General features: G+C 67.6%; 44 protein-coding genes and 3 pseudogenes (1 of these 47 running past the window's edge). 30 read left to right on the top strand and 17 right to left on the bottom strand.

Features of this window, described 5'->3' with window-relative positions; all coding sequences use genetic code 11:
- The 3 genes from AAAZ40_RS03095 to AAAZ40_RS03085 all read right to left on the bottom strand — a co-directional run.
- Positions 1-599, bottom strand: the beginning of a protein-coding gene (locus AAAZ40_RS03095) for a replication-associated recombination protein A (protein ID WP_476661116.1). 694 nt of this gene lie to the left of the window's left edge; only the first 599 of its 1,293 coding nucleotides appear in the window; its start codon is at positions 597-599; its stop codon lies beyond the left edge, outside the window.
- A 22-nt stretch (positions 600-621) separates the two neighbouring features.
- Entirely contained in the window at positions 622-1,401 is a 780-nt protein-coding gene (lolA, locus tag AAAZ40_RS03090; RefSeq protein ID WP_476661115.1) for an outer membrane lipoprotein periplasmic chaperone LolA, read from the bottom strand.
- Positions 1,402-1,490: 89 nt separating this feature from the next.
- Positions 1,491-4,028 (bottom strand): DNA translocase FtsK, encoded by a 2,538-nt coding sequence (locus tag AAAZ40_RS03085; protein ID WP_476661114.1) that lies wholly within the window; start codon positions 4,026-4,028, stop codon positions 1,491-1,493.
- A 121-nt stretch (positions 4,029-4,149) separates the two neighbouring features.
- On the opposite strand from AAAZ40_RS03085, the gene trxB reads away from it, so the two are divergent.
- The 7 genes from trxB to AAAZ40_RS03050 all read left to right on the top strand — a co-directional run bounded on the left by trxB (position 4,150) and on the right by AAAZ40_RS03050 (position 11,758).
- Positions 4,150-5,094 (top strand): thioredoxin-disulfide reductase, encoded by a 945-nt coding sequence (gene trxB, locus AAAZ40_RS03080; RefSeq protein WP_476661113.1) that lies wholly within the window; start codon positions 4,150-4,152, stop codon positions 5,092-5,094.
- Positions 5,095-5,221: 127 nt separating this feature from the next.
- Complete coding sequence (locus AAAZ40_RS03075; RefSeq protein ID WP_476661112.1) at positions 5,222-6,829, top strand: carboxyl transferase domain-containing protein; 1,608 nt, start codon at positions 5,222-5,224, stop codon at positions 6,827-6,829.
- Between the two features lie 14 nt (positions 6,830-6,843).
- Positions 6,844-7,623, top strand: a complete 780-nt coding sequence (locus AAAZ40_RS03070) for an enoyl-CoA hydratase/isomerase family protein (protein ID WP_476661111.1) — start codon at positions 6,844-6,846, stop codon at positions 7,621-7,623.
- A 14-nt stretch (positions 7,624-7,637) separates the two neighbouring features.
- On the top strand, positions 7,638-9,923 hold the full coding sequence (locus AAAZ40_RS03065) for an acetyl/propionyl/methylcrotonyl-CoA carboxylase subunit alpha (protein WP_476661110.1): 2,286 nt from the start codon (positions 7,638-7,640) through the stop codon (positions 9,921-9,923).
- 181 nt (positions 9,924-10,104) lie between these two features.
- Positions 10,105-10,338 carry a DUF4160 domain-containing protein gene (locus tag AAAZ40_RS03060; RefSeq protein ID WP_476661109.1) on the top strand — a complete coding sequence of 78 codons (234 nt, stop codon included), beginning with the start codon at positions 10,105-10,107 and terminating at the stop codon, positions 10,336-10,338.
- Positions 10,331-10,768 carry a DUF2442 domain-containing protein gene (locus AAAZ40_RS03055; RefSeq protein WP_476661108.1) on the top strand — a complete coding sequence of 146 codons (438 nt, stop codon included), beginning with the start codon at positions 10,331-10,333 and terminating at the stop codon, positions 10,766-10,768. Before AAAZ40_RS03060 ends, AAAZ40_RS03055 begins: the two co-directional genes overlap by 8 nt.
- A gap of 78 nt (positions 10,769-10,846) precedes the next feature.
- Positions 10,847-11,758: a hydroxymethylglutaryl-CoA lyase gene (locus AAAZ40_RS03050; RefSeq protein WP_476661107.1), complete on the top strand. Its 912-nt coding sequence runs from the start codon at positions 10,847-10,849 to the stop codon at positions 11,756-11,758.
- A gap of 77 nt (positions 11,759-11,835) precedes the next feature.
- Here AAAZ40_RS03050 and AAAZ40_RS03045 read toward each other — a convergent pair whose 3' ends face one another.
- Genes AAAZ40_RS03045 through AAAZ40_RS03035 form a run of 3 tightly spaced genes read right to left on the bottom strand, consistent with a single transcriptional unit; the run spans position 11,836 to position 17,835 of the window.
- Positions 11,836-14,886 carry a type III restriction-modification system endonuclease gene (locus AAAZ40_RS03045; RefSeq protein ID WP_476661106.1) on the bottom strand — a complete coding sequence of 1,017 codons (3,051 nt, stop codon included), beginning with the start codon at positions 14,884-14,886 and terminating at the stop codon, positions 11,836-11,838.
- Entirely contained in the window at positions 14,883-15,938 is a 1,056-nt protein-coding gene (locus AAAZ40_RS03040; protein ID WP_476661105.1) for a PDDEXK nuclease domain-containing protein, read from the bottom strand. The genes AAAZ40_RS03045 and AAAZ40_RS03040 overlap by 4 nt, the downstream gene beginning before the upstream one ends.
- Positions 15,939-15,948: 10 nt before the next feature.
- The gene (locus AAAZ40_RS03035) at positions 15,949-17,835 is read right to left on the bottom strand and encodes a site-specific DNA-methyltransferase (RefSeq protein ID WP_476661104.1); all 1,887 of its coding nucleotides are present in this window, start codon (positions 17,833-17,835) and stop codon (positions 15,949-15,951) included.
- 123 nt (positions 17,836-17,958) lie between these two features.
- On the opposite strand from AAAZ40_RS03035, the pseudogene AAAZ40_RS03030 reads away from it, so the two are divergent.
- Positions 17,959-18,093, top strand: a pseudogene (locus AAAZ40_RS03030) (IS5/IS1182 family transposase); the annotation flags it as partial.
- On the opposite strand, the pseudogene AAAZ40_RS03025 reads toward AAAZ40_RS03030, so the two are convergent.
- The 3 genes and pseudogenes from AAAZ40_RS03025 to AAAZ40_RS03015 all read right to left on the bottom strand — a co-directional run.
- Positions 18,092-18,292: pseudogene (locus AAAZ40_RS03025) on the bottom strand (helix-turn-helix domain-containing protein); the annotation flags it as partial. The pseudogenes AAAZ40_RS03030 and AAAZ40_RS03025 overlap by 2 nt on opposite strands.
- 123 nt (positions 18,293-18,415) lie before the next feature.
- Positions 18,416-18,781 carry a hypothetical protein gene (locus AAAZ40_RS03020; protein ID WP_476661103.1) on the bottom strand — a complete coding sequence of 122 codons (366 nt, stop codon included), beginning with the start codon at positions 18,779-18,781 and terminating at the stop codon, positions 18,416-18,418.
- 31 nt (positions 18,782-18,812) lie between these two features.
- Positions 18,813-19,526: an LEM-3-like GIY-YIG domain-containing protein gene (locus AAAZ40_RS03015; RefSeq protein ID WP_476661102.1), complete on the bottom strand. Its 714-nt coding sequence runs from the start codon at positions 19,524-19,526 to the stop codon at positions 18,813-18,815.
- A gap of 347 nt (positions 19,527-19,873) precedes the next feature.
- On the opposite strand from AAAZ40_RS03015, the pseudogene AAAZ40_RS03010 reads away from it, so the two are divergent.
- From AAAZ40_RS03010 to AAAZ40_RS02990, 5 genes and pseudogenes are all read left to right on the top strand, one after another.
- Positions 19,874-20,009, top strand: a pseudogene (locus AAAZ40_RS03010) (nucleotidyltransferase family protein); the annotation flags it as partial.
- Positions 20,010-20,129: 120 nt separating this feature from the next.
- Positions 20,130-20,429: a DUF1289 domain-containing protein gene (locus AAAZ40_RS03005; protein WP_476661101.1), complete on the top strand. Its 300-nt coding sequence runs from the start codon at positions 20,130-20,132 to the stop codon at positions 20,427-20,429.
- 44 nt (positions 20,430-20,473) lie between these two features.
- On the top strand, positions 20,474-20,911 hold the full coding sequence (locus AAAZ40_RS03000) for a universal stress protein (RefSeq protein WP_476661100.1): 438 nt from the start codon (positions 20,474-20,476) through the stop codon (positions 20,909-20,911).
- A gap of 135 nt (positions 20,912-21,046) precedes the next feature.
- The gene (locus tag AAAZ40_RS02995; protein WP_476661671.1) at positions 21,047-27,355 is read left to right on the top strand and encodes an excinuclease ABC subunit UvrA; all 6,309 of its coding nucleotides are present in this window, start codon (positions 21,047-21,049) and stop codon (positions 27,353-27,355) included.
- A gap of 56 nt (positions 27,356-27,411) precedes the next feature.
- Positions 27,412-27,801 carry a hypothetical protein gene (locus AAAZ40_RS02990; protein WP_476661099.1) on the top strand — a complete coding sequence of 130 codons (390 nt, stop codon included), beginning with the start codon at positions 27,412-27,414 and terminating at the stop codon, positions 27,799-27,801.
- Between the two features lie 70 nt (positions 27,802-27,871).
- Here the strand turns inward: AAAZ40_RS02990 and AAAZ40_RS02985 are convergent, their stop codons facing one another.
- From AAAZ40_RS02985 to AAAZ40_RS02975, 3 genes are all read right to left on the bottom strand, one after another.
- A complete protein-coding gene (locus AAAZ40_RS02985; RefSeq protein ID WP_476661098.1) occupies positions 27,872-28,240 on the bottom strand; it encodes a hypothetical protein in 369 nt (122 codons plus the stop codon).
- 38 nt (positions 28,241-28,278) lie between these two features.
- Complete coding sequence (locus AAAZ40_RS02980; protein ID WP_476661097.1) at positions 28,279-29,523, bottom strand: DesA family fatty acid desaturase; 1,245 nt, start codon at positions 29,521-29,523, stop codon at positions 28,279-28,281.
- Positions 29,524-29,659: 136 nt separating this feature from the next.
- Positions 29,660-31,075, bottom strand: coding sequence for an RsmB/NOP family class I SAM-dependent RNA methyltransferase (locus tag AAAZ40_RS02975; RefSeq protein ID WP_476661096.1), 1,416 nt, complete (start codon positions 31,073-31,075; stop codon positions 29,660-29,662).
- 53 nt (positions 31,076-31,128) lie between these two features.
- Here AAAZ40_RS02975 and AAAZ40_RS02970 point away from each other — a divergent pair, with 53 nt between their 5' ends.
- Positions 31,129-32,073: an MOSC domain-containing protein gene (locus tag AAAZ40_RS02970; RefSeq protein ID WP_476661095.1), complete on the top strand. Its 945-nt coding sequence runs from the start codon at positions 31,129-31,131 to the stop codon at positions 32,071-32,073.
- A gap of 47 nt (positions 32,074-32,120) precedes the next feature.
- Here the strand turns inward: AAAZ40_RS02970 and AAAZ40_RS02965 are convergent, their stop codons facing one another.
- A complete protein-coding gene (locus AAAZ40_RS02965) occupies positions 32,121-33,119 on the bottom strand; it encodes an HD-GYP domain-containing protein (RefSeq protein WP_476661094.1) in 999 nt (332 codons plus the stop codon).
- 127 nt (positions 33,120-33,246) lie between these two features.
- Between AAAZ40_RS02965 and ychF the strand changes: the two genes are divergently transcribed.
- Positions 33,247-34,341: a redox-regulated ATPase YchF gene (gene ychF / locus AAAZ40_RS02960; RefSeq protein ID WP_476661093.1), complete on the top strand. Its 1,095-nt coding sequence runs from the start codon at positions 33,247-33,249 to the stop codon at positions 34,339-34,341.
- Here the strand turns inward: ychF and AAAZ40_RS02955 are convergent.
- From AAAZ40_RS02955 to asd, 3 genes are all read right to left on the bottom strand, one after another.
- On the bottom strand, positions 34,338-37,442 hold the full coding sequence (locus tag AAAZ40_RS02955; RefSeq protein WP_476661092.1) for an efflux RND transporter permease subunit: 3,105 nt from the start codon (positions 37,440-37,442) through the stop codon (positions 34,338-34,340). The two genes, ychF and AAAZ40_RS02955, sit on opposite strands and share 4 nt — an antisense overlap.
- Positions 37,439-38,518 carry an efflux RND transporter periplasmic adaptor subunit gene (locus AAAZ40_RS02950; protein ID WP_476661091.1) on the bottom strand — a complete coding sequence of 360 codons (1,080 nt, stop codon included), beginning with the start codon at positions 38,516-38,518 and terminating at the stop codon, positions 37,439-37,441. The genes AAAZ40_RS02955 and AAAZ40_RS02950 overlap by 4 nt, the downstream gene beginning before the upstream one ends.
- A gap of 130 nt (positions 38,519-38,648) precedes the next feature.
- Positions 38,649-39,518, bottom strand: coding sequence for an archaetidylserine decarboxylase (gene asd / locus AAAZ40_RS02945; protein WP_476661090.1), 870 nt, complete (start codon positions 39,516-39,518; stop codon positions 38,649-38,651).
- A gap of 101 nt (positions 39,519-39,619) precedes the next feature.
- Between asd and AAAZ40_RS02940 the strand changes: the two genes are divergently transcribed.
- From AAAZ40_RS02940 to AAAZ40_RS02930, 3 genes are read left to right on the top strand one after another with little or no spacing between them, the layout of a single operon-like run.
- Positions 39,620-40,552, top strand: coding sequence for an ATP-binding cassette domain-containing protein (locus AAAZ40_RS02940; RefSeq protein WP_476661089.1), 933 nt, complete (start codon positions 39,620-39,622; stop codon positions 40,550-40,552).
- A complete protein-coding gene (locus AAAZ40_RS02935; RefSeq protein ID WP_476661088.1) occupies positions 40,549-41,376 on the top strand; it encodes an ABC transporter permease in 828 nt (275 codons plus the stop codon). Before AAAZ40_RS02940 ends, AAAZ40_RS02935 begins: the two co-directional genes overlap by 4 nt.
- Positions 41,377-41,417: 41 nt before the next feature.
- On the top strand, positions 41,418-42,230 hold the full coding sequence (locus tag AAAZ40_RS02930; protein ID WP_476661087.1) for a metallophosphoesterase: 813 nt from the start codon (positions 41,418-41,420) through the stop codon (positions 42,228-42,230).
- A 21-nt stretch (positions 42,231-42,251) separates the two neighbouring features.
- Here the strand turns inward: AAAZ40_RS02930 and AAAZ40_RS02925 are convergent, their stop codons facing one another.
- Entirely contained in the window at positions 42,252-43,547 is a 1,296-nt protein-coding gene (locus AAAZ40_RS02925; protein WP_476661086.1) for an MFS transporter, read from the bottom strand.
- Between the two features lie 100 nt (positions 43,548-43,647).
- Between AAAZ40_RS02925 and AAAZ40_RS02920 the strand changes: the two genes are divergently transcribed.
- The 12 genes from AAAZ40_RS02920 (at position 43,648) to AAAZ40_RS02865 (ending at position 57,671) form a co-directional block, all read left to right on the top strand.
- The gene (locus tag AAAZ40_RS02920; RefSeq protein WP_476661085.1) at positions 43,648-44,154 is read left to right on the top strand and encodes a universal stress protein; all 507 of its coding nucleotides are present in this window, start codon (positions 43,648-43,650) and stop codon (positions 44,152-44,154) included.
- A 90-nt stretch (positions 44,155-44,244) separates the two neighbouring features.
- Positions 44,245-44,934: a dienelactone hydrolase family protein gene (locus AAAZ40_RS02915; RefSeq protein WP_476661084.1), complete on the top strand. Its 690-nt coding sequence runs from the start codon at positions 44,245-44,247 to the stop codon at positions 44,932-44,934.
- 49 nt (positions 44,935-44,983) lie between these two features.
- Positions 44,984-45,361 (top strand): type II toxin-antitoxin system RelE/ParE family toxin, encoded by a 378-nt coding sequence (locus AAAZ40_RS02910; RefSeq protein ID WP_476661083.1) that lies wholly within the window; start codon positions 44,984-44,986, stop codon positions 45,359-45,361.
- Complete coding sequence (locus tag AAAZ40_RS02905) at positions 45,342-45,677, top strand: helix-turn-helix domain-containing protein (protein ID WP_476661082.1); 336 nt, start codon at positions 45,342-45,344, stop codon at positions 45,675-45,677. Before AAAZ40_RS02910 ends, AAAZ40_RS02905 begins: the two co-directional genes overlap by 20 nt.
- Before the next feature lie 373 nt (positions 45,678-46,050).
- Complete coding sequence (locus tag AAAZ40_RS02900) at positions 46,051-49,680, top strand: indolepyruvate ferredoxin oxidoreductase family protein (protein ID WP_476661081.1); 3,630 nt, start codon at positions 46,051-46,053, stop codon at positions 49,678-49,680.
- Between the two features lie 432 nt (positions 49,681-50,112).
- Positions 50,113-50,652, top strand: coding sequence for a diaminobutyrate acetyltransferase (gene ectA / locus AAAZ40_RS02895; RefSeq protein WP_476661080.1), 540 nt, complete (start codon positions 50,113-50,115; stop codon positions 50,650-50,652).
- Positions 50,653-50,748: 96 nt separating this feature from the next.
- Positions 50,749-52,041, top strand: a complete 1,293-nt coding sequence (gene ectB / locus AAAZ40_RS02890; protein WP_476661079.1) for a diaminobutyrate--2-oxoglutarate transaminase — start codon at positions 50,749-50,751, stop codon at positions 52,039-52,041.
- Between the two features lie 26 nt (positions 52,042-52,067).
- A complete protein-coding gene (locus AAAZ40_RS02885) occupies positions 52,068-52,457 on the top strand; it encodes an ectoine synthase (RefSeq protein WP_476661078.1) in 390 nt (129 codons plus the stop codon).
- A 13-nt stretch (positions 52,458-52,470) separates the two neighbouring features.
- On the top strand, positions 52,471-53,409 hold the full coding sequence (gene thpD, locus AAAZ40_RS02880) for an ectoine hydroxylase (RefSeq protein ID WP_476661077.1): 939 nt from the start codon (positions 52,471-52,473) through the stop codon (positions 53,407-53,409).
- Positions 53,406-55,043 carry a BCCT family transporter gene (locus AAAZ40_RS02875; protein WP_476661076.1) on the top strand — a complete coding sequence of 546 codons (1,638 nt, stop codon included), beginning with the start codon at positions 53,406-53,408 and terminating at the stop codon, positions 55,041-55,043. Before thpD ends, AAAZ40_RS02875 begins: the two co-directional genes overlap by 4 nt.
- Complete coding sequence (locus tag AAAZ40_RS02870) at positions 55,043-56,902, top strand: putative nucleotidyltransferase substrate binding domain-containing protein (protein WP_476661075.1); 1,860 nt, start codon at positions 55,043-55,045, stop codon at positions 56,900-56,902. Before AAAZ40_RS02875 ends, AAAZ40_RS02870 begins: the two co-directional genes overlap by 1 nt.
- A 10-nt stretch (positions 56,903-56,912) precedes the next feature.
- On the top strand, positions 56,913-57,671 hold the full coding sequence (locus AAAZ40_RS02865; protein WP_476661074.1) for a 3'-5' exonuclease: 759 nt from the start codon (positions 56,913-56,915) through the stop codon (positions 57,669-57,671).

The raw sequence follows: 57,671 nt of genomic DNA, 5'->3' as shown, positions 1-57,671 counted from the left end.
AGCAAGCGCCTTGCGTCGCCGTCGGCGTGGCCGATGAGCAGCTGGCGCGCGGCGGGTTCGATCGCCGGCAGGCCGGCGTGGGCCTGGGCGCGCTCGAGCAACTGCTCGAGCTCAGGCGCGCTCAAGGGCTGCAACACATAGACGGTGGCGCGCGAGAGCAGGGCCGAATTGACCTCGAAGCTCGGGTTTTCGGTGCTGGCGCCGATGAAGGTGAAGAGCCCGCTTTCGACGTGGGGCAAGAAGGCGTCTTGCTGGCTTTTGTTGAAGCGGTGCACCTCATCGACGAACACCAGCGTGGCGCGCGGCGGCTGGCCGGCACGCGCCTGCTGGGCGCGCTCGACCGCGTCGCGGATGTCGCGCACGCCCCCCAGCACGGCGCTGATGGCGATGAATTCGGCCTCGAACGCCTGCGCCATGAGCCGCGCCAGCGTGGTTTTGCCCACCCCCGGTGGCCCCCACAGGATGCAGCTGTGCGGTTGCCCGGTCTCGAAGGCCACGCGCAGCGGCTTGCCGGGCCCGAGCAGGTGCGCCTGACCGATCACGTCGGCCAGGGTCTGCGGGCGCAGCCGCTCGGCCAAGGGGCGGGTGCCGGCCTGCATGGCAATCAGTGTGGCAGGGGCTTCACTCGGGCCGGATCAGCGCCGCACCGGGCGGCACGCTGAAGCTGAAGTGGCCGGGCCGGAACGCGCTCTGGGTGTCGAGCCGCTCGAAGGCGATGTGCGAGCGCTGGCCGAAGCGGTCCAGAATCTCGAGCGCCGCCAGCTGGCCACCGCGAAAGCCGATGCGCACCGCTTGCAATGGCGCGTCGGCGCCCTTGGGCAGCGCCTGCACCCAGCGCAGGCCGTCGGCGTCGGGGGCGTTGCTCAGGCTGAAGGCTTGCTGCAGGGTGCGCAGGTCGGCCCCGGAGGCCAGCAGGGCGGCCGGGGTCTGGCCCAGCACCTCGCGCTGCGTCCGCGCCGTGACCTGGGCCAGATCGGGGTCGTAGAGCCACAGGGTCTGGCCGTCGGCGACGATGAGCTGCTCGAACGGCCGCTGGTAATGGAAGCGAAAGCGGTTCGGGCGCTGGAACTCGAACACGCCGTGGCTGATTTGCACCCGCGCCGCCGGGGCGGCGGCGGCCGCCAGGGCGTCGGGGGCGGGTGCCGGGCGCGGGCCAGTCACGGTCTGGGTGAAGGCGCTGCGGCCCTGCTGGGTCTGCTGCAAAAAGGCTTGCAAGTCGCCCATGGCGCTGCCGGGGGGAGCCGCGGTGGCTGCCGGGGCTGCTGCGGCTGTCGGGCTGGCCGGGCTGTTGGCCGCTGGGGTGGCTACCGCCGCAGCGGGCAGGCTGGCCAAGGCCGCCAGCGTGGCCAATGCGGCCAAGACGCGGGCCAGGCCGGGGAGCGCAAAAGGGTGTCGGTGCATGGTGCCCATTTTGATGCAAAGCCGGCGCAGCGGTTGCAGACAGCGGCGGCACAGGTGTAAGGAGTTGTGGCCGCAGGCTTTGCAGCCGTTCAATCGGCGCTGCGGCCGCCGACCAGAATGTCGCGCTGGCCGCTGCTGGTCAAGGCGCTCACCAGTCCCGCGCGCTCCATGTCCTCGAGCAGGCGCGCGGCGCGGTTGTAGCCGATCTTGAGCTTGCGCTGCACGTAGCTGATGCTGGCCTTGCGGTCTTGCAGCACGATCGCCACCGCCTGGTCGTAGAGCGGGTCGGTTTCGCCGCCCGCGCCGGCGTCGGCCTCGCCCTCGCTGCCGCCTTCGGCGTCGGTCGGGGCTTCCAGCACGCCGTCGATGTAATCGGGCTCGCCGCACTGCGCCTTGAGCCAGGCCACCACGCGGTGCACCTCGTCGTCGCTCACGAAGGCGCCGTGGATGCGGGTCGGGTAGCCGCTGCCGCTGGGCATGTAGAGCATGTCGCCCATGCCCAGCAGGGCCTCGGCGCCCATCTGGTCCAGAATGGTGCGGCTGTCGATCTTGCTGCTGACCTGAAAGCTGATGCGCGTCGGGATGTTGGCCTTGATCAGGCCGGTGATCACATCGACACTGGGGCGCTGGGTGGCCAGAATCAGGTGGATGCCGGCGGCGCGCGCCTTTTGCGCCAGACGGGCGATCAGCTCCTCGATCTTCTTGCCCACCACCATCATCAGGTCGGCCAGCTCGTCGATCACCACCACGATGTGCGGCAGGCGCTGCAAGGGCTCGGGCTGCTCGGGCGTGAGGCTGAAGGGGTTGCCAACGTGCTCGCCGCGCGCCGCCGCCTCGGCGATCTTGGCGTTGTAGCCGGCCAGGTTGCGCACCCCGAGCTTGCTCAGCAGGCGGTAGCGCTTGTCCATTTCGGCCACGCACCAGTTGAGCGCGTTGGCGGCCTGCTTCATGTCGGTGACCACCGGCGCCAGCAGGTGCGCGATGCCCTCATAGACGCTGAGCTCGAGCATCTTGGGGTCGATCAGCAGCAGGCGCACGTCGCGCGGGTCGGCCTTGTAGAGCAGGCTCAGGATCATGGCGTTGATGCCCACCGACTTGCCCGAACCCGTGGTGCCGGCCACCAGGCAATGCGGCATCTTGGCCAGATCGACCACCACCGGGTGCCCGCCGATGTCTTTGCCCAGCCCCATGGTGAGCAGGCTTTTGGCGTCGTGATAGACCTGCGAGCCCAGAATCTCGCTCAGGCGGATGGTCTGGCGCCGGGCATTGGGCAGCTCGAGCGCCATCAGGTTCTTGCCGGGGATGGTTTCGATCACGCGGATGCTCACCAACGACAGCGAGCGCGCCAGGTCGCGCGCCAGATTCACCACCTGCGCGCCCTTGACGCCGGTGGCCGGCTCGATCTCGTAGCGCGTGATCACCGGCCCGGGCAGCGCCGCCACCACCTGCACCTGCACACCGAAGTCGCCCAGCTTTTTCTCGATCAGGCGGCTGGTCATCTCCAGCGTTTCGGGGGCCACGCTGGCCGACTGGCGCGTGGCGGCGTCGAGCAGGTCGATCTGCGGCAGCTTGGTGTCGCTCAAATCGTGGAACAGCGGCTGCTGGCGCTCTTTGAGCACGCGGCTGCTGGGCAGCACTTCGGTGAGCACGGGCTCGATCTGCAGCGTTTTGGCAGCGGGCCTGAAAGCGGTTTTTTCCCCCGCAGTGGCGGCCGCCTTGGGCAACGGCGCGCCCTGCAGCGGCTCGGCCTCGGTGTCGTCGTGTGGCCGGCCGGGGTTGGGGCCGGTGCCCAGGCCCAGGTCGGAAGCGGCCGGTTCATCGCCCTGCAGGCTCAGGGCATGCGCCGGGTGCAACTGCTCGTACTCCGATTCCTCGAGGCTGCGCTGGCGCAGGGCCTGGCGGCCGATGCGCAGGTCTTCCTTGGCCTCGCGGCGCAAGCGCCAGCGTTGCACCGCGTCGTCGATCCAGCGCCCCAGACCCTCGGCCGCCTCGGCCCACGAAAACCGAAACACCCCCGCCATGGCCACCAACAGCAGGCAGATGGCGAGCAGGGCCGACCCGGTCTGCCCCAGCCAGAGCTGCGCCGGCGGCCCCAGCAGGCTGCCCAACAGGCCGCCGGACTCACCCGGCAACCACGCATCCCAGCGGTGCAGCCGGCTCCACTCCAGCACCGTGCTGGCCACCAGCAGCAGCAGCAGCCCGGCGCCAAAAGCCACCCTCGACCACGGCGGCTGCTGCCAGCGGGCGCGCAGGGTGGCCAGCGGCGTCTCGGGCCGCGTCGCCGGGCTGCGGCCCTCGGTTGCCGAAGCCGCACGCAACCAGCGTGCCAGCGCCATCAGCCAGACGTGTGAGGCCGCCAGCACCAACCACCACACCGACGCCCCCAGCAAAAGGTAGCTGAAATCGGCCAGCCAAGCGCCGGCGCGCCCGCCCCAGTTGGCGCTGGCCGCGGCCACGCCCGAGGTCGACCAAGCGGCATCGCCAGGGCTGTAGCTCAGCAGCGCGAGCCACCAGAACAGCAGCCCAGCCGCCCCCAGCAGCAGGGCAAACTCCTGCGTGAAGCGCCCGATGCCGCGGGCCGCGCTGCGCGCCGCGTCTTTGTTGAGGGTGTTGACGGGGGTACTCATGTGCAGGCGCTAGCTTAACCGAGGCTGCCCGTCGGGCAAAAAAATATACCCCCACCCGCATTTCAGTTTGCTGCTACGATACACTCACCTTCAGCCCACTTGCACTCGGAGAGCCCACACCATGAACACCCGCCACGCCCAAGTCCTGATCCTCGGCTCCGGCCCGGCCGGCTACACCGCCGCCGTCTATGCCGCGCGCGCCAACCTCAAACCGCTGCTGATCACCGGCATGGCCCAAGGCGGCCAGCTCATGACCACCACCGACGTCGACAACTGGCCAGCCGACGTGCAAGGGGTGCAGGGCCCGGAGCTGATGCAGCGCTTTCAGGCCCACGCCGAGCGCTTCCAGACCGAAATCGTGTTCGACCACATCCAGAGCGTGGACTTGAGCCAGCGTCCGTTTCGCCTCCAGGGCGAAAGCGGCCAATACAGCTGCGACAGCCTGATCATCGCCACCGGGGCCTCGGCCAAGTACCTCGGCCTGCCCTCGGAGCAAGCCTTCATGGGCCGCGGCGTCAGCGGCTGCGCCACCTGCGACGGATTTTTTTACCGCGACCAGGAGGTGTGCGTGATCGGCGGCGGCAGCGCGGCGGTGGAAGAGGCGCTGTACCTGTCGCACATTGCCAGCAAGGTCACGCTGGTGCACCGGCGCGATGGATTTCGCGCCGAACCGATCCTGATCGACAAGCTCATGGCCAAGGTGGCCGAGGGCCGCATCGAGCTCAAGCTCTTTTATGTGCTCGACGAGGTGCTGGGCGACGAGCGCGGCGTGAATGGGGTGCGCATCAAGCAGGTGCAGACCGGGCAGACCGAGGACATCGCGCTGCAGGGCTGTTTCATCGCCATCGGCCACAGCCCCAACACCGAGATCTTCAAAGGCCAGCTCGAGCTCAAGGACGGCTACATCGTCACCCAGGGCGGGCAAAGCGGCTTTGCCACCCAGACCAGCGTACCCGGCGTGTTCGCCGCTGGCGACGTGCAGGACCACATCTACCGCCAGGCCATCACCAGCGCCGGCACCGGCTGCATGGCGGCGCTGGACGCGCAGCGGTTTCTGGGCCGATAAGCCACGGGCGGCGGCGCGCAGTTGCAACGGCCGCAGGCGCTGTCTGGCGGCATCAGGGCGGGCAGGAGCGATTGCCTGCCCGCCTCTCGGTGCACAATGGGGGCTTGAAAAGTCAGGAGACGCCCCGATGACCGTTTTGGAGACGCGGCTCAAAACCCGCAGCGCCGAGTTTTTGGCCAATCAAGCCGCCATGCTCGCCCTGGTGGCCGATTTGCGCCAGCGGCTGGAGCAGATTGCGCAGGGCGGCGGCGCGGCGGCGCGCGCCAGGCACACCGCCCGTGGCAAGCTGCTGCCACGCGAGCGCGTGCAAACCCTGCTCGACCCCGGCACCCCGTTTCTGGAGCTGGCCCCGCTGGCGGCGCTTGACGTCTATGACAACGACGCCCCCTGCGCCGGCCTGATCACCGGCATTGGCCGCGTCGCCGGCATCGAGTGCATGGTGGTGTGCAACGACGCCACCGTCAAGGGCGGCACCTACTACCCGCTGACGGTCAAGAAACACCTGCGCGCACAAGAAATCGCACAGCAAAACCGCCTGCCCTGCATCTATCTGGTCGATTCGGGCGGCGCCAACCTGCCCAACCAGGACGAGGTGTTCCCAGACCGGGACCACTTTGGCCGCATCTTCTACAACCAGGCGCAGATGAGCGCGCAGGGCATCGCGCAGATCGCGGTGGTGATGGGCTCGTGCACCGCCGGTGGCGCCTACGTGCCGGCGATGAGCGACGAGTCCATCATCGTGCAAAACCAGGGCACCATCTTTCTGGGCGGGCCGCCGCTGGTGAAGGCCGCCACCGGCGAAGTGGTGAGCGCCGAAGACCTGGGCGGCGGCGACGTGCACGCACGCCTGTCGGGCGTGGTCGACCACCTGGCGCAAAACGACCTGCACGCGCTGGCGCTGGCGCGGCAAGCGGTGGCGCACCTGGGGCGGCGCAAGCAACCCGATGCGGTGCTGCGCACGCCGCAGCCGCCGCGCTACCCAGCGTCCGATCTGCACGGCATCGTGCCGACCGACACGCGCAAGCCCTTCGACGTGCGCGAGATCATCGCCCGCCTCGTGGACAACTCCGAATTGCACGAATTCAAGGCCCTGTACGGCAGCACGCTGGTCTGCGGCTTTGCCCACATCGAGGGCATGCCGGTCGGGCTGGTGGCCAACAACGGCATTTTGTTCAGCGAATCGGCGCAAAAGGGCGCGCACTTCATCGAGCTGTGCTGCCAGCGCAAGGTGCCGCTGGTGTTTTTGCAAAACATCACCGGCTTCATGGTCGGGCGCAAGGTGGAAAACGAAGGCATCGCGCGCCACGGCGCCAAGATGGTGACGGCGGTGGCCACGGCGGCGGTGCCCAAGTTCACGGTGATCATCGGCGGCAGCTTTGGCGCCGGCAACTACGGCATGTGCGGGCGCGCTTTTGGCCCGCGCTTTTTGTGGATGTGGCCCAATGCGCGCATCAGCGTCATGGGCGGCGAGCAGGCGGCAAGCGTGCTGGCCACGCTCAAGCGCGACGCCATCGAGGCCAAGGGCGGCCAATGGGCGCCCGCAGACGAAGAGGCCTTCAAGGCCCCGCTGCGCCAGCAGTACGAAACCCAAGGCCACCCCTATTACGCCAGCGCGCGCCTGTGGGACGACGGCGTGATCGACCCCGCCGACACGCGCCGGGTGCTGGCGCTGGGGCTGTCGGCGGCGCTCAACGCGCCCATCGATGACACGCGCTTTGGCGTGTTTCGCATGTGAGGGGGGCGCGCGACATGGCCAACCTGCAGGTGACGGTGCGCGGTGCGCGCGCCACCGTGGTGCTGACGCGGCCCGAGCTGCGCAACGCCTTCAACGAGGAGCTGATTGCCGAGCTCAGCGCCGCCTTTCAAACACTGGGCGCGCGCGACGACGTGCGCGCCATCGTGCTGGCGGCCGAGGGGCCGGCCTTTTGCGCCGGGGCCGATCTGCACTGGATGCGCCGCATGGCCGACTACACGCGCGAGCAAAACCTCGCCGACGCCGGGCGGCTGGCGGCCATGTTGCGCTGCATACACGACTGCCCCAAGCCCACCGTGGCGCGGGTGCAGGGCGATGTGTACGCCGGCGGGATGGGGCTGGTGGCGGCCTGCGACATGGCGGTGGCGGTGCAGGGCGCCCATTTTTGCCTGAGCGAGGTCAAGCTGGGCCTGATTCCGGCCACCATCGGCCCCTACGTGCAGCGCGCCATGGGGGCACGTGCGGCGCAGCGCTATTGCTTGAGCGCCGAACGCTTCGATGCCGCCGAGGCGCTGCGCATCGGCTTCGTGCACGCCGTGGTGGCGCCCGAGGCGCTGGATGCGCGCGTCGATGAGCTCGTGGGTGCCCTGTGCGCCAACGGCCCGGCCGCCGTGCGCGCCTGCAAGCGGCTGCTGCACGACATCGCCCAGGCGCCGCTGGACGAGGCGCTGGTGGCGCGCACGGTCGAGGCCATCGCCGACATCCGCGCCAGCGCCGAAGGGCGCGAGGGCGTGCAGGCCTTCCTGAACAAACGCAAGCCGCAGTGGCTGGCTTGATGGAGTTGCTGCGTATGTTTGACAAGATTTTGATTGCGAATCGTGGCGAGATCGCCTGCCGTGTGGCCGCCACCGCGCGCCGCCTGGGCGTGCAGACGGTCGCCGTGCATTCCGACGCCGACGCGCAAGCCAAGCACGTGGCCGCCTGCGACGAGGCGGTCCACATCGGCGGCTCGGCACCCAAGGACAGCTACCTGCAATGGGCGCGCATCATCGCCGCCGCCCAGGCCACGGGCGCGCAAGCCATCCACCCCGGCTACGGTTTCTTGAGCGAAAACGCCGACTTTGCCCGCGCCTGCGCCGCGGCGGGCCTGGTGTTCATCGGGCCGCCGCCGACGGCGATCGAAGCCATGGGGCTCAAGGCCGAGTCCAAGCGCCTGATGGCGCAAGCCGGCGTGCCGCTGGTGCCGGGCTACCACGGGGCCGCGCAAGACCCGGAGCTGCTGCAACGCGAGGCCGACCGCATCGGCTACCCGGTGCTGATCAAGGCCAGCGCCGGCGGGGGCGGCAAGGGCATGCGCGCGGTCGAATCCCGCGCCGACTTTGCCGCCGCGCTCGCCAGTTGCCAACGCGAGGCGCGCAGCAGCTTTGGCGACGACGCGGTGCTGATCGAAAAATACGTGCAGCGCCCGCGCCACATCGAAATCCAGGTGTTTGCCGACACGCACGGCCACTGCGTCTATCTGCACGAGCGCGACTGCTCGGTGCAGCGCCGGCACCAGAAGGTGCTCGAAGAAGCCCCCGCGCCCGGCCTCACCCCCGCCTTGCGCCAGCAAATGGGCCAGGCGGCGGTGGCGGCGGCGCAGGCAGTGGGCTACGTCGGCGCGGGCACGGTGGAGTTCATCATCGAGCAGCCGCAGGGTTACGGATTGGGTGACGGAGACGATGAACGTTGCGCCGCCGGGCCGCCCCAAGGCGCAACCGCCCCCTCGGGGGGCAGCGAGCCTGCGCAGCAGGGGAGCGTGGGGGCACCAAGTTGCGCCGCCGGGCCGCCCCAAGGCGCAACCGCCCCCTCGGGGGGCAGCGAGCCTGCGCAGCAGGGGAGCGTGGGGGCACGCTTCTTTTTCATGGAAATGAATACCAGGCTCCAAGTCGAGCACCCAGTGACCGAGGCCATCACCGGCGTCGATCTGGTGGAGTGGCAGCTGCGCGTGGCCGCTGGCGAGGCGCTGCCGCTGCAACAGCACGAGCTGCGTCTGCAGGGCCACGCCATCGAGGCGCGCATCTGCGCCGAAAACCCCGAGCAGCAGTTCCTGCCCGCGACCGGCACGCTGGCGGTGTACCGCAAACCGGCGCACTGCGCCTTCGAGCGCGGCCCGCTGCGCTTCGACGACGGCGTGCGCGAGGGCGACGCCATCAGCCCGTTTTACGATTCGATGATCGCCAAGCTGATCGTCCACGCCGACACCCGTGAGCAGGCGCTGGCGCGGTTGGATACGGCGCTGGCGCAGACGCACATCGTCGGGCTGGCGACCAACGTGCAATTTTTGCGCCACGTGCTGCGCAGCCCCTCCTTTGCCCAGGCCCGGCTCGACACCGCCCTGATCCCGCGCGAGGCCGCGCTGCTATTCAACCAAGACCCGGTCGGCCTGCCGCTGGCCGTGGCTGCGGCCACGGCACAAACCCTGCTCGATGAGCGCGCCCTGGAAAACCCCGACCCCTTCAGCCGCCGCGACGGCTGGTGCAGCCACCCCAGCGCCGACGCCGCCCGGCGCCGCCTGGCCTTCGAGTACCGGGGCCAGCCGGTGGCGGCCAGCCTGGTCTATGCGCGCGACGCCAGCGTGCAGCTGTGCCTGGAGCCACCGGCGGTGCAGGCCGATGCCAAGGCTGAGACCGAGGCTGTGGCGGCGGCGGTTGCGCCCGCAGCAGATGCAGCCGCTGCAGCCGCCTGCTCAGGCCCGCTGCGCTTTCACGCCCTGCCCGCTGGCAGCGCCTGGGCGCTGGAACTGGGCTTTGGTGGGCACAGCAGCCGCGCCAGCGTCTATATGCTGGGCGAGCAGGTGCACATTTTCATGCCACAAGGCGCGGCCCAGATCGTCGAGATCGACCGGCTCGCCCATGCCGGCGACCACGCCCCCGAGGGCGGCCGCCTGAGCGCCCCGATGCCGGGCAAGGTGTTGTCGTTTTGCGTCGTGGCGGGCGAAGCGGTCAAAAAAGGACAGCCCCTGGCGCTGATGGAGGCCATGAAAATGGAGCACACCCTATCCGCCCCCGCCGACGGCACCGTGGCCGAACTGCTCTACGCCCCTGGCGACCAAGTGGCCGAAGGGGCCGAGCTGCTGCGCTTCGTGCCCGCTTGATCCGCTTTGCCCCTGCTCGGAGTCGCACATGAACCTCCCCCCAAAGTGCACCTGCTCGAAGTCGGGCCGCGCACCCGCAAGGGCTGGCCGCGCCACGCGCTCCGCCTGGGTACGGGTGGCAGCGGCATCGGGCTTGCACACTAGCCTGTGAAAACCCAGCGAGCTGGGTTATTATCGCGCCATGTCAAGCATCCGTACCCAGCAACTGCGCTTGGTGGTGTACCCCAACGACCATCCGCCGCCCCACGTCCATGTGCTTGGGCCCGGCTGGGAGGTGCGGGTGGAGCTGTCCCACCCTCCAGTACTGATGACGGTTCGCGGCAAGGTAAAAACCCACGAAATCGGCGCGGCCTTGCTGGCGGTAGCCGAGCATCTCGGCCAACTGCGCCAGCTTTGGAGTAATTTGCATGACTAAGCCCCTGCTCCCCGATTGGGTGCGTGCCGAACTGGAGCGCGTACCCGAGGCCACTGCGCGTGGCATGGCCGACGACCGGCCCGATTTGCGTGCTGTGGCTGCCCGCTACGACAGCCGCAACAAACGCGTGCAGGTGGAACTGGCCAATGGCAGTTGGTTTGCCTTCCCGCCCACTTTGGTACAAGGTTTGGCCGCCGCCTCGGTTGCCGATCTGTCGGAAATCGAGATCAGCCCCTTGGGTACCGGTTTGCACTGGCCACGGCTGGATGCCGACCTGACCGTGCAAGGCTTGCTGGCGGGTGCGTTTGGCAGCCGCGCCTGGATGCGAGAACTGGCCGCCAAGGCCGGGCGTGCGTCATCGCCCGCCAAAGCCAGCGCCGCCCGCGCCAACGGGGCCAAAGGGGGCCGCCCGCGCAAGGCAGTGGCCTGAACGCCGGCTGCACTGGGCCTTGGGCCAGCAAAACCGCCCTGCAGCACCCTGGAGCAACCCACGTTTGAGAGGCAAGCCATGTTCAGCAACCACTTCCCCAGCCAGGTGCGCGTCTGCGACGTCGGCGCGCGCGACGGCCTGCAAAACGAGCCGCAGAACGTACCCACGGCGGTGAAGATCGAGCTGGTGCAGCGCCTGCAAGACGCCGGGCTGCGCGAGATCGAAGTCACCAGCTACGTCAGCCCTAAGTGGGTGCCGCAAATGGCCGACAACCACGCCGTGATGCGCGGCATCGTGCGCCGCAGCGGCGTGCGCTACGCCGTGCTCACCCCCAACCTGAAGGGCTTCGAGGCCGCGCTGCTGGACCAGCCCGACGAGATCGTCGTCTTCGGTGCCGCCAGCGAAGCCTTCAGCCAAAAGAACATCAACTGCAGCGTGGCCGAGAGCATCGATCGCTTCGCCCCGGTGGTGCAGGCGGCGCTGCAGGCGGGCTTGCGCGTGCGCGCCGCCATGAGCTGCTGCCTGGGCTGCCCCTACGAGGGCGCGATCGCACCGGCGCGCGTGGGCGAGCTGGCCGCGCGCTTGAAGGGCATAGGCGTGCAGCGCGTCGACCTGGCCGACACCATCGGTGTGGGCACGCCGCTGCAACTGCAACGCGCGCTGGAAGCCACGCTGGCGCACTTCGACCTCGACCACATCAGCGGCCACTTCCACGACACCTACGGCCAGGCGCTGAGCAACACCCTGGCGGCGCTGCAGATGGGGGTGTGGAACTTCCAGTCGTCCGTGGCCGGCCTGGGCGGCTGCCCCTACGCCGTGGGCGCGACCGGCAACGTCGCCACCGAAGACCTCGTTTACCTGCTGCACGGCCTGGGTCTGGAGACCGGCATCGACCTGCCCGCCCTGGTGCAAACCGGCGCCTGGATCAGCACCCAACTCGGCCGCCCCTACGGCGCGCGCGCTGGGCGTGCGCTGCTGGCGCGCTGCTGAACCCCCAGCCTTTGCAAACCAGCGCGCCAGCAGCGGCAGGTCGGCGGCTGTCGGTTCACGCAAGTTCAGGTTCGTGTTCATCTAATGACATCCATTAGCTTTCCAAAGCTGTCCACGACATCGTATTTCACATTTTCAGGGGCGTAGCGGCGGTTCATCTCATCGAAGAACTTGCGGGCGCACTTGATCTTGGTTTTCTCGATCTCGCGCAGATCCATCGAGGACATCGAGCCCTTGGTTTCCGCGACGAAGTAAATGTGCTTTACCGTACCTTCCTTGAACGAGATGGCCCAGTCCGGGTTGTAGTCGCCGACCGGTGTCGGGATCAGGAAACCGCGCGGCAACTTGGCGTACACAACGACTTCAGCGCTGGCCTCCAACGCCTGCGCAAAATCGCGCTCCGGTTTGGATCCGGAATCCGGCAGCACGAAGTCGTAGATGTGGTGCCTGGGCGTCTTGACTGCCTTGCTGAAGTCCTGCTTGGTCTGCCCGGCGGTGAAGATGTCGAGGTCGAACTTGTCCTCGACCGGGTCGTAGGCCAAGTGCTCGACGATGACCGTGGCCTTCTGCTCGTTGATCAGCCGCGTGGCCTCGGCGATGAAGCTCTCCGGGTTGGTCTTGAACTGCGCAAAGACCGCAACGTTGATGCCCTTTAGGATTTCCGCCACCGTCCCGCGCGTCAGTTGCGTGCCCTCGGCCAGCTTGCCGATCAAGTCATACTTGACCGCCGAGTGGATCGAGTTCCGGTTCGTTTCGGTTTCCGTGGCCTTCAGTGTGAAGGCGTTGCCTTCCTTGATGCCGTCGTAGGTCACGGCGGCAGCTTGCTCGCCGTGCTGGATCGTGTAGTGCAGCGGCGTCACACGTAGGCTGGCATCGATCTCCTTCACTGCCTTCTGCACCAGCTCGTCCGAGTCGAACTCGACGCTGTACGCAGCCTTGCGATTGATGCGGCTCCACAGCGCCTTGAACTCCTGCTTCTCGAAGTTTGCGTTGAGCGGGTTCTTCTTCGGACGGCAGTCGTCGCCGATCTCTGGCATCTGCGCCTCGCTGAAGACGCCATCGACCAACTTGAAGACCTGTTCGCCGAGCGGCGCAAGCTCGTCAGGCAAGGTCGCCAAAGTTCCTCTTTTCTTGTCCTGGTGGTACTTCTCAGTGACGTTGCGCTTCTTGTCCACGTACCCGTTCTGGATCAGGTAGAACTCGATGTCAGTTGCTTGGTCGTCGGTCACAGTGATCGGACCAGCCGCAGTGGTCACAATCTTGCCTTTGAAGTAGGCCTTGTCGGCCACCCTTGGCCGGGCGGACAGGGAATCGCTGATGTCCTTTTGCAACGCCGCCACGAAGTCCTTGTAGCTCTCGCTGGCTACCACGGTCAGGACGTTCACGTCGTGGACGATGGCCGGGTGATCCATCCGGTCGCCTTGCTGGTTGACCGACAGGCGCAGACCGCGCCCCACCTCCTGGCGGCGTGAAATGGTGTTGTCGCTGTGCTTGAGCGCGCAGATGACGAACACGTTCGGGTTGTCCCAGCCTTCGCGCAGCGCCGAGTGCGAGAAGATGAAGCGCACCGGCTCGGTGAGCGACAACAGCCGCTCCTTGTCCTTCAGGATCAGGTCGTAGGCGTCCACGTCATCGGACAGGCCCGCGTTCTCTCCACGCGCCGCCATGTTCGAATCCACCTGCCGCTTGCTCTTTTTGTCGATGGAGAAGTAGCCGCTGTGGGTCTTGTCGGCCGCAATGCCCTTCAGGTATTTGACGTAGGCCGTCTCATCCAGATCGAGCATCTCGTTCAGGTACTGGGTGTATTCCTCCTCGAAGACACGGGCGTACTCACCTTTCTCGTCCACCGCCGCGTAGTCGCGGTACTTCGCCACCTCGTCGATGAAAAACAGGGTCAGCACCTTCACACCCTGTTGGAACAACGCCTGTTCCTTGTCGAAGTGCGCCTTGACCGCCTCCCGAATCTGGATGCGACGCAGCGTCGGTTCATTCACATCGCCCGTGGCGTCGCCAACCACCAGCTCGACGCCGTTGGTGAAGCTCAGCGTGTCGGTGTTGGCATCGATGTCCGCCACCACGTAGTTGCGGTACTGATCCAATCCACCCGACAGATCGAACAGGTTGTCGCCCTTGCCGATCTTGCGCACCACGGGCTTGATGTCGCCCTTGGCGAGCTTGCGCTCCAACTCCACGCGCGCCTCGGGTGGCTTCTTGGTGGAAATGTCGATGGATTGCAGATACAAGTAGGCGTTGGTGCCCGCCAGCCCCTTCACCGCGATGCCGCGCACGGCGATCTTCTTCACCAGCTTCTGGTTGTAGGCGTCCAGCGCGTCCAGCCGGTGAATCTTGTTGTGCGTGGTCTTGTGGGTGGCGGAGTAGCGCAGCACCATCAGCGCCTTGAACTCCTCCAGCGACTTCAGCGTCTGTGTGCCTTCCATCTTCTGCGGCTCGTCCAGAATCAGGATGGGACGGTTGGCGCGGATCACGTCGATGGGCTTGCGCGACTGGAAGTCGTCCAGCACGTCGTAGATGCGGCGGTTGTCCGCCCCACGCGAGGCGAACGCCTGCACGTTGATGACCATCACGTTGATGCCCGCGTCCGACGAAAAGCTCTCCAGATGGTGCAACTGCTTGGAGTTGTAGATGAAGAAGCGCGCCTTCTTGTGGTACGTCTCCAGGAAGTGCTCGGCGGTGATCTCCAGCGACTTCGCCACGCCCTCGCGGATGGCGATGCTGGGTACGACAATGATGAACTTGCTCCAGCCGTACTGTTTGTTCAGCTCGAAGAGGGTCTTGATGTAGCAGTAGGTCTTGCCCGTGCCGGTCTCCATCTCGATGTCTAGGTTGACGCGAGCGACCTTGGTCTGGACCAGCGCATCGGAGAGGGGCAGGTTTTGCGACCGTTGCACCTGATGGATGTTGTCCAGCAGGGCCGTGTCCGAGAGCACGAGGTCGGCGTTCTTGAACCCGGCCTCCGTGAACAGATCGTCGATTCCCTTCCTAGCCTTGCCGGGATCGATGCGATAGCTGATCGCCTCGCTCGATGCGGGCGGCTGCCCCTTGAAGCAGTCCACCACCGCCTGCACGGCAGCGGTCTGGTAAGACTGGGTTTTGAATTTGAGTTTCATTCCTGTAACTCCCCAAACGCATCCCCCGTATCCTGCAACTCACGCTCTATGTCCTCGATGCGCGGCAAATCGGTTTGCAATTCCTTGGGCAAGGACTGCACCAGTTGATACTCGGCCACGCCGATGGGCTTGTGCATGTCACGCAGGGCATATTCGGCCACCACCTTGTCCCTGCTCTTGCACAGCAACAATCCCAGGCTGGGGTTGTCGCTCGGATGCTTGAGCTGGCTGTCTACCGCGCTGAGGTAGAAGTTGAGTTTGCCCGCGTATTCAGGCTGGAATTCGCCGGCCTTCAGCTCCACCACAACGTAGCAACGTAACTTGAGGTGATAGAACAGCAGGTCGATGTAAAAGTCCTTGCCGCCCACTTCCACGAGCACCTGCCGACCGACGAAAGCGAAACCCGCGCCCAATTCCATCAAGAACTGCGTGACATGCCTAACCAGCGCATCTTCAATGGCGCGCTCCTGCGCGTCCTTGCCCAGGCCAAGGAAATCCAGTCGATACGGGTCTTTCAGTGATTCTCGGGCCAGATCAGACTGGGGCGGAGACAGGCGCTCGCTGAAATTGGTGATGGCGTTGCCTGTGCGCTGGCGCAAGCCGGTCTCGATCTGCATCACCAACACATTGCGCGACCAGCCATGTTCCAGCGCGTGCGCCGCATACCATTGACGCTCTTCGGCGGTCTGGAGCTTGTCCAGCAGGGCCAACTGGTGATACCACGGCAATTGTGCAAGCACCGCTTGCACAAACTCCCTGTCAGGCCAAGCCTCGGCGAACGCCCGCATGTATTTGAGGTTACGCGGGGAGAACCCCTTCACATCCGGGAAGGCATTACGCAAGTCATGGGCCAGCCGGTCCACCACCTTGCTGCCCCAGCCTTGGCTGGCCTGCCGCTCCAGAATACCTTGGCCGATCTGCCAATACAGCAGCACCAGCTCACGATTAACCGCGAGGGTGGCTCGTTGCTGCGCGGCATGAATGTCTTGCTTGAGCTCGGCGAGCCAATTGGCATATCCGGCGGGCTCGATGGTTAATCCATTTTCATTCATCGTCGCCCCCTCAGATGCTCTTCACTTCGGTGGCGGGCGACAGCAGCTTGAAGATCTGCTCCACGTTGATCTTGACCGCGCTGTTCTTGAACCCCGCATCGCGGAACACCACGCGCAGGGGCTTGTGCGTGGCCAGCTCCTTGACGAAGGCTTCATCCACACCGCTGTGGGCGTCGAAGCAGGCGGCTAGCGCCGGGTTGCCGTATGAACTCGCGTCCACAAAGAACACGTCCTTGCCTTGGATGGCCTTCTTCTCGATGGGCAAGGCGAGGTCAACGCCCCAATCCAGCATCACCTGAAAGAGCAGGTCTTCCGGCGTGCGGTCGGGTTTGATGTTGTCCACGAACAGCTCGAGGTTGGCCTTGTCGAGCGCGTCGGGCGCGTAATAGACATTTGCCATGTTCGAGGTGTCGATCTTGAGGACGCGGAAGCCGACATCGTGATTCCATTGCTCATGCTTCTCGCCGACAAGCACGGCTTTCCCTGCGCGCTGAATACGTTCTTGGCACAAGTCCGATATCGTCGTTCCCTCTGCCGCCTTCTCTGGAAGCTGAACGCAAATCCATCGCCTGTTGCCGCCATCTGAGGAGTTCTTGGTCAACACCGCGTGCGCGGTAGAACCTGACCCAGCAAAGAAATCAAGAACGACCGCTCCCTCGTTTGGCTCGGTGGCGATGTCGAGCATCCGCTCGATCAGCTTGACTGGTTTAGGGGTGATGAATAGTTCGTCCCCGGAAGAGGCCTCCATGAGCCTGCTTAGCTCTTGCTTTGCATTGCGAGTGCTACCAACATCCTTCCATGGCCAGTATGTCTGCGGCACAACACCGTCCTTGACCTCTGACAGAAACTTCTTGATCCCGGGCCTATTATCGCCGGACTGCCCCCACCAAATGCGGTTGTCTGCCACGAGTTCATCGAACTTCTCCTTTGAGATGCGCCAATAGCTTCCAGCGGGGGGGCCATCGATCACCTTCCCACCTGGGGTCCTTATCGCGTAAGTCCCCTTGCTGTAGTAGTTGCGTGCAGCCAGATCACCCAGCAACCAAGGCCCGCGCGGATCGTTGTCTGGGTTCTGATAGCGCTCAACCATCTTCTCGCTCCGAGGGAGCAGGCGTGGCCGCCATAGCTCTGCGTTCCTCGCATAGAGCAAGATGTAGTCGTGATCCTCGCTCAGATGTCTTGCCGAGTTCTTCGGGCTATCCATCTTGTGCCAGATAACATTTGCAATGAAGTTGGCCGGCCCAAACACCTCATCGCAGATGCATTGCAGATTCTGAATCTCGTTGTCGTCAATACTAATGAATATTGTTCCCTCGTCCGCCAACAAGTTCAGAGCCAATCGGAGCCGCGAATACATCATCGTCAGCCAGTCCGAGTGGAATCTGCCGTTGGCCTCGGTGTTGGCAACCAGCCGCACGCCTTGCTCATCGGTCTGGTTGGAGCGCCGCAAGAACTCATCGGCATCCTCAGAGAAGTCATCCTCGTAAATGAAGTCCTTACCCGTGTTGTACGGCGGGTCGATGTAGATCATCTTCACCTTGCCCAGATACGTCTCCTGCAACAGCTTCAGCGCGTCGAGGTTGTCGCCTTCGATGAACAGGTTCTTCGTCGTATCGAAGTCCACGCTTTCGCCGCGCACCGGGCGCAGGGTTTTGGCGATGGGCGCGTTGGCCGTCAGCAGCGCCTCGCGCTTGCCCGGCCAATTCAAGTGGTAGCGTTCCTGCGGGCCTTCGACGATGGAACTGGACAGCTCCTGCTTGAGCTGGTCGAAGTCCACCGCCAGCTTCACGCTGCCATCCTCGCCCCGCGCCTCCGTCACGCAGACCGGAAACAGCTCGCGAATGCGGGCGATGTTGTCTTGCGTGAGATTGGGCGAGTGCATTTTCAGTTTGTCCATATCAATTCTCAATGTCGGTTCTGGGCAGTCTGCCAGATTGCTTTTCCAGCTTCTTTTCGTCGGATTTCACGCGCCGCTCCAGGGAAGGTCTGCACAACCCCTCACGCCTGAGATAATCTGCTCATGAAACAGACCCGCCTCTCCAGCACCGGGTTTGAACGCAAAGTCAAGCGCACGCGCAAGCGTGAGTTTCTCGAACAGATGGATCGCATCGTCCCGTGGGCAGACTTGCTGGCATTCATCCATCCGCACGCACCCGCGCTGGGGTGAGCGTGGTCTGGAGCCGGTGTGCGGTGTGCGCGCAGTCGGTGAAGGTGCTGCGCTTTTTCCACTTGTAGACGGTGGCTGGGCTGATGCCGTAGCGCTGCGCCAGGGCGGCTGCGCTCAGCGTGCTGGCGGCAATCTCGGCGCGTACCGCGGGGGTGGTGCGGGCACGCTTGTGCAAGGCAATCATCATGAGGAAACTCCAGGACGGGGACGGTGCGCAAGAGCAAGATCATGCACCAGTTCACGCAACACGGCGCGTGCCATGAACAATCCTTGGCGCTGCAAGTCTATACAGTCGTCCGGGATCGGACAGTTAGGCTTCTTCGGCCCACTCGCCATCTTCATCCTCTCGGACCCCACAAATTTTAATTTCGTCTGACAAAGCCCATGATCGCCCAAATTTCTCGGGCGCATCTGACGAGCCAAAATGAGCAATTATCTTTCCGATTGCATTCGAATCTTCATCGTCAACGAATTCCTTGTCCAAGAAATCACACCGAACAGTGCCATATTCAGTTCGATTCCAGTAGGGGCAAAGAACTTCCTTGTAGGCACCGTTATATGAAAACTCGCGAAGTTCACGGCCAAACTTATTTATGTCTTTGCTGAGTATCTCACCTTCTCGGATTTTGACAACCCTGTAGCAGTACTCACCCGGTGGGATCAATGAGGCATCCATGATGCAGCCTAACGTGAATTAGGCATGATAGCTAGCAGTTGATATAGCGAATGGGATTGGCGGCCCCTCGTTTGGACATGCCTGCAACTGACTTGTATCGAAGGCTGGTTCGAATGGTTTCATCAGCGCGTTCCCCATTGAAACCCCACCGGTCACCTATTTGGTACCACTCGTTGATTACGTAGACCTCTCGTGTAAGCCCACGGTAAGTGGCGACGGCATATTTCGCTTTGCTTCTTCGTGGCCCGACGACCCATGATTTTCGGGTAGCGTCGTAGATCTCAGTTGCGGTCATTTCTCGATCGAACAGCTTATTGATGTTGATGAGCAACACCGGCTTGTCTGTTTCAAACGGAGGAGCCGAGTACATAGCGATAACTTCTTCTGTGGTCTTGATACCAAAGTCCGTGGAATAATGCCCGCTTTGAAGATTGGATAGATTGGGAATGCCAACGAAATCGATAACAGCAGCCTCGACCTCAAATGCAGCCCGTTCAGTGAGCCCGTGACGAAGCACGAAATGCTCAACGGACTTTCCGGAATTTTCAATTGTTCTGATACGGTCAAGTTTGTCTGACTCAGTTACGTCGGTTAATGCGCACGCGACGTGTTCAAACACTCGATTTCCCTTGCCTTTGCCAACGTAAAAGACTTCCTTGTTGCTTGGGTCGCGAAGGAAATAGACGTAGTAGTCAAGCTGCTCGATAACAGACTGCGGGAACACCGGCGCCTCCAAAGTAATCATGCATAACGTACAGCCCGCACCCATCCGGGTGCAAACTCAGAACTGGCGCGAAAAGTGTATAGCATGGCCTCTCCCTATAGAAAACCAAAGTTGGACACATCATCTGGTGTCAAGCATGGCAGAATCATCCAATGAGCCGCCACCGAAACCCCCAAAGCTACTGGAGAAATTGCGCCTCCCGGCCGACATTGGGCACCCCCAATGTGGGCACATTTATAACACATTAGGCCGTGCAGGGCAATGTGTGCCACGGCCTCCACCCGGAACTAGGCGTTGTCGGCCCTGTTGCTCCTGTTTCGCGAGGTGCTGCACCAGAACTTGCCTTGGCCGCAGGCCGTGTCAAGCGCATGCGCCCGCTGACCGATACCCTCCCCAAACCCCTGCTGGCCGTGCAGGCTGATGCTGTGGCACCTGGAAGCTCTGGCCCGTGGCGGGGTGCGCAACGTGTGCATCAACACCGCATGGCTGGGTGAACAGGTGCCCACACATGCTTGAGCTGGGCGCGCTGTACTTCGAACAGCAAGCTGCAGCCCGCCCGGCCAGCGCAGCCCACCCATCCCCCCACGGCACACACGCAACGCGCACTGGCGTTACAGTGCGCCCGTGTACGCGCCTGAACCCGACCCCGAACCCGAACCCAATACCGCCCCTGCGCGGCGGCCCGACGCTGCGGCGGCGCTGCGCCGCACGCCCGCTGGGCGCGCCATGCCTTCGCCTTGTGTGGGCGTCTGCCGCATGGGCGCAGGCAGCGGCCTGTGCCTGGGCTGCTGGCGCACGCTGGAGGAAATCGCGCACTGGAGCGCCTTCAGCCCGGAGCAGCAACGGGCCTGCTGGCAGCGCATCGGTCAGCGCCAGCTGCAAGCCGGCACCGGCACCAGCCCGGTACCACCCCAGCTTGGTTAAGATGATGGCCCCGCCGTGCAAACGGCTCAACGCATGGAGTCGCGATGTTCAAAAAAATCCTGGTGCCCTCTGATGGCTCCAAACTGGCGCATGGTGCGGCCGAGTTTGCCGCCGGTCTGGCCAAGGTGCACGGGGCGTCGGTGGTCGGGCTGTACGTGATCGACCCCTTCCCCTACATCGGCATCGGCGACGCCTCGGCCGCCGGCCTGCAGGCCTACATGGGCGAAGCACAAGCCGCCGCCGACCGCGCGCTGGGCGACATCCAGCGCTGCTGCGAAGCGCAGGGGGTGGCCTTTGCCGCCGACACCATCGAACGCAACAGCACCTACGAAGGCATCCTGGAAACCGCGCAGGACGAAGGCTGCGACCTGATCGTCATGGGCTCGCATGGCCGCACCGGCGTCAAGGCGCTGATACTGGGCAGCGTGGCGCAAAAAGTGCTCACCTACGCCAAGGTGCCGGTGCTGATCGTCAAGCCCTGAACCGGCCCAAGGCCCTTGCCGCAGCCCCAGCCCGTGCCGCCCGACTTGAGCGCAGTGCCCGACCCTAAGGGTGCGCCCGACTCGCCTGCGCCCTCTGCGGCGCACGGGCCGCACCGGCAACCCGAGCCCGAAGGGCTGATCCGCATTCGCGGGGCGCGCCAGCACAACCTCAAGAACCTCGACCTCGATCTGCGCACCGGCGAGCTGACGGTGGTCACCGGACCGAGCGGGTCGGGCAAATCCAGCCTGGTGTTCGACACCCTGTACGCCGAGGGGCAGCGCCGCTACGTCGAGACCTTCAGCGCCTACGCGCGCCAGTTCCTCGACCGCATGGACCGCCCGGCGGTCGATCGGGTCGAGGGCGTGCCGCCGGCCATCGCCATCGACCAGAGCAACCCGGTGCGCAACTCACGCTCCACCGTGGGCACGATGAGCGAGCTCAACGACCACCTCAAGCTGCTCTATGCGCGCGCAGCGCAGCTTTACGACCGCCAGACGGCGCTGCCGGTGCGCGCCGACCACCCCGACACCCTCTACGCCGAGCTGCTGCGCCGCAGCGCCCAAGAGTGCGACCGCACGGGGCAAGAGCCGCGTCTGCTGCTCACTTTTCCGGTGCTGCTGCCGGCCAGCAGCAGCGCGCAGGAGGTGGAGCAGTGGCTGAGCGCCAGCGGCTACACCAGGGTGCTGGGGCAGCGCCTACAGGCCGGCAGCGGCCCCGGCAGCGCGCCGGTGCAGGTGCTCGACGTGGTGGCCGACCGGTTGCTGCTCAGCCGCGCCGAGCGCGCGCGCGTGCTTGAAGCCATCGAGCGCTGCCTGGAGCACGGCGCCGGGCGCCTGAACGTCTATCTGCAGGACGCCCCGATGGCGGACAGCGCGCCTGCGGCACCTGCAATCGCGGTCACGGACGCGCCCTACCCACCCAAACCGTCGGTCAGTTCAGACTCGTCCGCCGCGCCCGCACCCACGGTGTGGCGTTTTTCCACCGGCCTGCACTGCCCCGAGAGCGATCTGCGCTACGCCGAGCCGCTGCCGGCGCATTTTTCTTTCAACTCAGCGCTGGGCGCCTGCCCCACCTGCCGCGGTTTTGGTCGCGTCATCGGCATCGACTGGGGGCTGGTGATTCCGGACGAAAAACGCACCCTGCGCGCCGGCGCCATCAAGCCGATCCAGACCCCAGCCTACCAGGAATGCCAGGACGAGTTGCTGCTCCACGCCGAGGCGGCCGGCATCCCACGCGACACGCCCTGGATGCACCTGAGCCCGGCGCAGCGCCATTGGGTGCTCGAAGGCGACCCCGGCTGGCGCGGCGACTGGAAGCGCCAGTGGTACGGCATCCGGCGCTTTTTCGACTACCTCGAGAGCAAGGCCTACAAGATGCACATTCGGGTGCTGTTGTCGAAATACCGCAGCTACACCGAATGCCCGGCCTGCCTAGGTGCGCGCCTCAAGCCCGAGGGCCTGCTGTGGCGGCTGGGCAGCCTGGCCGATGCCGACGCGGTGCTGCCACCGGAACAGCGCTTCATGCCGCCCGGCGTGGACTGGAGCCGCGCGCAACTCGAAGCCCTGCCGGGGCTGTGCCTGCACGACCTGATGCGCCTGCCGCTGCAGCGCTTGCGCGTGTTTTTTGCGCGCCTGGCTGCAGGGCAGACGGCAGCGCCCGCCCTCAAGCTGCTGCTCGACGAAATCTGCACCCGGCTGCAATACCTGTGCGAGGTCGGGCTGGGCTACCTGACGCTGGATCGGCAAAGCCGCACCCTGAGCGGCGGCGAGGTGCAGCGCATCAACCTGACCACGGCGCTGGGCTCCTCGCTGGTCAACACCCTGTTCGTGCTCGACGAGCCCAGCATCGGGCTGCACCCGCGCGACATGGGGCGCATCCTGCAGGCCATGCAGCGCCTGCGCGACGCCGGCAACACGCTGGTGGTGGTGGAGCACGACCCGGCGCTCATGCTCGCCGCCGACCGCGTCATCGACATGGGCCCCGGCCCCGGCATGCGCGGCGGCCAGATCGTGTTCGACGGCCCACCCAGCGCCCTGGGCCACGCCGACACCCTGACCGGCGCCTACCTGGGCGGGCGCAAGCAGGTTGGCTTTGGCTTCAAGCGCATGGTCACCGCCAGCACGCCCCGGTTGCAGCTGCGCGGGGTGCGCGCCCACAATTTGCAGGCGATCGACGTCGATTTCCCGTTGCAGCGCCTGGTCTGCGTCACGGGCGTGAGCGGCAGCGGCAAATCGACCCTGATTCAGGACGTGCTGGCGCCGGCCCTGCAGCGCCATTTTGGCCAGCCCACCGATGCGCCGCTGGCGCACGAGGCCCTGCTGGGGGCCGAGCGCTTGAGCGCGGTGGTATTCATCGACCAGTCGCCGATCGGCAAGACGGCGCGCTCCAACCCCGCCAGCTACCTCGGCGCCTGGGACGCCCTGCGCGCGCTGCTGGCGGCGCAGCCGCTGGCGCGCCAGCGCGGCTACACCGCCGCCAAGTTCAGCTTCAACGGCGGCGACGGCCGCTGCCCGGGCTGCGGCGGCAGTGGTTTCGAACGCGTCGAGATGCAGTTCCTGAGCGACGTCTATCTGCGCTGCCCCGATTGCCTGGGCCAGCGCTACCGCCCCGAGGTACTGGAAGTCTGCCTGCAGCGCGGCGGACGCAGCTTGAACGCCGCCGACCTGCTCGAGCTCACGGTGAGCGAGGCGCTGCAGCTGTTTGGCGCGGGTGCGGGCACTGGCTCGGGTGTGGGCACCGGCCCCGACCACGGCACCGCGCCGCCGGCCGACCAGGCCAGCGAGCAAACCGCCGCTCAGTCCGCCAGCCCACCCAGCGCAGCGCGCGCCCACCTCCCTGCCGTTGACCCGGCGCTGTCCAAGCTCGAGCGCGCCTTTTGTGCCGCCCTGCAGCCCTTGGTGGACGTGGGGCTGGAATACCTCAGACTCGGCCAACCCGTGCCCACCCTCAGCGGCGGCGAGGCGCAGCGGCTGAAGCTGGCGGCGCACCTGGCGGTGGCCGCACAGACCGACGCCGCTGCCACCCGACGCCGCCCCGCCCGGCCGGGCGCGGCCAGCCAGCAGCCCGTCAGCCCGGCCGCGCTCACTGCGGCCTCGCGCACCGCCACGGCGCGGACTGCGGGCCCGCCGCCGCTGGGGCAGTTGCTGCTGTTCGACGAGCCCACCACCGGGCTGCATTTCGACGACATCGCCAAGCTCATGCGCGCCCTGCGCAAGCTGGTGGACGCGGGCCATTCGCTGATCGTGATCGAGCACAACCTCGACGTGATCCGTGCCAGCGACTGGCTGATCGACCTCGGCCCCGACGCCGGCGCCGACGGCGGCCAGGTGGTGGCGCAAGGCCCCCCCGAAGAGGTGCGCCTGCACCCCAGCAGCCACACCGCCGCCGCCCTGCGCGCCTACGCTGCGGCTGAGGACCTGCGCGCGCAGGAGCCGCCGCCGCCGTGGCGGCTTGATCCCAAACCGCCCGCCGCAGCCCGCCCCCGCAGCCCGTCGATCCAGATCGTCAACGCCAAAGAGCACAACCTGAAGAACCTGTCGCTGGCCATTCCGCGCGGGCGCTTCAGCGTCATCACCGGCGTGAGCGGCTCTGGCAAATCGACGTTGGCATTCGACATCCTGTTCAACGAGGGCCAGCGCCGCTACCTCGAAAGCCTCAACGCCTACGCGCGCAGCATCGTGCAGCCGGCCGGGCGGCCCGAAGTCGATGCCGTGCACGGCATCCCACCCACGGTGGCGATCGAGCAGCGGCTGTCGCGCGGTGGGCGCAAGTCCAGCGTCGGCACGGTGACCGAAGTCTGGCACTACCTGCGCCTGCTCTACGTCAAGCTGGGCACCCAGCACTGCGTCCACGACGACAGCCCGGTGCAGCCGCAGAGCCCGGCGGCGATCCTGGGGCAACTGATGGGGCGTTTTCGTGGCCAGCACATCGGCCTGCTGGCGCCGCTGGTGCGCGGGCGCAAGGGCCTCTACACCGAGCTGGCCGACTGGGCGCGCCAGCGCGGCCACAGCCACCTGCGCGTCGATGGCGAGTTCGTGCCCACGCAGGGCTTTCCCAAGCTCGAGCGCTTTCGCGAGCACCAGATCGAGCTGCCGGTGGGCAGCCTCGAGGTGCAGCCCGAGCACGAGGCCGCGCTGCGCGAGCTGATCGAGCGCGCGCTCGAACACGGCAAGGGCGTGCTGCAGGTGCTCAGCGGCATCGGCGGCCCAGACGATGCCGCCCGACCGGGCAGCCTGGCCCACGCGCTGGCGGCCGACGGCCGCGGCGCCGGCGTGGGGCAGGTGGAAAGCCACTCGACCTTGCGCGCCTGCCCGCTGTGCAGCAGCAGCTACGCCGAGCTGGATCCGCGCCTGTTCTCCTACAACAGCAAGCACGGCTGGTGCCCAGATTGCGTGGGCACCGGGGTGCAGCTGAACCGCCAGCAACGCCAGGCGTTCGACGACAGCCGCCCGACCGACGACGGCCAGGGCCGCGAGCAAAGCCTGAGCGAGCCCGACTTCGACGACTTGAGCGACCAACCCTGCGGCACCTGCGGCGGCAGCCGCCTGAACCCGGTGGCGCGCGCCGTGAAGTTTCAGGGCCGCACCATCACCGAACTGGCGCGGCTGAGCGTGCACGCGCTGCACGACTGGGTGCAGGCGCTGCCCGAGGGCGGCGCCTTGTCGGCGCGGCAGGCGCAGATCGCACGCGATCTGCTGCCCGAGATTTTGGGGCGCCTGCGGTTTTTGCAGCAAGTCGGGCTGGGCTACCTGACGCTGGAGCGTGGCGCACCCACTTTGAGCGGTGGCGAGGCGCAGCGCATCCGGCTGGCGGCACAGCTCGGCTCCAGTCTGCAAGGGGTGTGTTATGTGCTGGATGAGCCGACCATCGGCCTGCACCCGCGCGACAACCGGATTTTGCTCGATGCCCTGCAGCAGCTCGGCCGCCAGGGCAACACGCTGGTGGTCGTGGAGCACGACGAAGACACGATCCGCCGCGCCGAGCACCTGATCGACATCGGCCCGGGCGCCGGGCTGCGCGGCGGCCAGGTGGTGGCCCAGGGCACCGTGGCCGACCTGATGGCCACCCCCGATTCGCAAACCGGGCGCTACCTGCTGCACGCGATGCGCCATCCGCTGCAGGCGCGGCGGTGGGTGGGCGCTCATGCTGCGTTCGGGCTGGGGGTGGGCGGGCTGGGGGTGGGGGCCGGCGCGTCAGTCACACGTTCCGATTCCTTGCCGGCCCCCACCCCCAGCCCGCCCAGCGCAACGGCCGGCGCGTCAGTCACACGTTCCGATTCCTTGCCGGCCCCCACCCCCAGCCCGCCCAGCGCAACGGGCGGCGCCACCGCACACCCCGATTCCTTGCCTGCCCCCGACTGGCTGCTGGTCAAGGGGGCGCAGCGCCACAACCTGCAGCAGCTCACGCTGCGGCTGCCGCTGCGGCGCCTGGTGGCGGTCACGGGGGTGAGTGGGTCTGGCAAGTCCACGCTGGCGCGCGAGGTGTTGCTGGCCAATGCCGCCAGCGCGGTGCAGTTGCGCAGCACGCAGGCCGGGCGACGCGCCTGGGACGCGGGCGAGCGCCCGGCCTGGCAGGGCTGCCAGGCGCTGATCGGTTGCGAAAGCATCGAGCGCGTGCTGGAAGTGGACCAAACCCCGATCGGCAAAACGCCGCGCTCTTGCCCCGCGACCTACATCGGCTTTTGGGACACCATCCGCAAGCTCTACGCCGACACGCTGGAAGCGCGCGCGCGCGGCTACGGGCCGGCGCGCTTTTCCTTCAACACCGGCGCGGGCCGCTGCCCACACTGCGAGGGGCAGGGCCTGCGCACCATCGCCATGAGTTTTTTGCCCGACGTCAAGCTGCCGTGCGAGGTCTGCCACGGCGCGCGCTTCAACCCCGACACGCTGGCCGTGAGCTGGCGCGGCCGCAGCATCGCCGAGGTGCTGCGGCTGGAGGTGGATCAGGCGCTGGATTTCTTTGCCGCCATGCCGGCCATCGCCCAGCCGCTGCAACTGCTGCACGATGTCGGGTTGGGCTACCTGACGCTGGGCCAGCCCTCGCCCACGCTCTCGGGCGGCGAGGCGCAGCGGCTCAAGCTGGTGACCGAGCTGAGCAAGGTGCGCCACGATCTGACGCGCCGCGGCCTCAAAATCCCGCACACCCTGTACGTGCTCGACGAACCCACGGTGGGGCTGCACATGGCCGATGTGGAGCGGCTGATCCGCGTGCTGCACCGGCTGGTCGATGGCGGCCACAGCGTGCTGGTGATCGAGCACGACCTGGACCTGATCGCCGAAGCCGACTGGGTGCTCGACCTCGGCCCCGAAGGCGGGCAGGATGGCGGCCGCCTGGTGGCGCAAGGCACCCCAGAAGACTTGGTGCGCCAAGGCAGCCACACCGGGCGCGCCCTGGCGCCGGTGCTGGCGCGCGGCGCGGCGCCCCCTGCGCGGGCCACGGCCTGAGCGCTGGGCGCCAGGCGCCAAGACCCAAGCCCGCCGCGCACGCAAGGCCACCGCCCATGCCCAAGCATTGGCAACTGCTGCACGTCGAGCCCCAGGCGCCGGCCAAGCCTGCCCTGGGCCAGCCCTGCAATGGCTGCGGCCTGTGTTGCCTGACCGAGCCGTGTCCGCTGGGCATCGTGCTCAGCCTGCGCGTGCGCGGCGCCTGCCGCTCGTTGCGCTGGGACGCAAGCCAAGCGCGCTACCGCTGCGGCGCGCTGCTGCGCCTGCCCGCCGCGGCCCAGAGCGGTCACCAGACGATGGGGCTGCGGTTGCCCTTGGGTGCCTGGCTGCGCGCGCTCTGGAATCGGCTGGCGCTGCGTTGGATCGCGGCCGGCAGCGGCTGCGACTGCGCTTGGGAGGCAGAAACCTGCAATCCAGCGCAAACACCATCCAAGCGCAACCATTGACTGCGGCATGGGCGGAGTGTGAGCAATGCGGGCAATTGCGCTTGGCGCAAGCGCGCAGATGGTTCGGCGGTCAGCGCAGTTGCCAAGCCAGCATCACCAGCCCCAAGGCGAGCAAGGCGCAGGCGGCCACCAGCCAGCGGCTGCGCTTGCGCAGGCGCTCGACCTGCTCGATCAGGCGTGCGTTTTGCTCGGCCAGATCGGCATTGGTCTGCGCCAACTGGGCCAGATCGGCCTGCAACTGCTGGCACAGCGCCTCGAGCACCTGCAGGCGCTCGTGTGGTGTGCCGTGGCCCGTGGGCACCGGGTTGACGCCGGCCGCACCGCCGCCCGAGCGGCTCTTGTCCAGAAAACGCCGCGCCCCGGCGAGCACCTTGGGCGCGTGCTCGATCACGTCGCCCCAAGGCACCAGCTTCAAGGCCAGCAGCCACGGAAAACCCATGTCATCGACTCCTTCAGTGCGGGGGGCTGCGCGCCGTCTCAGGCGGCCAGCGCAGGCGCGCAGTGCAGGGCGCGCAAGCGCTCGGAGAACTCGCGCAGTGCCGCAATGCCGCTGGCTTCGGCGCGCTGGCACCAGGCGTGCAAATCCTGCGCCAGTTGTTCGCGCGAGCGCGCAGTGCTGCTCCAGAGCAGGCGCAGCTCTTCGCGCATGGCGTGCATCTGCGCCAGCGTCGGGTGTTGTGCGCGCACCTGCTGCACCCGGACCTGGTGCTGTGGCGGCACCTGCGCGTCGTCGCGGTGCAGCCAGCGCCGCACCGCGCGCAGCGCCGCGGCGTCGGAGCGCCGGGCCTGCAGGCCGGCGAGTTCGGCCGCCACGGCGGCGCGCATCTGCTGCGCATAAGCGGCCATGACCTCGTAGCGGTGCGCGATCAGGGCCTCGAGCGTGTCGGCGTCGGCCACGGGCCGCACGGCGCCAAAGGCCGGTTTGGGCGGCGTCTTGCGCGCCCGGGCCAGGCCCAGCGCCGACAGCGCGCGGATGTAGGCCCAGCCGAGGTCGAACTCGTAGGGCTTGACCGAGAACTTGGCCGACGTCGGGTAGGTGTGGTGGTTGTTGTGCAGCTCCTCGCCGCCGATCACGATGCCCCAGGGCGAGACGTTGGTGCTGGCGTCGGGCGACTCGAAATTGCGGTAACCCCAGAAATGGCCGATGCCGTTGACCACGCCCGCGGCCCAAAACGGGATCCAGACCATCTGCATGGCCCACAGCGCCAGCCCCAGCGCCCCGAACAGCGAGACGTAGAACAGCAGCATGAGCACGATGCCCACCTGTGGCCAGCGGCTGTAGAGCCGGCGCTCGATCCAGTCGTCGGGCGTGCCGTGGCCGTAGCGCGCCAGCGTGTCGGGGTTTTGCGCCTCGGCGCGGTAGAGCTCGGCCCCTTGCCAGAACACCTTCTTGATGCCGAACACCACCGGGCTGTGCGGGTCGCCGACCTGCTCGCATTTGGCGTGGTGCTTGCGGTGTATGGCGGTCCAGTCCTTGGTTTTCATGCCGGTGGTGAGCCAGAGCCAGAAGCGAAAACCATGCGCCAGCGCCGGGTGCAGGTCCAGGGAGCGGTGCGCCGAGTGGCGGTGCAGGTACAAAGTGACGCTGACGATGGTCAGGTGCGTGCACACCAAGCCCAGCAGCAGCGCCTGCCACCACACCGCCCCGGTGAGGCCATGGACCAGAAAATGCAGGGACGCACCCCAAAACGATTCGATCGACACCGCAAACCTTTCAAACAACGGCCACCAACACACCGCCCGCACACGAGCCAGACACAGCCGACTCAGCGCCGGCACGGCGGGCCAGCGCACACGCTGGGCTGGCGGGCCGAATGTGGGATTCTAGAACCCGCGCCGGCGTTCCCGGATATTTCGTTCAATCCCGGCGCTGCCAGATGGCAGCAAAAAAACCGTCGCAGCCGTGCCGGTGCGGCCACAGGCGCAAGTAGGGGCCGTGGCAGAGCCGCTGTGCGCCTGCCACGCCGCAGCGCGCCAGGATGGACGCCGCCGGCAGGGCCTCGAAACCGGGTTCGGCTTGCTCAAAGGCGGCGGCAACGGCTTCGTTTTCGGCGCGCAGCAGGCTGCAGGTGGCATAGACCAGCCGCCCGCCGGGCTTGAGCAGCCGTGCCGCCGCCGTCAGGATGCGGCCCTGCAACTCGGCCAGCCGCGCCACGTCGGCCGGGCTCTGGCGCCACATCAGGTCGGGCTGACGCCGCAGCGTGCCCAGGCCGGTGCAGGGCGCATCGACCAGCACCCGGTCGGCCTTGCCCGCCAGCCGCTGCAAGCGCTGGTCGTGCTCGTGGGCCAGCGCCAGGGTGTGCACGGCGTCGATGCCGCTGCGCGCCAACCGCGGCTTGAGGGCATCGAGCCGGTGCGCCGAGGTGTCGAAGGCGTACAGGCGGCCGGTGTTGCGCAGCAAGGCGCCCAGGGCCAGCGTCTTGCCGCCGGCGCCGGCGCAAAAATCGATCACCGTCTCGAGGCGCTTGGGCTCGAGCAGCAGCGCCAGCAGTTGCGCGCCCTCGTCTTGCACCTCGATCAGGCCCTCGCGCCAGGCGGCCAGGTGCTGCAGCGCCGGCTTGCCCGCCAGCCGGATGCCCCAGGGCGAGTGCGGCGTGGCGGCGGCCTGCAAGCCGGCCTCCTGCAGCAACGCCAGCACGGCGGGCCGCTTGGCCTTGAGCAGGTTGACGCGCACATCCAGCGTCGCCGGCCGGCGCAAGGCCTGCGCGGCAGCGTGGAATTCTGCCTCTGCTGGCTCCGATTCGGGCGGATCCACCCCGGCACCCAGTGCACCGGCTTCAACTGCCGCACCCGAACCCGCTCGCTGCAGCCGCAGCTCCGCGCGCAGCGCCGCGGCCAGCCAATCGGGCAGGCCGTGGCGGCAGGCGGGCGGTGCGCTGGCATCGAGCTGGCGCGCCAGCGCCTGCGTGCGCCAATCCCACTCTTCGGGCGTGCAGGCGGCTTGCAGGCGCTCGGGCGGGCCGGTCCAAGCCAGCAGCAGCAGCGCACGCGTGTGCGCCGTGCCCTGGAGCTGTGCGGCGCGGCTGGGGCGCTGCGCACGGGCCGGGCGCTCCTGCTGCAGCGTGCGCCCCGGGTGGCTGGCCGCCAGCCACTGCAGGCGCGGGCGGTCGCGCAGCACCGCAAACACCGCGTCGGCCAGCAGGGCGCGCTCGCGGCTGCCCAGCGCGCCCTGCTGGCGAAAGAAATCGGCCACGGTGGCGTCGGCCGGGTGCTCGAAACGCAGCACGCGGCTCAGCAGCGCGCTGCCCAGTTCCAACAAAGTGTGAGGAGGCATATTGCCGGCTATTGTCGGCTATTGGAAAATGACGCCCTTACCGAGCCACGCCCATGACCCAGCCCCCCTACACCGAAGCGCCGCTGCCCCTGACGATCGAACAGCTCTGGGTCTATCCCATCAAATCGTGCGCCGGGGTGCGACTGGCTCAAGCCGAGCTGCTGCCCACCGGGCTGCAGTGGGACCGCACCTGGATGGTGGTCGATCAGCGCGGCGAGTTCCTGTCGCAACGCGAGCTGCCGCGGCTGGCGCTGGTGCGGCCGCGCTTCAGGCTCGGGCAGCTCGAGCTGCAGGCGCCGGGCATGTTGTCGCTCTATCTGGCGCTGGATGCGGCCGAAGCGCCGTGCAGGGTGCGGGTCTGGGACGACGAACTCGACGCCTACGACATGGGCGACGTGGCGGCGCAGTGGTTCAGCGATTTTTTGCTCGCCGATCGGCCCCAGCTCGGGCTTCGGTTGCGGCTGGTGCGCTTCGACCCGGATTGCGTGCGGCCTTCGGATGTGCGCTGGACCGGCGGCATTCAGGCCCCCAACACCTTCAGCGACGGCTACCCGCTGCTGCTGCTGAGCGCGGCGGCGCTGGACGAACTCAACCAGCGCCGGCGCCTGCTCGGGCAAGAAGCGCTGGGGGTGGAGCGCTTTCGCCCCAACCTGCTGCTGGGCAGCCTAGAGGCGCACGACGAAGACCGGCTGGCCGAACTGCGTTTTCCTGTGGCGACCCGCGCCGGCGTGGGCACCGCCAGCGCAACAAGCAGCGAAACAGCCGAAGTCTGGCTGCAACCGGTAAAGCCCTGCGCGCGCTGTTCCATCCCCGATGTCGATCCGGCCACCGGCATCGAGCAAGGCGACGCGGTGAGCACCCTGTTGCACAGCTACCGCCAAGACCGGCGGCTGCTGGGCGCGGTCACCTTTGGCATGAACGCCATCGTGCGCCAAGGCGCGGGCTTGCAGTTGCACGAGGCCATGCCCGGCTACGGGCGCTGGGGCGCGTGGCAGTAAGCGGCCTGCCCTGCGGCCACACCCACCACGCCAGCCGCCCGCGGCGCTCAAATGCGCTTGAGCAGGCGCGCCAGGTCGAGCCGGATGCGCAGGTCCTCGGGTGCCACCGGGGCCGTGATGGCGTACAGGGGCAGCTGGGTGTCGCGCTTGACCGGGATGCTCAGCAGCATGCCGTCGGGCCCGGTGATGGCCAGCGCGAGCGGGGCGTTGACCTTGGCCCCGCGCCGCACCACCAGCGCCGTCTCACCGGTTTTGAGCCGCACCAGGGTGCCGGGCGGATACATGCCGAACTGCCGCACAAAGCAAGCGCCCAGCGGGCTGGCGCTGGCTTCGGCCTCGAGGTACAGGTTGCCCACCACCACCTTGGGCCACATGCCGCGCCGGGTGCTGCGCGGGCTGATGCGCGCCACGAACAGATCGCTCAGGCGCAGCAACTGCTGCCCCAGATCGAGCTCGGTTTTCTGACTCGGGTAACCGCTGCCGTCGGGGGCTTCGTGGTGGTCCTGCACCCAGCGCAACCAGTCGGCGTCGGTCACACCCAGGGCGCGCAGCAGGGCCGCCGAGTCGCTCGGGTGGGCGCTGATTTTTTCGCGCTGGTAGGCCGTGGTCTGCTGCGCCTGGGTGGCCAGCAGGTCTTGCAGTTCGGCCATGGCGATGTTCATGGTCAGGGCCGCGCGCAGCAGCGCTCCGCGCTGCGGCTCCTCGATCGGCAACAGCGGCGCCACCAGCAGACAGGCGCTGGCGGCGAGCAAGGCGTGGGTGGCGCAGTAGCCGTACTGCCGATCCGAGAGCATCTGCACCAGCACCAGCAGGCTGTCGTCGGGCCGCTGCTGCAGCGTCAGGCGCAGCCCGGTTTCGATGAACGCCAGGCGGCGCGCAAAGTCATGCGCCTGCGCGCCCTCGAGCAGCAGCGCCGCCAGCCGCCGGCGCAGCGCGGGCATGGCCTCGACCGGGTCCGGGTCGAGCTGCAGGCGCACATCGGGCAGCAGCGGCTCCAGGGCGGCGGGCAGCTCCCAGAGGCTGGGGTCGTGCGGGTCGAGCGGCATGGCGCAACAATCTGGGCAAAGGCAAATGCGGGGGCAAGCAGAGGGACAGCGGGGCCGGGGCCGTCGGGCCGGCTGGCGGCACCGGTAAAATCGGCAGCTTCTGAATTTTTGTCATTTTAGGGCTTCCATGAGTCTCAAGTGCGGCATCGTCGGTTTGCCCAACGTCGGCAAATCCACCCTCTTCAACGCCCTGACGCAGGCCGGCATCGCGGCCGAGAACTACCCCTTTTGCACCATCGAGCCCAACGTCGGCGTGGTCGAGGTGCCCGACGCCCGATTGCAGCAGCTGGCGGCCATCGTCAAGCCCGAGCGCATCGTGCCGGCGATCGTCGAATTCGTGGACATCGCCGGTCTGGTCGCCGGTGCCAGCCAAGGCGAGGGTCTGGGCAATCAGTTTCTGGCCCACATCCGCGAGACCGACGCCCTGGTCAACGTGGTGCGCTGCTTCGAAGACCCGAACGTGATCCACGTCGCCGGCCGCGTCGATCCGGTGGCCGACATCGAAGTCATCCAGACCGAGCTCTGCCTGGCCGACCTGGGCACGGTGGACAAAGCGCTGCAGCGCGCCAGCAAAGCCGCCCGCAGCGGCAACGACAAAGACGCCGCCCGGCTGCTGGCGCTGCTGGGTCCGGTGCAGGCCGCGCTCAACCAGGGCCAGCCGGTGCGCGCGCTGGCGCTGAGCGACGACGACCGGGCGCTGCTCAAGCCGCTGTGCCTGATCACCGCCAAGCCGGCCATGTTCGTGGGCAACGTGGCCGAAGACGGTTTCGAAAACAACCCCTTGCTGGCCCGGCTGCAGGCCTACGCCGCGACGCAAAACGCGCCCGTGGTGGCCATTTGCGCCAAGATCGAGGCCGAACTGGCCGAGATGGAGCCCGCCGACCGGCTCGTCTTTCTGCAGGAAATGGGGCAACAGGAACCGGGCCTGAACCGGCTCATCCGCGCCGGCTTCAAGCTGCTGGGCCTGCAGACCTACTTCACCGCCGGCCCCAAGGAGGTGCGCGCCTGGACCGTGCGCATCGGCGCCACGGCGCCGCAGGCCGCTGGCGTGATCCACGGCGACTTCGAGCGCGGCTTCATCCGCGCCCAGACCATCGCCTTCGACGACTACCTGGCCTGCAACGGCGAGCAAGGCGCCAAGGACGCCGGCAAGATGCGCGCCGAAGGCAAGGACTACCTCGTGCGCGACGGCGACGTGATGAACTTTCTGTTCAACGTCTAAGGCGTCGCAGCCGGCGCCGCAGACGGCGGCGGCGCGTGGCCGATGCGCAGCCACAGCGCGTACAGCGCCGGCACGTAGAACAGGGTGATGGCGGTGCCCACCGCCACGCCGCCGATCAGCACGTAGGCCAGCGGGCCCCAGAAGCTGTCGAAGGTCAGGGGCACGAAGGCCAGCGCGGCGGCGAGCGCGGTCAGGATCACCGGGCGCGCGCGCTGCACCGCGGCTTCCACCACCGCCGCCTCGGCCTCGAGGCCGTCGTGGAAGTTGTCCTGCACCTGCTGCGTCAGGATCATGGTGTTGCGCATCAAAATGCCCGCCAGCCCGATCAGCCCGAGCAGCGCCACGAAGCCAAAGGGCTGCTGGAACAGCAGCAGCGCCAGCACCGCCCCCACCAGCCCCAGCGGGGCCGTGGCCACGACCACGAAGGTGCCGGAAAAAGAGCGCATCTGCAGCATGATGAAGATCAGCATCAGCGCCACCATGAGCGGGAACAGCTGCTGGATCGACTGGTTGGCCAGCCCGGCGCGCTCCACCGTGCCGCCGATGTCGATGCGGTAGCCCGGCGGCAATTCGGCACGCAGGGCGGCCATTTGCTGCCACAGCTCTTCGGTCACGGTCGGCGGCTGCGCCCCGCGCACGTCGGCCTGCACCGCCAGAAAGGGCTCGCGGTTGAGCCGGCGCAGCAGCGGTTCCTCGTGGCGCAGCTCGAAGCGGCCGATCTGCGCCAGCGGCACCAGGCGGCCGTCGAGGCTGCGGATTTCGATCTGCTCGGGCAGCAGGGGGCCGCCGTTGCGGGCGCCGCGGGCCTGCACCTGCACCGTGCGCGTGCCCAGCCGCAGTTCGCTCACCACCACGCCGTCGAGCTGGAACTGGAGCTGTTGCTTGAGCTCGCGCGGCGTCAGGCCGAGCAGGCGCAGGCGCTGCGCGTCGAGTTCGAGCTGCAGCACCAGGGCGCGCTCGTCCCAGTCGAGCTGGGTGTTGAGGGTGTGCGGGTGCGCCTGCATGATGCCCTGCACCTGCTGTGCGATGGCGCGCAGTTGCTGCGGCTCTGGCCCGACGATGCGAAAGCTCACCGGCCACGGCACCGGGGGGCCAAACAGCAGCCGCGTCACGCGCAACCGCGCCTCGGGAAACTCGCCGGCCTCGATGCGCGCCTGCAGGTCGGCCATGATGCGCTCGCGCGCCGCCGCGTCGGCGCCGATGGCCAGCAGCTTGGCAAAGGCCGGATTGGGCTGTTCGGGGTTGGCGGAAATGAAAAACCGCGGCGCACCGGCCCCCACGTAGGCCGAGAGCGAACGCACGTCGGGGTGGTTGACCAGCAGCGCTTCGAGGCGGCGCACGGTGGCGTCGGTCTGGGCGATCGGGCTGCCTTGGGGCAGTTGCACGCTGATCAGCACCTCGGGCCGGTCCGAACCGGGAAAAAACTGCTTTTGCACCAGGTTCGCCATGGCCCAGGCGCTCAGCAGCAGCAGCAAAAGCGTGACGGCAACCACGCTCTTGCGCCAGCCCACACAGGCGGTGATGAGCGCGCGCAGGCGCTGGTAAGCGCGGCTCTGGTAGATCGCCGCACTGCCGCCGTGGCCGCCACCCGGCCCGCCGTGGCCGCCATGGGGCTGGGGTTGCGCCAGCAGCTTGATGCCCAGGTAGGGCGTGAACACCACCGCCACCAGCCACGAAGCCAGCAGCGCGTAGGCCAGCACCCAAAAGATGTTGCCGGCGTACTCGCCCACGCCCGACTGGGCAAAGCCGATCGGCACGAAACCGGCCACCGTCACCAGGGTGCCAAACAGCATCGGGGCGGCGGTGGCGTTCCAGGCGTGGGTGGCGGCGCGCACGCGGTCCCAGCCCTGCTCCATTTTGACGATCATCATCTCGATGGCGATGATGGCGTCATCGACCAACAGCCCCAGCGCAATGATCAGTGCCCCGAGCGTGATGCGGTCCAGGTTGATGCCAGTGAACTTCATCAGCATAAAGGTCAGGCCCAGCGTCAGCGGGATCGCAATCCCCACCACCAGCCCGGCGCGCCAGCCGATGGCCAGCATGCTCACCACCATCACCACCGCCATGGCGGCCAGAAATTTTTTCTGGAACAGATCGACCGCCTGTGTGATGGCGTCGGTCTGGTTGGTCAGCACGCGCAGCTCCATGCCCAGCGGCAGCTCGGCCTGCTGCAGGCGCACGAAGTCGGCCAGGCGGGCGCCAAAAGCCAGCCCGTTTTCGCCTTTATGCATCACCACGCCCAGCAGCACCGCATCCTGCCCGTGGGCGCGCACCAGGTAGCTGGGCGGCTCCTCGTGGCCCAGGCGCACCTGCGCCACGTCCTGCAATTGCAGCAGCCGCCCCCCCACGCGCAGCGGCACGCGTTCGAGCTGCTGCGCGTCGCTCAGCTCGGCGGGCAGGCGCAGCAGCACGCGCGCGCCCTGCAGCTCCAGCGCGCCCGCCGGCAGCAACTGGAGCTGGGCGTCGATGGCCTCGAACACCGCCTGCGGCGCCAGGCCGAGCTGGTGCAAGCGCGCCAGGTCGAAATCGATGAACACGCGCTGTGGCCGCTCGCCCAGCAGCAGCGCCTTTTGCAGGCCGGGCAAGGCTTGCAGGCGGTCGCGCAAGGCGTCGGCGCTGCGCGCGAGTTCGGGCAGGGGCAGCCCGGGGGCGCTGAGGGCGATCAGGGCGAAATACACGTCGCCGAAATCGTCGTTGATCAGCGGGCCGACGACCCCGCGCGGCAGCCGGGGCGCTTCGTCGCTCATGCGCTGGCGCACCTCGTCGAACAGCTCGGGCACCAGCGCACTCGGGGTGTAGTCGTGGAACTCGACCTGCAAATCGACCCGCCCGGGTCGGATGGTGCTCTCGATCCGGTACAGGTTCTGCACTTCCTGGATGCGTTTTTCGAGCCGGTCGGCCACTTGGGAGCGCAGCTCTTCGGCCGTGGCACCGGGCCAGAGCGCCGAGACCATCATGGTGCGCACCGTGAACGAGGGGTCCTCGGCACGCCCGAGCGAGAGGAAGGCGTACACGCCACCCAGCACCGCGAGCAGGATGAAAAACAGCGTCGCGGCGCGCTCGCGCACCGCCAGCGCCGACAGGTTGGGAAAGCTCACCGTGGCAGCTCCCGCACCGCCAGCCCTGGGCTGAGGCGGTGCGTGCCCAGCGCCACCACCGCCTCACCGTTGGCCAGCGGGCTGCTGACGTGGGCGTGGGTGGCGTCGATGCGGTGCACGCGCACCGGCACCGGCTGCGCCCGGCCGGCGGTCACACGCCACAGCTGCGCACCGCCGCCGCGTTCGTCCAGCGCCCCCAGCGGCACGCGCTGCAGCGCCGCCTCGGCGGTGGCCGCATGGCCTTCGGGCTGCAGCGCCACGCGCACCACCGCCCCCAAGGGCCAGACCGCCGGGTCGAGCGCGCCCACGATGCGGTAGCGCGCGCGCCAGGTGCGGCTGAGCGGGTCGGCGGCGCCGGCCACTTCACGCAACTGCAGCGGCTGGCGCACGCCGTCGGGCAACACGGCGTGGCCCGTGCGCGGCGCGTTCAGGCCTTGGGGCAAGAACAGCTCGATCTCGCGCTCACCCGCGTGCGCCAGCGTGCCCACGCCCTGGCCCGCAGCCAGCACCTGGCCGGGTTCGGCGCTGAGCTCGAGCAGCACCCCGGACGCCGGGGCGCGCAGCTGCGTGTGCTGGCGCAGATTGCGCGCCACCGCCATCTGGCTGCGCGCCGCCTGCACGCGGGCAGCGGCCTCGCGCAGCGCCAGCTCGAAGCGCTCCAGGGTTTGCGCGCTCACAAAGCCTTGCGCCACCAGCTGGCGCTGGCGTTCCAGCTCGCGCTCGGCGTGGCGCTGCGCCGCCTCGGCGCTGGCCAGTTGCGCCTCGGCGCTGGCCTCGTTGGCCTGCAGGTCATGCGCATCCAGCGTCAGCAGGGTCTGGCCGGCGCTGACGGGTTGGCCGGCCTGCACCGGCCGCGTCAGCACCCGGCCACCCACCTGCAAGGCCAACGGCGTTTCGTGGCGCGCGCGCAGCGTGCCCGAAAACTGGCGCTCGCCCGGGGCCGCGGCCTCGATCGGCACCGTTTTCACCCACGGCGGCGCGGCTTCGGCTGTGGGCGCAGCGGGGCCCTGACAGGCCGTCAAAAAGAGGAGGGCCGTCAGGCCGAGCAACGCGGCCCTGATGGTGCAGGCAGTCATGGCATCCCGTTTGATGGTTGAGCCCAGCGGCTTCGTCGAGGTCGAAAGCGCTTCATTCTAGAGGCATTCCAGTACCCCCTGGTGCATCCCCCAAGGCGCGCCCCAAAAAACGCCAGACCACGGCGCGCGCTCAGGCGGGCAGCGCCCAATCGGCCATCTGCTGCCCCAGCCGCACCGGCTGACCGGCCGCCCAGCTCGGGTGCCAGCGCAGCAAGCCGGGTGGGAACAGCAGCACCACGGTGGAGCCCAGCAAAAAACGGCCCATCTCGGCGCCGCGCTCGAGCTCGATGGCGCGCTCCTCGTAGCGCCAGTCTTGCAGCAGACCTGGGCGCGGCGGGTTGACCACGCCGTGCCAGGCGGTGGCCATGCTGCCGACGATGGTGGCCCCCACCAGCACCAGCGCAAAGTCGAACCGCCGCCCGGCGTGCGCGCCCTCGAACACGCAGACCACGCGCTCGTTGCGCGCAAACAGGCCCGGCACGGCGCGCGCAGTGGCCGGGTTGACCGAAAACAGCGCCCCCGGCACGTGGATCATGCGCTTGAGGCGCCCGGCGCAGGGCATGTGGATGCGGTGGTAGTCGCGCGGGCTCAAGTAAAGGGTGGCGAAGTCGCCATGCTCGAAGCCGGCCGCCAGCTGCGCATCGCCGCCCAGCAGCGCGATGCTGCGGTAGTGCTGGCCCTTGGCCTGAAAGATGCGGTCGCCGTCGATGCGGCCCAACTGGCTCACGGCGCCATCGACCGGGCACAACAGCCCCGACTCGGCCAGCGGCCGCACCCCGGGCTTGAGGGCGCGGGTGAAAAAGTCGTTGAAGGTGGCGTAGGCGCCAAAGTCGGGCTGCAGCGCCTCGCTCATGTCCACACCGTAGCGCGCGGCAAAGCGGCGCATGGCCCACTGCGTGGCGGCACCGAGCGGACGCCGCGCCAGGGCGCCGGCCAGTTCGGTCAGGGCCTGCTTGGGCAACACATACTGAGTCCAAATGGACCAACGCTCATCAGCCACGGCAGCTCCGGATGCAAAGGGCGGATTCTAGTCCGGCGCCTGCTTGCGCCCCCCGGTTCAAGGCCCGTCGATCCTGCATCCAAATGGGCGAGAATGCCGCCATGCCTCCCGCCCTGTTCACTGTCGATGGTCTCTGCAAGCGCTATGGCGGCGCGGCGGTGGTCGATGAGCTGTCGTTTGCGCTCGCGCCCGGCGAGTGCCTGGGGCTGATCGGCCCCAACGGCGCTGGCAAGACCACCACCTTGCGCATCAGCCTCGGCCTGACGCACGCCGACAGCGGCCGCGTCGAAGCCTTTGGCCTGTCCATGCCCGTACACGCCCAAGCCATCAAGGCGCAGATGGGCGTGGTGAGCCAGTTCGACACGCTGGACCCGGACTTCACCTGCGCCGAAAACCTGCGCGTCTTCGGGCGCTACTTTGGCCTGGACCGGGCCACGCTGGCGGCGCGCATACCGGCGCTGCTCGAGTTCGCGGCGCTGGCGCACAAGGCCGATGCCAAGCCGGGCGAGCTCTCGGGTGGCATGAAGAGGCGCCTGTCGCTGGCGCGTGCGCTCATCAACGACCCGCGCCTGCTGCTGCTCGACGAGCCCACCACCGGGCTCGATCCGCAGGCCCGGCACCTGATGTGGGAGCGGCTGCAGCAGCTGCTCAAGCAGGGCAAGAGCATCCTGCTCACCACCCACTTCATGGACGAGGCCGAGCGCCTGTGCCAGCGCCTGGTGGTCATCGACCAGGGGCACAAGATCGCCGAAGGGCGCCCGCGCGAGCTGATCGCGCAGCACCTGGAGCCCGATGTGGTCGAGGTCTATGCCCAGCAAAACCACGAGGTGCAGGCGCTGGCGCAGTCGGCGCTGGCGCGGCTGGCGCAGCGGGTGGAGGTGAGCGGCGAGACGGTGTTTTTCTATACCCTCGACGCGCGCCCGCTGCTGGCGGCCCTCAACGACTGGCCGCAGCTGCACACCCTGCACCGCCCCGCCAACCTCGAAGACCTGTTCCTCAAGCTCACCGGACGCCAGATCCGGCAGGAAGGATGAGCAAACTGCTGCCCGCCCGCAGCCACTGGCGCGCCCCAAAGCTGTCGTGGCGCTTTTGGCCCGTGTTTCAGCGCAACCTGCTGGTCTGGCGCAAGCTGGCGCTGCCCAGCCTGGTGGGCAACATCGCCGAACCGCTGATCTGGCTGCTGGCCTTTGGTTACGGCATGGGGATGCTGGTCGGGCAGGTCACGGTCAGCGGCCCCGACGGGCTGCCGCTGGCGGTGCCTTACCTGCTGTTCCTGGCCAGCGGCGCCATCTGCATGAGCGCCATGAACGCCGCCAGCTTCGAGGCCCTGTACTCGGCCTACTCGCGCATGCAGGTGCAAAAGACCTGGGACGGCATTCTGAACGCACCGGTCACGCTCGACGACATCGTGCTGGCCGAAATGCTCTGGGCGGCGTTCAAGGCGCTGTTCACCGTCTGCGCCATCCTGGGCGTGATCCTGCTGCTGGGCATCAGCCAGGCGCCCAAGCTCTGGCTGGCGCTGCCGGTGCTGCTGCTGCTGGGCATCGCCTTCAGCTGCCTGGCGCTGATCTTCAATGCGCTGGCGCAGGGCTACGATTTTTTCACCTACTACTTCACGCTCTTTCTCACGCCCATGATGTTTCTGAGCGGGGTGTTTTTTCCGCGCGAGCAACTGCCCGCCGTGGTGCAGGCGGTCTCCGAGCTGCTGCCGCTGACGCACGGGGTGGCGCTGGTGCGGCCGCTGTTCCTGAACCAGTGGCCGGCCGACGCGGCGCTGCACCTGGCCGTGCTGGCGCTCTATGCCGTGGCCGCGTTCTGGATTGCGCTGGCGCTGACGCGCAAGCGCTTCGCGCGCTGATAGACTGATGGGGCGAACCAAGGCACCGCCGCCCAACCCCCATGCTGATCGCCCAGCTCTCCGACCTGCACCTGCGCGCCGCAGCGCCTGCGGGCGCGCGCGTGGACACCGCCGCGTTGCTGCGCGCCTGCGTACACGACCTGTGCGCGCGCCAGCCCAGCCCCGATCTGCTGCTGCTCAGCGGCGACCTGAGCGACAGCGGCAGCGCCGCCGACTACGCCTTGCTGCGCCAGCTGGTGCAGCCGCTGCGGGCGCTGGGCGTGCCCGTTTTGCCGCTGCTGGGCAACCACGACCAGCGCGCGGCGCTGCGCCTGGCCTGCGCCGACTGGCTGCAGGCCTGCCAGCGCCTGCACCCCACCTTTGTGCAGTACGTGTGGGAGCATCCGGCGCTGCGCCTGGTGGCGCTCGACACCGTGGCCGAAGGCTGTGCCCTCGGCGAACTGTGCGCGCAGCGGCTGCACTGGCTGGAGCAGGCGCTGGCGGCCAGCCCCCAGCCCACCTTGCTGCTGCTGCACCACCCGCCCTACGCCACCGGGCTGGCCGAAATGGACGGCATGGCGCTGCGCCAGGGCGCAGAGCAGCTCGAGGCGCTGCTGTGGCAGCACCCGCAGGTGCAGGCGCTGCTGTGCGGCCACCTGCACCGCGTCACGGTCACGCGGGTGGCGCACACCGTGGCCCTCAGCGCGCCCTCGACGGCGCACCAGATCGCGCTCGACCTGCGCCCCGACCAGCCCGCACGCTACCGGCTGGAGCCGCCCGGCTACCTGCTGCACCGCTGGCACGGCCAGCGCCTGCTGACGCACACCGTGGTGGTGGGCGACTTTGGCGCGCCGCAGGATTTCGACACGCTTTAGCAGGCCGTGGTGGCGGCGGCGTTACTGCAGCGGCGGCTCCGCTGCCCGGTCTGCGCCCTCGGGCCCCGGGTCTTCGAGCAGGCGCGAGCGCTGGCTCCAGCGCCAGCTCAGGGTGGCCAGGCACAGCGCCGACAGCGCCGCCAGCGACACCGACAGCGGCACCCCCACCCAGTGCGCCAGCTTGCCCCACGCCGCCGCGCCCACGGCGGCGCCGCCCATGAGGGCCATCTGATAGACCGAAATGGCGCGCGCGCGCACCCAGTCGGGCATGCCAAACTGGGCCGCCACGTTGAGCGTGTTGGCCACCGCGATCCACGCCATGCCGGCCACAAACATGGCCAGCAGCGCCGCCCACAGCCCCGGCGCCCAGGTCACCACCAGCATCGCCAGCGCCTGCAGCACCATGCCGGCCCAGACCATGAACGCACGGCTGTGCCCGCGGCGCAGGCGCGGCAGGTACAGCGCCGACAGAATGGCGCCACTGCCCATGGCCGCCAGCAACCACGTGAACGTGCTGGCGCTGGCGCCCTCGAAGCGCAGCGCCAACAGCGGCAGCAGCCCGATCAGCGCCGCCGAATGGAAAAAAAACAGCCCCACTTGCAGATAAGCCAGCCGCAGGCGCGGCGACTGTGCGACAAAGCGCACCCCGACGCGCAGCGCGCGCCAGAACGGCTCGCGCTGCGCCGGCCTTGGGCACATGGGGCTGCGCCAGCGCCAGATCAGGGCGGCGCAGCCCAGCGCCAGCAGCGCATTGAGCACAAACACCCACTCGCTGCCCAGCGCCGCAATGATCAACCCGGCCAGCAGCGGGCCGACGATGCGCGAGACGTTCATCGACACCCCATTGAGCGCCAGCGCCGCCGGCAACTGCGCGCGCGGCACCAGGTGCGGCATCAGGGCGGCATAGACCGGCCAGCGCAGCGCCAGCCCGATGCCATTGGCAAACACCAGCGCCAGCAGCAGCGCCGGCGTGAGCGCCTCGAGCTTGACCGCCAGCACCAGCAGCAGCGCCACCAGCGCCGCCCAGACCTGTGTGACCAGCAGCAAGCGCCGGCGCTCGAACGCATCGGCCAGCACGCCGCTGGGCAGCCCGAGCAGCAGCACCGGCAGCGTGGCGGCGGTCTGCACCAGCGCCACCCAGGCCGGCGAGGTGGTGAGCGTGGTCATGAGCCAAGCGGCGGCCACGTCGTTCATCCACAGGCTGACGTTGGCCGTCAGCCAAGTGATCCACAGCAGGGCAAAGGGGCGCTGCTGCAACGGGGCCAGAGCGGCCAAACCCAAAGGCGGGCGGACGCTGGGTGCAGAGGAGTCGGGCATCGGCTGCATTGTCGCTGCACGGCGCACGACGCGCCGCCCGGCGGCCGCTGGCCCATGGTTTGATGCGATACTGTAGCCTCCACAAGCCCAGGAGACTCCCATGAAATGGCTGATTCCCGTCGATGGTTCCGAGCTCTCGCTCGAGGCCGTGGCCTACGCCTTGCGCCTGGCGCGTGCCGGGCTGCGCTACGAACTGGTGCTGGTCAACGTGCAGGAGCCGTCCACCGTCTACGAGATGGTGACCTTGCCCGACAGCGCCGCGCTCTACGACCTGGCGGTGGCAGCCGGGCACGACATGCTCCAGCCCGCGCTGGACCTGGTGGCCCAAGCCGACGTCCCATACAGCGCCGAGGTGCGCGTGGGCGACGTGTTGCCCATGCTGCTCGAAGTGCTGGAGGAAACCGGCTGCGAGGGTGTGATCATGGGCAGCCACGGGCGCGGCCTGATCAAGCGCACCCTGCTGGGCTCGGTCTCGCACCAGATGCTGCAACAGTCGCCGGTGCCGGTGACCTTCGTCAAACACGTCGATAGCGAGCCCGCAGCGGCTGGAGTGTGCGAATACGCCGACGACACCCCCGAAGCCGAACCCCCCAGCGCAGCGCGCTGAAAGCGCCTGCCGCCTGCCCATGGCCTCCCCGGCGAGCGCTTCCAGGCCCCGATTGTCCTGCGTCCAGTTTTGACCCCTTTGGAGACCCGCATGAGTGCATTCATCGATCTCAAGGCCGCCGACGGCTTTGTCTGCCCCGCCTACCTGGCCCAGCCCGAAGCCACCCCGCGCGGCGCGGTGGTGGTGCTGCAGGAGATCTTCGGCGTCAATGCGCACATCCGCGCGGTCGCCGACGGCTATGCGGCGGCGGGCTATCTGGCCTTGGCGCCATCGACCTTTCACCGGGTGCAAGCGGGGGTGGAGCTGGGCTACAGCGACGCCGACATGCAGGCCGGCTTTGCCCTCAAGCTGCAGGTCGATGCCCTGCCCGCGCCGGGCGTGATGGCCGACATCCAGGCCGCCATCGACACCTTGGTGCTGGCGGCCGGGGTCAAGGTGGGCATCGTGGGCTACTGCTGGGGTGGGCTGCTCACTTGGCGCAGCGCCTGCCAGCTGACCGGCCTGTCGGCTGCCGTGCCCTACTACGGCGGTGGCATGACGGTGGGCGCCGACGCCGAGCTGCAACCCCGGTGTCCGGTGCTGGCGCATTTTGCCGCGCAAGACAGCTGGATCCCGCTGAACACCGTGCAGGCCTTCACGGCGCGCCACCCGCAGGTGCAGGTGCACACCTACAACGCCCACCACGGCTTCAACTGCGACCAGCGCGGCGCCCACCACGCCCCGTCGGCCGCGCTGGCGCGCGAGCGCACGCTGGCCTTTTTGGCGCAGCACCTGGGTTAATCCCAATACAGTCCTTGCGTTGTTACCTGAACAGGTATAAACTGCCGTCGTGGTCGATAAGGAAAAACCGCTCGAATGGATCGCGAGCAGCCACAAGGATCTGATGGCGTTGCCGCCGGACGTGCGGCGGCGTTTCGGTTACGCGCTCTCGCTGGCCCAGATGGGCGACCAGGACGACGCGGCGAAGGTGCTCAAGGGTTTTGGCGGTGCCGGCGTGCTGGAGGTTATCGAAGACGATGCCGGCGGCACATATCGAGCGGTCTACACGGTCAAGTTCGCGGAAGCGGTGTTCGTCCTGCACTGCTTCCAGAAGAAGAGCAAGAGCGGGATCGCCACGCCAAAGGTGGACATGGACATCATCCGCGCTCGGCTGAAGGTGGCCGAGGCAATGGCACAGGGGTTACGAAATGCAAAAACGAATCATTGAAGGCGTCGAGGTTCAGCGCAGCTCGGGCAACGTCTTCGCCGACCTGGGGCTGCCCGACGCCGAGAAACTGAAGCTCAAGACCGGCCTGGTGGTCGAGATCAGGAAGGCGATGCGTGCCCTCGGCCTGACGCAACAGGCGGCAGCCAAACGCATGGGCATCCCGCAACCGAAGGTGTCGGGCATGATGCATGGCGACTTCACCAACCTGTCCGAGCGCAAGCTGATGGACTGCCTGAATCGCCTCGGCTACGACATCGAGATCAAGGTGCGGCCGGCGGCCGAGCCGGTCGGGCATTTGACGCTCGCCACCGCCTGACTCACGGTTGACGGCCCTGTACCCGGACAGATTGAGCTACGGCGGCGTCCCAGCGGGCTGTCGCCCAATCAACCGGATCCGTCATGCGTTCTTCCTGCACCTGCTGGGTGAGACCTACACGCGGATCAAGTCTTTGATTTCAAAGGGCTATCTGGGGAATTTTTGCTTGAGATGACGGATTCAGGCAATCCCCACGGGACAAGGGTAAACGCCTAAGCCCGAGCCGCCCGTAGGGCGGTTTTTTTTGGCGACAATCTGTGCCTACCGGCAGCCACCAGCGATCCTGGGGGTTGCCTCAGCGCACCCTCCACGTCGGCGGGTGAACGGTGACTGGCGGCCTACCCGGCCGGCCTTGGCGACAGGAGACAAACCCATGAACGCACCCTTGCCCGAAGCGGTTCGGCGCGCCCTTGCCAGCGTCAGCCTGGACGACAAATACACGCTGGAACACGGGCGTGCTTTCATGAGCGGGGTGCAGGCGCTGGTGCGGCTGCCGATGCTGCAACGCCAGCGCGACTGGCGCGTGGGGCGCAACACCGCCGGCTTCATCAGCGGCTACCGCGGCTCGCCGCTGGGCGGCTACGACCAGGCGCTGTGGAAAGCCAAGGCGCACCTGGCCGCACAGCAGATCGTGTTCCAACCCGGCGTCAACGAGGAACTGGCCGCCACTGCGGTCTGGGGCACGCAGCAGCTCGGCTTTGCGCCGCCGGGCAGCCAGCGCCACGACGGCGTGTTTGGCCTGTGGTACGGCAAGGGGCCGGGGGTGGACCGCTGCGCCGACGTGTTCAAGCACGCCAACATGGCCGGCACCACGCCCTGGGGCGGGGTGATTGCGGTCGCGGGCGACGACCACGTCGCCAAAAGCTCGACCGCCGCGCACCAGAGCGACCACATCTTCAAGGCCTGCGGGCTGCCGGTGTTCTTCCCGGCCAACGTGCAGGAAATCCTCGACTTGGGACTGCACGCCTGGGCCATGAGCCGCTTTGCCGGGGTCTGGGCCGGCATGAAAACCATCCAGGAAATCGTCGAATCGAGCGCCGTGGCCGAGATCGACCCGGATCGGGTGCGCATCGTGGCGCCCGAGTTCGAGCTGCCGCCAGGCGGCGTGCACATCCGCTGGCCCGACGCGGCGCTGGAGCAGGAAGCGCGGCTGATGGACACCAAGTGGTACGCCGCGCTGGCCTATGTGCGCGCGAATCGGCTCAATTACAACGCCATCGAGGGTGCACACGACCGCTACGGCCTCATCGCCAGCGGCAAGGCCTGGAACGACACGCGCCAGGCGCTGCGCGACCTCGGGCTCGACGACGCCACCTGCCGCCGCATCGGGCTGCGGCTGCACAAGGTGGGCGTGGTCTGGCCCTTGGAGGCGCAGACCACGCGCGAATTTGCCACCGGGCTGCGCGAGATTCTGGTGGTGGAGGAAAAGCGCCAGGTGATCGAGTACCAGCTCAAGGAAGAGCTGTACAACTGGCGCCCTGATGTGCGCCCCGACGTGCTGGGCAAGTTTGACGAAGTGGGGGCCGACCACAGCGGCGGCGAATGGTCGATGCCCAACCCGAGCGCCAACCAGCTGCTGCGCGCCAACGCCGACCTGACGCCGGCGCTGATCGCCCAAGCGCTGGCGCGGCGCCTGACGCGCCACGGCCTGCTGCCCGAGGGCAGTGAGGTGGCGGCGCGGGTGCAGGTGCAGCTCGAGCGCCTGCAGGGCCAGGCGCGCGCCTTGCAGGTGCTCAATGCCGACACGCCGCTGGCCGAGCGCCAGCCCTGGTTTTGCTCCGGCTGCCCGCACAACACCAGCACCCGGGTGCCCGAGGGTTCGCGCGCCATGGCCGGCATCGGCTGCCACTTCATGACCATCTGGATGGACCGCGCCACCATCGGCTTTACGCAGATGGGGGGCGAGGGCGTGCCCTGGGTCGGGCAGCAGCCCTTCAGCCACGAGACGCACGTGTTTGCCAACCTGGGCGACGGCACCTACTTTCACAGCGGCCTGCTGGCGATCCGCCAGTGCATCGCCGCCAACGTGAACATCACCTTCAAGCTGCTCTACAACGACGCCGTGGCCATGACCGGCGGCCAGCCGCTGGGCGAGCGCGCCGAGGGCCACCATGTGCTGCAGATCGCGCACAGCCTGCAAGCCGAAGGGGTGGCGCGCCTGACCGTGGTCACCGACGAGCCCGAAAAATACCGCGGCGCCCTGCACACCACCGTGGGCGGCAGCACGCTGCGGCTGCCGGCCGGGGTGGCGGTCGAGCACCGCGACCAGCTCGACCGCATCCAGCGCGAATTCCGCCTACTGCCCGGCACCACCGTGATCCTGTACGACCAGACCTGCGCCACCGAAAAGCGGCGCCGGCGCAAGCGCGGCACCCTGGCCGAACCGGCGCGGCGCGTGCTCATCAACCCGGCCGTGTGCGAGGGCTGCGGCGACTGCGGCGTGCAAAGCAACTGCCTGAGCATAGAGCCGCTGCAGACCGAATTCGGGCGCAAGCGCCAGATCAACCAGAGCAGCTGCAACAAGGATTTTTCCTGCCTCAAGGGCTTTTGCCCGAGCTTCGTCACGGTCGAGGGCGGGCAGCTGCGCAAAAGCGCCCAGGCGGGCGCGCTGCCGGCGCCCGAGGCGCTGGGCGCGGTGCCCGAGCCGCCGTTGCCACCCTGTGACGCCGCCGGACCGGGCAGCGTCTATGGCATCGTGGTGGCCGGGGTCGGTGGCACCGGGGTCATCACCATCGGCCAGTTGCTCGGAGTGGCGGCGCACCTCGAGGGCAAAGGCGTGGTCACGCAAGACGCCGCCGGGTTGGCACAAAAGGGCGGCGCCACCTGGAGCCACGTGCTGCTGGCCGCGCAGCAGAGCGACATCTGCACCACCCGCGTCGGCAGCGCCGCGGCCGATTTGATTCTGGGCTGCGACGCCATCGTCGCCGTCAGCAAAGAAAGCCTGGCCCGCGTGGGGCCGGGGCGCACGCGGGTGGCCCTGAACGGCCACGTGAGCCCGACGGCGGCCTTTGTGCGCCAACCCGACTGGCACAACCCGGCCAGCCAGTGCCAAGCCACGCTTGAGCGCCTGCTCGGCCCCGAGGCCGTGGCGCCGCTCGACGCCGAGGCCTTGGCCACGCGGCTGCTGGGCGACGCGCTCTACCTCAACCCGCTGTTGCTGGGTTTTGCTTGGCAAAAAGGCTGGCTGCCTCTGCGGCGCGAGTCGCTGCGGCGGGCGATCGAGCTCAACGACGTGGCAGTGGCCAAAAACCTGGCCGCGTTCGAATGGGGCCGCTGGGCGGCGCACGACGGCGCGCGGCTGCAGGCGCTGCTGGCGCCGGCGCAAGCCATCGCGCTGCACCCGCGCCCCGGCCTCGAGGCGCTGCTGCAGCGGCGCAGCGAATTTTTGCGCGCCTACCAGAACCCGGCCTACGCGCAGCGCTACAGCGACTTCGTGCGCCGGGTGCAGCAGGCCGAGGCCGCGGCGCTGGGTGCGGGCACAAGCGCCCTGAGCGAGGCGGTGGCGCACAACCTGTTCAAGCTCATGGCCTACAAAGACGAATACGAGGTGGCGCGCCTGCACAGCGACCCCGCGTTTTTGCGCCAGATCGGGGCCCAGTTCGAGGGCGATTTTGCGCTGCGCTTTCACCTCGCGCCGCCGCTGTGGGCGCGCCGCGATGAGCGCGGCCTGCCGATCAAGCGTGCCTTCGGGCCGTGGATGCTCACCGCCTTCAAGGGCTTGGCGCGCCTCAAGGGCCTACGCGGCACGGCCTTCGACCCCTTTGGCCGCAGCGCCGAGCGGCGCGAGGAACGCGCCCTGATCGGCCAGTACCAAGAGCTGATCGAAGAACTGCTGCCGAATCTGAACCCCGCGCGCAAGGCGCTGGCGCTGCAACTGGCGGCGCTGCCCGAAGGCATCAAGGGTTTTGGCCACGTCAAGGCCCGCCACCTGGCCGCCGTGCGCCAGCGCTGGAGCGAACTGCTGGCGCAGTGGCGCGGCGCGGCGACCATAACCACAATATGAAATATCAGGCCGTATGGTGCCGCAACATGCCGGGCTGCGGCCTCCCGCTCGACACCCACAGCGCCTGAAAACGACCGTTTTCGATTGAAATTTTCCATGAAAATTAATTTTTTTTGCATAAAAATCAATCGACCGCCCTGCCCTTTTGTTGGCCGATTTTTCTAGACAAAACAGGGGTCTGTCCGGCTTCCCAGCGCCGATCGACCGCTCCCCAGCCAGCGGCCGGGCAGGCCATGAAGGCTTGCACGAAGCCGCTTATCGGTTTATCCTGAAATAAGGCGGTGTGATGGAGCACCGCCTTCCTGCAGCCGCAATGGCTTGGCTCTTGCCCAGAGTTGTGCTGCAGGCGATCGTTCAACGGCCAACGGGTCGCTTGAGTGTTTTTGATGGGCCTGCACCCCGAGTGCAGTCCACCTGCAACAACCCCATTGCATGACCAGTACCGACCGGAACCCACCTCATCCACACCACGCTCTTGTCTTTCGAGCCGCCCAGCGCCGGGATGGTGCTGCGCTCTGGCACCTGGTGCGCGACACCCGGGCGCTGGAGCTGAACTCCGCCTACTTCTACGTGCTGTTCGCCACCGACTTCGGCCAGACCTGCCTGGTCGCCGAAGCCCCGGATGGACGCCTGGCCGGTCTGGTGATCGGCTACCTGCCGCCCACGCAAGCGGACACCGCCTTTGTCTGGCAGGTGGGGGTGCGCCCCGATTTGCAGGGCCAAGGGCTGGGCCTGCAACTGCTGCAGCAATGGTGGGCCTTGCCCGCCCTGTCGGCCTGCCGCTGGCTCACAGCCACCGTGGCCGACGGCAACACCGCCTCACGCGCCCTGTTCGAGCGCTTTGCGCGCGCACACGGCAGACCGTGTGAGCGTCGGCCGCATTTCACGGCCGACTTGTTTCCCATCGATCACCCGGCAGAGCCTTTGCTGCGCATCGGGCCGATCGACCGCGGCAGGCCTGCGCCTGTCTGAACGGACGCGCCCCGCGCGTCCTCCCCTGCGCGCGTTGACTCCACCCGGCTGGCCGGGCAAGCAACGCCATTCTTTCACCCATGATAGGAGCCTTCCATGAACACCTTTGAACAGCATGAGTCCGAAGTCCGCGGTTACTGCCGCAACTTCCCGGCCGTCTTCAGCAGTGCCAAAGGCGCCTGGATGACCGACACCGAAGGTCGCCGCTACCTGGACTTTTTCTGCGGCGCCGGCGTGCTGAACTACGGGCACAACCCGGACCGCCTCAAGCAGGCCCTGCTGGGCTACCTGATGCGCGACGGCATCACCCACACGCTCGACATGTACAGCGAAGCCAAGCAGCGCTTCATCGAACGGTTTCACGAAGTCATCCTGCAGCCGCGTGGGCTGAACTACAAGTTCCAGTTCCCCGGCCCCACCGGCACCAACGCGGTGGAAGCCGCGCTGAAGCTGGCCCGCAAGGTGACCGGGCGCGAGCAGGTGGTGGGCTTCACCAACGCCTTCCATGGCATGACGCTGGGCGCCCTGGCCGTGACGGGCAATGGCTTCAAGCGCGCCGGCGCCGGTGTGCCCTTGGGCAACAGCGCGTCGGTGCCGTTCGACGGCTACCTGGGCGCCGACACCGACACGCTGGACTACTTCGAAGCCCTGCTGAAAGACAGCGGCAGCGGCATGGATATGCCCGCCGCCGTGATCGTGGAGACGGTGCAGGCCGAAGGCGGCGTGAACGTGGCCAGCGTGGAATGGCTGCAGCGGCTGCGCCGCATCACGGCCGAGCACGGCATCGTGCTGATCGTGGACGACATTCAGGTCGGTTGCGGGCGCACCGGACGCTTCTTCAGCTTCGAGGAAGCCGGCATCGTGCCCGACATCGTCACGCTGTCCAAGTCGCTGTCGGGCTATGGCCTGCCGCTGGCGCTGGTGCTGATCAAGCCCGAGCTCGACCAGTGGGCGCCCGGCGAACACAACGGCACCTTCCGCGGCCATTGTCCAGCGTTCGTGACCGCCACCGCCGCCTTGCAGTTCTGGCAGAACGACGCCCTCTCCCTGAGCGTGCGGAAAAAAGCCAAGCTGGTAGAGGCACGGCTGCAAGCCCTGGCCCAGATGCTTGCCCCCGACGCCCAGGTGCGCGGGCGCGGCCTGATCTGGGGCCTTGCCTTCGCCGACACCACGCTCGCGGGCCGCGTGTCTCAGGCCTGCTTCGAGCGCGGGCTGATCATCGAAACCGCTGGCATCGACAGCCAGGTGCTCAAGCTGCTGCCCAGCCTGACCATCACCGAGCAGGAGCTGGCACATGGCCTCGACGTGATCGAGGACAGCCTGCGCGCCGTGCTCAGCCTGCCCCCCCGCAAGCGCGCCGAAACATCCGACCTGGCCGCAGCCGCCTGACCCGCCCCACAAGAAGGAGCAAAACCATGATCGTGAAACACCTGGACGATGTGATCGGCACCGCCGCCGACGTGGACACCGAAGGCTGGAACAGCCGCCGCCTGATCTACAAGGACGCTGGGGTCGGCTACTCGGTGCACGACACCGTGATCAAAGCCGGCACCGAGCACGAGTTCGAATACCGCAACCATTTCGAGACGGTCTACTGCATCGAAGGCCAAGGCGAAATCGTGGACCTGGCCACCGGTGTGACCCACCCCATCCGGCCGGGCACGCTGTATTGCCTGAACCAGCACGACCGGCACATCCTGCGCGCCAACCAGGGCACCCACATGCGCATGGTGTGCGTATTCAACCCGCCACTCACCGGCCGCGAGGTGCACGACGAAACCGGTGCCTACGCGGTCGCCGACTGAAAGGAGCCGCCGCATGATGACCCTGAACGACTCGGCCGCCACCCCGGCGCTGCAGCGCCCCCGCGCCGATGACCGCTACCCCTCGCGCTTTGGCCGCGAAGTGCTGATCTCCCGCCGGCTCGACCCGGTGGTGTGGAGCGAGCCGGGGCCTGGCCCCTTGAGCGAAAGCCAGCTTCACGACTACAGCCACCACGGCTTCCTGCACTTTGACGCTCTGCTCAGCCCCGATGAGGTGCAAACCTGTCTGGACGAGCTGCAACGTCTGCGCAGCGACGAGACCCTCAAAGACACCGATGAAGCGGTCATCGAGCCCGGCAGCCGCGAACTGCGCTCGATCTTCGCGGTGCACCGCAGCAGCGACGTGCTCAAACGGCTGGCGAGCCACCCCAAGCTGGTGGCCATCGCCCAGCAGTTGCTGGGCAGCGACGTATACATCCACCAGTCGCGCGTGAACTACAAGGGTGGCTTTCGCGGCAAGGAGTTCTACTGGCATTCCGACTTCGAAACCTGGCACGTGGAAGACGGCATTCCGGCCATGCGCATAGTGAGCTGCTCCATCGCCCTGACGCCCAACACCCCGTACAACGGCCCGCTGATGATCATTCCCGGTTCGCACCAGCGCTACATCAGTTGCCTGGGTGCCACACCAGAAAACCACTACAAGGCTTCGCTCAAGCAGCAGGACGTCGGCGTGCCCGACGACGTGAGCCTGACCCAGTTGGTGGAAGACTTCGGCATCACCGCCCCCATCGGGCTGGCCGGCTCGGTCACCTTCTTCGAATGCAACGTGATGCACGGCTCCAGCTCCAACATCACGCCGCTGCCGCGCAGCAATGTGTTTTTCGTCTACAACAGCGTGCACAATACGCCCGTCGAGCCGTTCTGTGGGCTGCCCCCGCGCCCCAACTTCATTGCCGAGCGCAATGACTTCACACCCTTGGGAGGCTTATGAGCCAATCCGACAGCGATGATCCGATGAAACCGGACGGGGAAGTCAACCCCATCGACACCGACTACCAGATCGGGCAGGACAACATCGTGGTCAAGGTCGGGCCGTTCGGGCTCGACATCCACAACCGCGTGTTCGCCATCTCGGGCTTGACCGTGGTGGCCTTCGTCCTGCTGACGCTGATGTTTCAGTCGGCGGCGGAACCGCTGTTCACCAGCCTGCGCGGCTGGCTCACGTCCAACCTGGACTGGTTCTTCATTTCGGCCGGCAACATCTTCGTGCTGGTGTGTCTTGGGCTGGCCCTGTCACCCCTGGGAAGGGTGCGGCTGGGCGGCACCGAAGCCACGCCGGACTACAGCTACCTGACCTGGTTCTCGATGCTGTTTGCCGCCGGCATGGGCATCGGGCTGATGTTCTTTGGGGTGTCGGAGCCGCTGTCGCACTTCGGCAGCGCCTTGGGCGGCACCAGCATGGAAGACGGCGTGCGCACCGACTGGGCGCCGCTGGGTGCCGCCGCCAACGACCCGACCGAAGCCAGCCGGCTGGCCATGGCGGCCACCATCTACCACTGGGCGCTGCACCCCTGGGCGATCTACGCCATTCTGGCGCTGGGTCTGGCGCTGTTCTCGTTCAACAAAGGGCTGCCGCTGACCATCCGCTCGGTGTTCTACCCCTTGTTGGGCGAGCGCGTCTGGGGCTGGCCGGGGCATGTGATCGACATCCTGGCCGTGCTGGCCACCATGTTCGGTCTGGCCACGTCGCTGGGCCTGGGGGCTGCGCAGGCCGCTGCCGGGCTGAACCACCTCTTTGGTGTGCCGCTGGGCGAGACCACGCAGGTCGTGCTGGTCATCGGCATCACGGCGATTGCGCTGGTGTCGGTGCTGGCCGGGCTGGACGCGGGCGTCAAGCGCCTGTCCCAAATCAACATGGTGCTCGCTGCGGCGCTGGTGCTGTTCGTGATCATCGCCGGACCCACGCTGGCGATCGTGACCGGCTTCTTCAGCAACCTGGGGGCCTACCTGCAATACCTGCCCGCGCTCGCCAACCCGGTGGGGCGCGAAGACGCCAACTTTTCACAGGGCTGGACGGCCTTCTACTGGGCCTGGTGGATTTCCTGGTCACCGTTCGTGGGCATGTTCATCGCCCGCGTGTCGCGCGGCCGTTCGGTGCGCGAGTTCATCCTGTCGGTGCTGATCGTCCCGTCGCTGGCCTGCGTGCTGTGGATGACGGTGTTCGGCCACACGGCCATCAGCCAGTTGGTCAACGACGGCTACCAGGCGGCCGCCAACGCAGACCTGCCGCTGCAGTTGTTCCTGATGCTGGAGGCCTTGCCCTGGGCGCAGATCACGTCGTTCGTGGCCATCGTGCTGGTGGTGGTGTTCTTCATCACATCGTCCGACTCGGGCTCGCTGGTCATCGACGTGATCGCGGCCGGTGGCAAAATCAACGCCCCGACACCGCAACGCGTGTTCTGGTGCACCTTTGAAGGGCTGGTGGCGATCGCGCTCATCCTGGGCGGCGGGCTGGTCGCGCTGCAGGCCATGGCGGTGTCGACCGGCTTGCCGTTCACGCTGGTGTTGCTGGTCGCGACCGTGTCGGTGGTCAAAGGTCTGATGTCGGAACCCCGCCCCCGGTAATGGACGACGAGCGGCTCGAAATCCTCGACTTCCTGAAACGGCACCCACCGTTCAGGGAGTTTGACGAGGCCACCCTGGCCCGCGTGGTCAATGCCATCGATGTGCGCTACTGCAAGGCCGGTACATCGATCGTCGAGTTCGGGCAGGACGCCCAGTACTGGCACATCGTGCGCAGCGGCAGCGTGGAGGTGTTCCGCCGCGACGGCACCCTCTACAACCGCCTGACCGAAGGGGGCTACTTCGGGGAGTTCGGCCTGCTGCATCGCAAGAAGGTGCGTTTTCCGGCGCGGGCGCTGGAGGACACCTTGCTCTACCTCCTGCCCGAGCCCGTGTTCACCGACCTGTTCGAGCACCACGAGGCCTTTGCCGATCAGGTCGAGATCGAGGACCGCACCCGGCTGCAAAAGGCCGTCTCGCGCCAGGAGGGCAGCAACGAGCGCCTGTCGGCGCCGATCGACAGCCTGATCCAGCGACCGCCGGTCACCCTGGGTTTGCACGCCACCGCGCTGGAAGCCGCCCGCTGCATGACGGAAACCGGCGTGTCGTCGCTGCTGTTGATCGACCGCGGCGAACACGACCATGCGCGGCTGGCCGGCATTCTGACCGACCGCGATCTGCGCTCGCGGCTGCTCGCGCAAGCCCTGCCGCTGGACACCCCCGCCGCCGAGGTGGCGACGCAACCGGTGGTGGTGATCGAGCACAACCGGCGCGTCTTCGAGGCCATGACGCTCATGCTGCGCCATCAGGTGCACCACCTGCCGGTCATGCGGCAACAGCAACCCATCGGCGTGGTGGCGCTGTCGGACATCATCCGCTACGAATCGCACAACAGCCTGTTCGTGGTGGGCCTGATTGGCCGTGCGCAAACCGTGGAGGAACTCGAAGCCCTGGTGCCCGAGGTGCGCGCCAGCTTTGTGCGCATGGTGAGCGAAGACACGCGTGCACGCATCATCGGGCACACCATGGCGGCCCTGGGCCGCGCCTTCAAGCAGCGGCTGCTGGAACTGGCCGAACAGCAATGGGGGCCGCCCCCGGTGCCTTACTGCCTGGTGGCGTTCGGCTCCATGGCCCGGCAGGAACAGGGCCTGCTGACCGATCAGGACCACGGTCTCATTCTGCACAACCGCTTCGACCCGACCGAACACGGTGCCTGGTTCGAACGGCTGGGCGAGTTCCTGTCCAGCGGGCTGGCGCGGTGCGGCTACCCGCTGTGCAGCGGCGGCGTCATGGCCAGCAACCCGCGCTGGCGCCAGCCGCTGAACAAGTGGATCGGCACCTTCTCCGACTGGATGGAGCGCCCCACGCCGGAAGGGCTGCTGCACAGCAACATCTTTTTCGATCTGGACGGTGTCCATGGCCACAGCGAATGGGCCGAGGTGCTGCGCCGACACGTGGCACAGCGTGCCCGGCAACACCCGCGATTCCTGGCCAGCATGGCGCGCAATGCGCTGCTGCGCACCCCGCCGCTCGGGTTTTTCAAGGACTTTGTGCTCGAGCCCGACGGTCGCCACAGCGCCGCCATCAACCTCAAGCGCCGCGGCACCGCCCCGCTGACGGACCTGATCCGGGTGCATGCGCTGGCTGCGGGTTCGCGCGCGGTCAATTCCTTCGAGCGCCTGGACGACATCATCCAGGCCGGCGTCCTGCCGCCCGGGCGCGGGCCGGACCTGCGCGACGCACTGGAGTTTCTGTCGCAGGTGCGGCTGCGCAACCAGGCCGAGGAGGTGCGGGCCGAGCGTGAGCCGGGCAACAGCATCGCGCCGGAGCAGTTGTCGGCCTTTGAGCGCAAAAGCCTGCGCGATGCCTTCACCGTGCTGAGTCAGGCGCAGGGTTATCTGAAATACCGCTACGGCGCCTGAGGGACGCGCCATGTTCCACGCCGGCCTGCTGCGCGACCCCTCAAGCCCCGACGCACCACCAGCCCCTGCGCCGGTGCAGGACTGGTCGCGCCATTTCCAGCAGCGGGCCAGCACCAGCCGCGACGCCCGGCTGCGCCGCTATTACGCGGCCGGCATGGTGGCGGCCGAGACACCACTCGCGGACGTGCCGCTGCTGGCCATGGATGTGGAAACCACCGGGCTGAATCCGGCCACCGATGGCATCGTCAGCATCGCGGTGCTGCCGTTGCGGCTCGACACCATCCAGGCCAGCCAGGGGCAGCAATGGCTGCTCAAACCCCGGGGGCCGATGGGCGACGAGGCGGTCACCGTCCACGGCATCACGCACCAGCAGATCGCGCAGGCACCCGACTTGCTGGACATCCTCGACGACCTGCTGCGGCGCATGGCCGGCCATGTGCTGGTGGTGCATTGCCGGGACATCGAGCGCCTGTTCCTGAACAGCAGCCTGCAACGTTGCCTGGGTGAGACCATCGACTTTCCCGTCATCGACACCATGGCGCTGGAAGCCCGCCTGCACCGCCGCCCGCTCCCCTGGTGGCAGCGCTGGCGGCGCCCAGGGACTGCCCCGGTGTCCATCCGCCTGGGGGCCAGCCGCGAACGTTACGGCCTGCCCCGCTACCGCCTGCACCACGCCTGGACGGACGCCCTGGCCTGCGCCGAGCTGCTGCAGGCCCAGGTGGCGCATCGCTACCCACCCACCACCCCGGTGAGCGCCTTGTGGACTTGA

The sequence above is a fragment of the Serpentinimonas sp. SMBJO2 genome (genome assembly GCF_056341105.1).
Note: the sequence above shows the minus strand (reverse complement) of the source record. Positions and strands in the feature narration are given on the sequence as shown.

Coding starts and splice junctions, on each gene's coding strand:
- AAAZ40_RS03045 (WP_476661106.1), bottom strand. CDS start 14,886: ATGAAACTCAAATTCAAAACCCAGTCTTACCAGACCGCTGCCGTGCAG.
- AAAZ40_RS03020 (WP_476661103.1), bottom strand. CDS start 18,781: ATGGATGCCTCATTGATCCCACCGGGTGAGTACTGCTACAGGGTTGTC.
- AAAZ40_RS02985 (WP_476661098.1), bottom strand. CDS start 28,240: ATGGGTTTTCCGTGGCTGCTGGCCTTGAAGCTGGTGCCTTGGGGCGAC.
- AAAZ40_RS02990 (WP_476661099.1), top strand. CDS start 27,412: ATGCCCAAGCATTGGCAACTGCTGCACGTCGAGCCCCAGGCGCCGGCC.
- AAAZ40_RS03040 (WP_476661105.1), bottom strand. CDS start 15,938: ATGAATGAAAATGGATTAACCATCGAGCCCGCCGGATATGCCAATTGG.
- AAAZ40_RS02975 (WP_476661096.1), bottom strand. CDS start 31,075: ATGCCTCCTCACACTTTGTTGGAACTGGGCAGCGCGCTGCTGAGCCGC.
- thpD (WP_476661077.1), top strand. CDS start 52,471: ATGATGACCCTGAACGACTCGGCCGCCACCCCGGCGCTGCAGCGCCCC.
- AAAZ40_RS03015 (WP_476661102.1), bottom strand. CDS start 19,526: ATGATTACTTTGGAGGCGCCGGTGTTCCCGCAGTCTGTTATCGAGCAG.
- AAAZ40_RS02930 (WP_476661087.1), top strand. CDS start 41,418: ATGCTGATCGCCCAGCTCTCCGACCTGCACCTGCGCGCCGCAGCGCCT.
- AAAZ40_RS02950 (WP_476661091.1), bottom strand. CDS start 38,518: ATGACTGCCTGCACCATCAGGGCCGCGTTGCTCGGCCTGACGGCCCTC.
- AAAZ40_RS02940 (WP_476661089.1), top strand. CDS start 39,620: ATGCCTCCCGCCCTGTTCACTGTCGATGGTCTCTGCAAGCGCTATGGC.
- trxB (WP_476661113.1), top strand. CDS start 4,150: ATGAACACCCGCCACGCCCAAGTCCTGATCCTCGGCTCCGGCCCGGCC.
- AAAZ40_RS02870 (WP_476661075.1), top strand. CDS start 55,043: ATGGACGACGAGCGGCTCGAAATCCTCGACTTCCTGAAACGGCACCCA.
- ectA (WP_476661080.1), top strand. CDS start 50,113: ATGACCAGTACCGACCGGAACCCACCTCATCCACACCACGCTCTTGTC.
- AAAZ40_RS03035 (WP_476661104.1), bottom strand. CDS start 17,835: ATGGACAAACTGAAAATGCACTCGCCCAATCTCACGCAAGACAACATC.
- AAAZ40_RS02915 (WP_476661084.1), top strand. CDS start 44,245: ATGAGTGCATTCATCGATCTCAAGGCCGCCGACGGCTTTGTCTGCCCC.
- AAAZ40_RS02965 (WP_476661094.1), bottom strand. CDS start 33,119: ATGCCGCTCGACCCGCACGACCCCAGCCTCTGGGAGCTGCCCGCCGCC.
- AAAZ40_RS03060 (WP_476661109.1), top strand. CDS start 10,105: ATGTCAAGCATCCGTACCCAGCAACTGCGCTTGGTGGTGTACCCCAAC.
- AAAZ40_RS03000 (WP_476661100.1), top strand. CDS start 20,474: ATGTTCAAAAAAATCCTGGTGCCCTCTGATGGCTCCAAACTGGCGCAT.
- AAAZ40_RS03065 (WP_476661110.1), top strand. CDS start 7,638: ATGTTTGACAAGATTTTGATTGCGAATCGTGGCGAGATCGCCTGCCGT.
- AAAZ40_RS02935 (WP_476661088.1), top strand. CDS start 40,549: ATGAGCAAACTGCTGCCCGCCCGCAGCCACTGGCGCGCCCCAAAGCTG.
- AAAZ40_RS02885 (WP_476661078.1), top strand. CDS start 52,068: ATGATCGTGAAACACCTGGACGATGTGATCGGCACCGCCGCCGACGTG.
- AAAZ40_RS02865 (WP_476661074.1), top strand. CDS start 56,913: ATGTTCCACGCCGGCCTGCTGCGCGACCCCTCAAGCCCCGACGCACCA.
- AAAZ40_RS02925 (WP_476661086.1), bottom strand. CDS start 43,547: ATGCCCGACTCCTCTGCACCCAGCGTCCGCCCGCCTTTGGGTTTGGCC.
- AAAZ40_RS02875 (WP_476661076.1), top strand. CDS start 53,406: ATGAGCCAATCCGACAGCGATGATCCGATGAAACCGGACGGGGAAGTC.
- AAAZ40_RS03075 (WP_476661112.1), top strand. CDS start 5,222: ATGACCGTTTTGGAGACGCGGCTCAAAACCCGCAGCGCCGAGTTTTTG.
- AAAZ40_RS02905 (WP_476661082.1), top strand. CDS start 45,342: ATGCAAAAACGAATCATTGAAGGCGTCGAGGTTCAGCGCAGCTCGGGC.
- AAAZ40_RS03085 (WP_476661114.1), bottom strand. CDS start 4,028: ATGAGTACCCCCGTCAACACCCTCAACAAAGACGCGGCGCGCAGCGCG.
- lolA (WP_476661115.1), bottom strand. CDS start 1,401: ATGCACCGACACCCTTTTGCGCTCCCCGGCCTGGCCCGCGTCTTGGCC.
- ychF (WP_476661093.1), top strand. CDS start 33,247: ATGAGTCTCAAGTGCGGCATCGTCGGTTTGCCCAACGTCGGCAAATCC.
- AAAZ40_RS02970 (WP_476661095.1), top strand. CDS start 31,129: ATGACCCAGCCCCCCTACACCGAAGCGCCGCTGCCCCTGACGATCGAA.
- ectB (WP_476661079.1), top strand. CDS start 50,749: ATGAACACCTTTGAACAGCATGAGTCCGAAGTCCGCGGTTACTGCCGC.
- AAAZ40_RS03055 (WP_476661108.1), top strand. CDS start 10,331: ATGACTAAGCCCCTGCTCCCCGATTGGGTGCGTGCCGAACTGGAGCGC.
- AAAZ40_RS03070 (WP_476661111.1), top strand. CDS start 6,844: ATGGCCAACCTGCAGGTGACGGTGCGCGGTGCGCGCGCCACCGTGGTG.
- AAAZ40_RS02900 (WP_476661081.1), top strand. CDS start 46,051: ATGAACGCACCCTTGCCCGAAGCGGTTCGGCGCGCCCTTGCCAGCGTC.
- AAAZ40_RS02920 (WP_476661085.1), top strand. CDS start 43,648: ATGAAATGGCTGATTCCCGTCGATGGTTCCGAGCTCTCGCTCGAGGCC.
- AAAZ40_RS03050 (WP_476661107.1), top strand. CDS start 10,847: ATGTTCAGCAACCACTTCCCCAGCCAGGTGCGCGTCTGCGACGTCGGC.